42 protein-coding genes and 1 other RNA gene (1 of these 43 running past the window's edge) are annotated in these 57,671 nt (G+C 60.5%); 19 read left to right on the forward strand and 24 right to left on the reverse strand.

Going from position 1 to position 57,671, the window contains the following annotated elements; genetic code table 11:
• Window positions 1-251: 251 nt before the first annotated feature.
• The 3 genes from hemN (at window position 252) to C8K63_RS23665 (ending at window position 3,088) form a co-directional block, all read left to right on the forward strand.
• Window positions 252-1,634: an oxygen-independent coproporphyrinogen III oxidase gene (gene hemN / locus C8K63_RS23655; RefSeq protein ID WP_108219052.1), complete on the forward strand. Its 1,383-nt coding sequence runs from the start codon at window positions 252-254 to the stop codon at window positions 1,632-1,634.
• A gap of 90 nt (window positions 1,635-1,724) precedes the next feature.
• Window positions 1,725-2,459 (forward strand): fumarate/nitrate reduction transcriptional regulator Fnr, encoded by a 735-nt coding sequence (gene fnr / locus C8K63_RS23660; RefSeq protein WP_007995802.1) that lies wholly within the window; start codon window positions 1,725-1,727, stop codon window positions 2,457-2,459.
• Between the two features lie 80 nt (window positions 2,460-2,539).
• A complete protein-coding gene (locus tag C8K63_RS23665) occupies window positions 2,540-3,088 on the forward strand; it encodes an adenine phosphoribosyltransferase (RefSeq protein ID WP_108218883.1) in 549 nt (182 codons plus the stop codon).
• Between the two features lie 129 nt (window positions 3,089-3,217).
• Here the strand turns inward: C8K63_RS23665 and C8K63_RS23670 are convergent, their stop codons facing one another.
• From C8K63_RS23670 to dnaX, 5 genes are all read right to left on the reverse strand, one after another.
• Window positions 3,218-4,366 (reverse strand): acyl-CoA dehydrogenase family protein, encoded by a 1,149-nt coding sequence (locus C8K63_RS23670; protein WP_108218884.1) that lies wholly within the window; start codon window positions 4,364-4,366, stop codon window positions 3,218-3,220.
• 168 nt (window positions 4,367-4,534) lie between these two features.
• Entirely contained in the window at window positions 4,535-5,137 is a 603-nt protein-coding gene (gene recR, locus C8K63_RS23675; protein ID WP_007995809.1) for a recombination mediator RecR, read from the reverse strand.
• A gap of 79 nt (window positions 5,138-5,216) precedes the next feature.
• Complete coding sequence (locus C8K63_RS23680) at window positions 5,217-6,251, reverse strand: NADP-dependent oxidoreductase (protein WP_108218885.1); 1,035 nt, start codon at window positions 6,249-6,251, stop codon at window positions 5,217-5,219.
• Window positions 6,252-6,514: 263 nt separating this feature from the next.
• Window positions 6,515-6,853: a YbaB/EbfC family nucleoid-associated protein gene (locus tag C8K63_RS23685; RefSeq protein ID WP_007971455.1), complete on the reverse strand. Its 339-nt coding sequence runs from the start codon at window positions 6,851-6,853 to the stop codon at window positions 6,515-6,517.
• Window positions 6,854-6,920: 67 nt separating this feature from the next.
• On the reverse strand, window positions 6,921-9,002 hold the full coding sequence (gene dnaX, locus C8K63_RS23690; RefSeq protein ID WP_108218886.1) for a DNA polymerase III subunit gamma/tau: 2,082 nt from the start codon (window positions 9,000-9,002) through the stop codon (window positions 6,921-6,923).
• A 123-nt stretch (window positions 9,003-9,125) separates the two neighbouring features.
• Between dnaX and C8K63_RS23695 the strand changes: the two genes are divergently transcribed.
• On the forward strand, window positions 9,126-9,923 hold the full coding sequence (locus tag C8K63_RS23695) for an ABC transporter substrate-binding protein (RefSeq protein ID WP_108218887.1): 798 nt from the start codon (window positions 9,126-9,128) through the stop codon (window positions 9,921-9,923).
• A gap of 60 nt (window positions 9,924-9,983) precedes the next feature.
• On the opposite strand, the gene ffs is transcribed toward C8K63_RS23695, so the two are convergent.
• The 6 genes from ffs to C8K63_RS23725 form a co-directional block, all read right to left on the reverse strand.
• Window positions 9,984-10,080, reverse strand: an RNA gene (gene ffs / locus C8K63_RS23700) — signal recognition particle sRNA small type.
• A gap of 201 nt (window positions 10,081-10,281) precedes the next feature.
• Complete coding sequence (locus C8K63_RS23705) at window positions 10,282-11,445, reverse strand: putative zinc-binding metallopeptidase (protein WP_108218888.1); 1,164 nt, start codon at window positions 11,443-11,445, stop codon at window positions 10,282-10,284.
• 172 nt (window positions 11,446-11,617) lie between these two features.
• Window positions 11,618-13,975 (reverse strand): NAD-dependent DNA ligase LigA, encoded by a 2,358-nt coding sequence (gene ligA / locus C8K63_RS23710; RefSeq protein ID WP_108218889.1) that lies wholly within the window; start codon window positions 13,973-13,975, stop codon window positions 11,618-11,620.
• A gap of 168 nt (window positions 13,976-14,143) precedes the next feature.
• Entirely contained in the window at window positions 14,144-15,004 is an 861-nt protein-coding gene (gene zipA / locus C8K63_RS23715; protein ID WP_108218890.1) for a cell division protein ZipA, read from the reverse strand.
• A gap of 258 nt (window positions 15,005-15,262) precedes the next feature.
• On the reverse strand, window positions 15,263-18,751 hold the full coding sequence (gene smc / locus C8K63_RS23720; RefSeq protein WP_108218891.1) for a chromosome segregation protein SMC: 3,489 nt from the start codon (window positions 18,749-18,751) through the stop codon (window positions 15,263-15,265).
• A gap of 2 nt (window positions 18,752-18,753) precedes the next feature.
• Window positions 18,754-19,413: a GntR family transcriptional regulator gene (locus C8K63_RS23725; protein WP_108218892.1), complete on the reverse strand. Its 660-nt coding sequence runs from the start codon at window positions 19,411-19,413 to the stop codon at window positions 18,754-18,756.
• A 268-nt stretch (window positions 19,414-19,681) separates the two neighbouring features.
• Here C8K63_RS23725 and xdhA point away from each other — a divergent pair, with 268 nt between their 5' ends.
• The 4 genes from xdhA (at window position 19,682) to guaD (ending at window position 25,828) form a co-directional block, all read left to right on the forward strand.
• Window positions 19,682-21,136, forward strand: coding sequence for a xanthine dehydrogenase small subunit (gene xdhA, locus C8K63_RS23730; RefSeq protein ID WP_108218893.1), 1,455 nt, complete (start codon window positions 19,682-19,684; stop codon window positions 21,134-21,136).
• Complete coding sequence (xdhB, locus tag C8K63_RS23735; protein ID WP_108218894.1) at window positions 21,129-23,528, forward strand: xanthine dehydrogenase molybdopterin binding subunit; 2,400 nt, start codon at window positions 21,129-21,131, stop codon at window positions 23,526-23,528. Before xdhA ends, xdhB begins: the two co-directional genes overlap by 8 nt.
• Before the next feature lie 144 nt (window positions 23,529-23,672).
• On the forward strand, window positions 23,673-24,515 hold the full coding sequence (xdhC, locus tag C8K63_RS23740) for a xanthine dehydrogenase accessory protein XdhC (protein ID WP_108218895.1): 843 nt from the start codon (window positions 23,673-23,675) through the stop codon (window positions 24,513-24,515).
• Window positions 24,516-24,523: 8 nt separating this feature from the next.
• Window positions 24,524-25,828, forward strand: coding sequence for a guanine deaminase (gene guaD / locus C8K63_RS23745; RefSeq protein WP_108218896.1), 1,305 nt, complete (start codon window positions 24,524-24,526; stop codon window positions 25,826-25,828).
• A gap of 171 nt (window positions 25,829-25,999) precedes the next feature.
• On the opposite strand, the gene C8K63_RS23750 is transcribed toward guaD, so the two are convergent.
• Window positions 26,000-26,764, reverse strand: a complete 765-nt coding sequence (locus C8K63_RS23750) for a GntR family transcriptional regulator (RefSeq protein WP_108218897.1) — start codon at window positions 26,762-26,764, stop codon at window positions 26,000-26,002.
• Between the two features lie 356 nt (window positions 26,765-27,120).
• On the opposite strand from C8K63_RS23750, the gene C8K63_RS23760 reads away from it, so the two are divergent.
• Window positions 27,121-28,314, forward strand: a complete 1,194-nt coding sequence (locus C8K63_RS23760) for a benzoate/H(+) symporter BenE family transporter (protein WP_108218899.1) — start codon at window positions 27,121-27,123, stop codon at window positions 28,312-28,314.
• 160 nt (window positions 28,315-28,474) lie between these two features.
• On the opposite strand, the gene C8K63_RS23765 is transcribed toward C8K63_RS23760, so the two are convergent.
• Complete coding sequence (locus C8K63_RS23765; protein WP_108218900.1) at window positions 28,475-28,819, reverse strand: YggL family protein; 345 nt, start codon at window positions 28,817-28,819, stop codon at window positions 28,475-28,477.
• A 234-nt stretch (window positions 28,820-29,053) separates the two neighbouring features.
• On the opposite strand from C8K63_RS23765, the gene dacB reads away from it, so the two are divergent.
• Complete coding sequence (gene dacB / locus C8K63_RS23770; RefSeq protein ID WP_108218901.1) at window positions 29,054-30,514, forward strand: D-alanyl-D-alanine carboxypeptidase/D-alanyl-D-alanine-endopeptidase; 1,461 nt, start codon at window positions 29,054-29,056, stop codon at window positions 30,512-30,514.
• A 126-nt stretch (window positions 30,515-30,640) separates the two neighbouring features.
• Here the strand turns inward: dacB and C8K63_RS23775 are convergent, their stop codons facing one another.
• A complete protein-coding gene (locus tag C8K63_RS23775) occupies window positions 30,641-33,049 on the reverse strand; it encodes a diguanylate cyclase (protein ID WP_108218902.1) in 2,409 nt (802 codons plus the stop codon).
• Between the two features lie 195 nt (window positions 33,050-33,244).
• Window positions 33,245-35,515: a bifunctional 23S rRNA (guanine(2069)-N(7))-methyltransferase RlmK/23S rRNA (guanine(2445)-N(2))-methyltransferase RlmL gene (rlmKL, locus tag C8K63_RS23780; protein ID WP_108218903.1), complete on the reverse strand. Its 2,271-nt coding sequence runs from the start codon at window positions 35,513-35,515 to the stop codon at window positions 33,245-33,247.
• Between the two features lie 528 nt (window positions 35,516-36,043).
• Here rlmKL and rmf point away from each other — a divergent pair.
• Window positions 36,044-36,259, forward strand: coding sequence for a ribosome modulation factor (rmf, locus tag C8K63_RS23785; RefSeq protein ID WP_003223300.1), 216 nt, complete (start codon window positions 36,044-36,046; stop codon window positions 36,257-36,259).
• A 261-nt stretch (window positions 36,260-36,520) separates the two neighbouring features.
• Here the strand turns inward: rmf and C8K63_RS23790 are convergent, their stop codons facing one another.
• A complete protein-coding gene (locus C8K63_RS23790; RefSeq protein ID WP_108218904.1) occupies window positions 36,521-37,540 on the reverse strand; it encodes a quinone-dependent dihydroorotate dehydrogenase in 1,020 nt (339 codons plus the stop codon).
• Between the two features lie 228 nt (window positions 37,541-37,768).
• Between C8K63_RS23790 and C8K63_RS23795 the strand changes: the two genes are divergently transcribed.
• The 8 genes from C8K63_RS23795 (at window position 37,769) to cobA (ending at window position 49,431) form a co-directional block, all read left to right on the forward strand.
• A complete protein-coding gene (locus C8K63_RS23795; RefSeq protein WP_108218905.1) occupies window positions 37,769-38,980 on the forward strand; it encodes a CmpA/NrtA family ABC transporter substrate-binding protein in 1,212 nt (403 codons plus the stop codon).
• Between the two features lie 15 nt (window positions 38,981-38,995).
• Complete coding sequence (locus C8K63_RS23800) at window positions 38,996-39,571, forward strand: ANTAR domain-containing response regulator (RefSeq protein WP_108218906.1); 576 nt, start codon at window positions 38,996-38,998, stop codon at window positions 39,569-39,571.
• 320 nt (window positions 39,572-39,891) lie between these two features.
• A complete protein-coding gene (locus tag C8K63_RS23810) occupies window positions 39,892-41,103 on the forward strand; it encodes a NarK/NasA family nitrate transporter (protein ID WP_108218908.1) in 1,212 nt (403 codons plus the stop codon).
• Window positions 41,104-41,110: 7 nt separating this feature from the next.
• Window positions 41,111-42,781 carry a bifunctional protein-serine/threonine kinase/phosphatase gene (locus C8K63_RS23815; RefSeq protein ID WP_108218909.1) on the forward strand — a complete coding sequence of 557 codons (1,671 nt, stop codon included), beginning with the start codon at window positions 41,111-41,113 and terminating at the stop codon, window positions 42,779-42,781.
• A 399-nt stretch (window positions 42,782-43,180) separates the two neighbouring features.
• Window positions 43,181-45,634, forward strand: a complete 2,454-nt coding sequence (nirB, locus tag C8K63_RS23820) for a nitrite reductase large subunit NirB (protein ID WP_108219053.1) — start codon at window positions 43,181-43,183, stop codon at window positions 45,632-45,634.
• Window positions 45,631-45,948 carry a nitrite reductase small subunit NirD gene (nirD, locus tag C8K63_RS23825; RefSeq protein WP_108218910.1) on the forward strand — a complete coding sequence of 106 codons (318 nt, stop codon included), beginning with the start codon at window positions 45,631-45,633 and terminating at the stop codon, window positions 45,946-45,948. The genes nirB and nirD overlap by 4 nt, the downstream gene beginning before the upstream one ends.
• Window positions 45,948-48,665 carry a nitrate reductase gene (locus C8K63_RS23830; protein WP_108218911.1) on the forward strand — a complete coding sequence of 906 codons (2,718 nt, stop codon included), beginning with the start codon at window positions 45,948-45,950 and terminating at the stop codon, window positions 48,663-48,665. The genes nirD and C8K63_RS23830 overlap by 1 nt, the downstream gene beginning before the upstream one ends.
• 10 nt (window positions 48,666-48,675) lie before the next feature.
• Window positions 48,676-49,431 carry a uroporphyrinogen-III C-methyltransferase gene (gene cobA / locus C8K63_RS23835; RefSeq protein ID WP_108218912.1) on the forward strand — a complete coding sequence of 252 codons (756 nt, stop codon included), beginning with the start codon at window positions 48,676-48,678 and terminating at the stop codon, window positions 49,429-49,431.
• Between the two features lie 172 nt (window positions 49,432-49,603).
• Here the strand turns inward: cobA and C8K63_RS23840 are convergent, their stop codons facing one another.
• The 8 genes from C8K63_RS23840 to ppsA form a co-directional block, all read right to left on the reverse strand.
• Complete coding sequence (locus tag C8K63_RS23840) at window positions 49,604-50,650, reverse strand: OmpA family protein (protein ID WP_108218913.1); 1,047 nt, start codon at window positions 50,648-50,650, stop codon at window positions 49,604-49,606.
• Window positions 50,651-50,757: 107 nt separating this feature from the next.
• Window positions 50,758-51,348 (reverse strand): RNA polymerase sigma factor SigX, encoded by a 591-nt coding sequence (gene sigX, locus C8K63_RS23845; protein ID WP_081501652.1) that lies wholly within the window; start codon window positions 51,346-51,348, stop codon window positions 50,758-50,760.
• A gap of 90 nt (window positions 51,349-51,438) precedes the next feature.
• Entirely contained in the window at window positions 51,439-52,263 is an 825-nt protein-coding gene (locus tag C8K63_RS23850) for a mechanosensitive ion channel domain-containing protein (protein WP_007996721.1), read from the reverse strand.
• Between the two features lie 2 nt (window positions 52,264-52,265).
• Window positions 52,266-52,514, reverse strand: coding sequence for a hypothetical protein (locus tag C8K63_RS23855; RefSeq protein WP_007996720.1), 249 nt, complete (start codon window positions 52,512-52,514; stop codon window positions 52,266-52,268).
• A gap of 62 nt (window positions 52,515-52,576) precedes the next feature.
• Window positions 52,577-53,572 carry a zinc transporter ZntB gene (locus tag C8K63_RS23860; protein ID WP_108218914.1) on the reverse strand — a complete coding sequence of 332 codons (996 nt, stop codon included), beginning with the start codon at window positions 53,570-53,572 and terminating at the stop codon, window positions 52,577-52,579.
• Between the two features lie 26 nt (window positions 53,573-53,598).
• Window positions 53,599-54,087, reverse strand: a complete 489-nt coding sequence (rraA, locus tag C8K63_RS23865) for a ribonuclease E activity regulator RraA (protein ID WP_177318800.1) — start codon at window positions 54,085-54,087, stop codon at window positions 53,599-53,601.
• Between the two features lie 140 nt (window positions 54,088-54,227).
• Window positions 54,228-55,217: an alpha/beta fold hydrolase gene (locus C8K63_RS23870; RefSeq protein ID WP_108218915.1), complete on the reverse strand. Its 990-nt coding sequence runs from the start codon at window positions 55,215-55,217 to the stop codon at window positions 54,228-54,230.
• A gap of 180 nt (window positions 55,218-55,397) precedes the next feature.
• On the reverse strand, window positions 55,398-57,671 hold the 3' portion of the coding sequence (gene ppsA, locus C8K63_RS23880; RefSeq protein ID WP_108218917.1) for a phosphoenolpyruvate synthase. 102 nt of this gene lie beyond the right edge of the window; only the last 2,274 of its 2,376 coding nucleotides appear in the window; its start codon lies beyond the right edge, outside the window — the gene reads right to left on this strand; the stop codon is at window positions 55,398-55,400.

A 57,671-nucleotide genomic window follows, 5' to 3' on the forward strand; every position in this document is an offset into this window, starting at 1 on the left:
AATGACGGTCTCTGCCCCGCGCACGCTCTTCAACTCTAGCTCCCTCAGTTTGCTGCGCGACAGCGCGGCGTCGAAGACGAGGCGGCCCCTCCTACATGGATTGGCGTACACCTGTAGGAGCTGCCGAAGGCTCGGGCCGCGTTCGGACGATCTTTTGATCTTGACACCCTTTGATGCAAATCAAGATGCCTTTGCGCACTTCTCCCTAGACTCGCAAACACTGCCAGCCTATCCGGGGGAATGCCCGCATGATGCTCGACGCCATTCGTTGGGACACTGATCTGATCCGCCGTTATGACCTGGCGGGACCACGCTATACCTCGTACCCGACCGCCGCGCAGTTCAACAGCCAGGTCGGCACTTTCGACCTGTTCCATGCCCTGCGCGACAGCCGCAAGGCTCAACGCCCGTTGTCGCTGTACGTGCACGTGCCGTTCTGCGCGAACATTTGCTATTACTGCGCCTGCAACAAAGTCATCACCAAGGATCGCGGCCGGGCGCAGCCGTACTTGCAGCGCCTGGAACAGGAAATCCAGTTGATCGCCTGCCACCTCGACCCCACGCAGAAAGTCGAGCAACTGCACTTCGGCGGCGGCACGCCGACCTTTCTCAGCCACGACGAACTGCGCCAGTTGATGGCGCATTTGCGCAAGCACTTCAATTTGCTGGACGACGACTCCGGCGACTACAGCATCGAGATCGACCCGCGCGAGGCCGACTGGTCGACCATGGGCCTGCTGCGCGAACTGGGTTTCAATCGGGTCAGCATCGGCCTGCAAGACCTCGACCCGGCAGTGCAACGTGCAGTCAATCGCCTGCAAAGCCTGGAAGAAACCCGCGCGGTGATCGATGCCGCCCGCACCTTGCAGTTTCGCTCGATCAACATCGACCTGATCTACGGCCTGCCGAAACAGACGCCGGAGAATTTCGCTCGTACCGTTGAAGAGGTCATCCACCTGCAACCGGACCGGTTATCGGTGTTCAACTATGCCCACTTGCCGGAACGCTTCATGCCCCAGCGGCGCATCAACGGCAATGAGCTGCCGACGCCTGCGCAGAAGCTGGAGATGCTGCAGCGCACCATCGAGCAACTGATCACGGCCGGCTACCGCTACATCGGCATGGACCACTTCGCCCTGCCCGACGATGAGCTGGCGATTGCCCAGGAAGAATCGACCCTACAACGCAATTTCCAGGGCTATACCACCCACGGTCATTGCGACTTGGTCGGCCTCGGCGTGTCGGCAATCAGCCAGATCGGCGACCTGTACTGCCAGAACAGCAGCGACCTGAACGAGTATCAGAACGTCCTTGCCACGTCGCAACTGGCCACCAGCCGAGGCCTGCTGTGCAACGCGGACGACCGCCTGCGGCGCGCGGTCATCCAGCAATTGATCTGCAATTTCAGTCTCGAATACGCCGACATCGAGCAAGCCTTCAATATCGATTTCCAGGGCTATTTCGGCGATCTCTGGCCCCAGTTGCAAGACATGGCCAAAGACGGGCTGATCGAACTCGATCGCGACAGGATCACCATCCTGCCCGCCGGGCGATTGTTGGTGCGCTCGGTGTGCATGGTGTTCGACGCGTACCTGGAACAACACAGTCGCCAGCGTTTTTCACGGGTAATCTAATTCTGCAAGCAAGCGCCCCAGACTGGCCTCGATATCCTATGGTGAGTTACCCTTACGTCTTATGTGTGAATTCCCACAAGGATTGAAGAAATGTCCGAGCCAGTAAAACTGCGCGCTCATAATCAAGCCCATTGCAAGGATTGCAGCCTGGCCCCTCTTTGCCTGCCACTTTCGCTGAATCTGGAAGACATGGATGCGCTGGACGAAATCGTCAAACGTGGCCGGCCGCTGAAAAAAGGCGAATTCCTGTTTCGCCAGGGCGATACCTTCGATTCTGTCTACGCAGTCCGTTCTGGCGCCCTCAAGACCTTCAGCCTGAGCGACACCGGTGAAGAACAACTCACCGGTTTCCACCTGCCCAGCGAACTGGTCGGCCTGTCGGGCATGGACACCGAAAAGCACCCGGTGTCGGCACAAGCCCTGGAAACCACCTCAGTGTGTGAAATTCCTTTCGAACGCCTCGACGAACTGGCCCTGCAATTGCCGCAGTTGCGCCGTCAGCTGATGCGGGTGATGAGTCGCGAAATCCGTGACGACCAGCAGATGATGCTGCTGTTGTCGAAAAAGACTGCCGACGAACGCATCGCCACCTTCCTGGTCAATCTCTCGGCACGTTTCCGCGCCCGGGGCTTTTCCGCCAATCAGTTCCGCCTGAGCATGTCGCGTAACGAAATCGGCAACTACCTGGGCCTGGCAGTGGAAACCGTGTCCCGCGTCTTCACGCGCTTCCAGCAAAACGAACTGATTGCGGCAGAAGGCAAGGAAATCCGGATTATCGACCCGATCCAGCTGTGCGCCCTGGCCGGCGGCTCACTGGAAAGCTGAAACGAACCGTTGCGGCTGCGCGGAACGGTTCAGCCGCCGTTATACTGAGTCGTTTGCAGCCCTGCCAGGATTCCTCGACTATGGCCTTCGATTCCTTCGACATCAAATCCCTCATCCGCCCTGTCATCGACTTCCCGAAACCGGGAGTGATCTTTCGCGACATCACCCCGCTGTTCCAGTCGCCCACGGCCCTGCGCCTGGTGATGGACAGCTTCGCCCACCGTTACGTCGAGGCTGACTTTACCCACGTCGGCGCAATGGACGCCCGTGGTTTCCTGATCGGTTCGGTACTGGCCTATCAGTTGAACAAGCCGCTGGTGCTGTTTCGCAAGCAAGGCAAGTTGCCGGCTGACGTGCTGGCCGAGGGCTATGCGACCGAGTACGGCGAAGCCTTCCTGGAAGTGCACGCCGACAGCCTGTGCGAGGGGGATTCGGTGGTGATGTTCGATGACCTGATCGCGACCGGCGGCACCCTGATTGCCGCCGCCAACCTGATCCGTCGCATGGGCGCGCGGGTGCATGAAGCTGCGGCGATTATCGATCTGCCGGAACTGGGTGGCTCGCAGCGCCTGGAAGACATGGGTATTCCTACGTTCTGCCTGACGCAGTTTGCCCTTTCCGATAAGTAAGTGGCGCCTGTCAGACCGCCATCGCGAGCAGGCTCGCTCCCACATTCGACCGCGTTCTGTCAGGAAGAATGCAATCCACTGCAGGAGCGAGCCTGCTCGCGATGGCGTCAGTAGCCTCACCAGATATCTTCAAAGCCCCATCTGCTTGCTGATGATCTCGTTCATCACTTCCCGCGTCCCGCCGCCAATCGACAGGATCCGGTTGTCGCGGTACAGCCGCTCCACCAGGCTCTCGCGCATATAACCCAGCCCACCGAGTATCTGCACCGCATCGGTGACGATCCGGTCTGCCGTATCCGTCGCAAAGTTCTTGGCCATGGAAATTTCCTTGATCACGCTCTGCCCCGCCGCCATTTTCGCGGCCTGGCGGTAAGTGAACTCCCGAGACACTTCCAGCGCGGTCGCCATCTCGGCAAGGCGATGCTTGATCACCTGAAACTTGCTGATCGGCCTGCCAAAGGCTTCCCGCTGGCGCGCCCATTTCAGGCTCTCCTCCAGCGCCAGTTGTGCGGTCATGTTGGCCATCAATGCCAGGGCCAGACGCTCGCTCTGAAAATTGCCCATGATGCAGGCAAAGCCCATGTTCTGGGTGCCGATCAGATTTGCTGCGGGCACCTGGCAATCATCGAAGAACAGTTCGGCTGTGTCTGACGCCCACCAGCCCATTTTCTTCAGCTGCCGCCCTACGGTGAAACCGGGCGTGCCCTTCTCGATCAACAACAGGCTGATGCCCGCGAAACCTGGCTCACCCGTTCGCACCGCAACGGTGTAGTAATCCGCGCGCACACCGCTGGTGATAAAGGTCTTGCTGCCACTAACCCGGTAAAAATCGCCATCACGCACGGCGCGGGTTTGCAGGTTGGCGACGTCGGAGCCGCCGCCGGGTTCGGTAATGGCCAGGGCGCTGATCTTCTCTCCCGACAGCACCTGCGGCAGCACACGATCCCGCACTTCGGGCCGGGCCCACTTGAGAATGGGCGGCAAGCCGATATCCAGCGAGCCCAGGCCGGCAACCAGCCCGCCTGAGCCGCAGCGCATCAACTCTTCACTGGCGGCCACCTTGGCGAACAGATCCCCTTCATGGCTGCCCCCGTAGGCTTGCGGATAACCGATGCCGAGAATCCCCGCCGCGCCGGCCTTGAGGTAGAGCTCGCGAGGAAAGCTTTCGGCTTCTTCCCACTGCTCGATATCAGGAAGAATCTCCCGCTCGACGAAACGTCTGACGCTGTCACGGACCAATTGGTGGCTGGGGTCGAAGTATTCCTGAAAGGCAGGCATCGGCGAGCTCCACTGAAGGGGTCAGTGAAGTTAACCGAGCGCTTGCTTGGTTTTCAACAGGATTGTGTGAGTCGGGTAGGCCGAGGCGCCTGGTTCGCTGGCAAGCCAGCTCCTACAGGAATGTAGGAGCTGGCTTGCCAGCGAAGGCGTCAGCCAGAACAACTCAATTCACAGAGAAATCGGCTTACGCCCGGCAAACGAATGCGCCAGCGTCCCGCCATCCACCAGCTCCAGTTCACCACCGAGCGGCACGCCGTGGGCGATACGCGAGGCGATCAGGCCTTTGTTGCTGAGCAATTGAGCGATGTAGTGCGCGGTGGCTTCACCTTCCACGGTCGGGTTGGTGGCCAGGATGACTTCGGTGAAAGTGCCGGCCTCTTCGATCCGAGCCATCAATTGCGGAATGCCGATGGCTTCCGGCCCCAGGCCGTCGAGCGGCGAAAGATGCCCCTTGAGCACGAAATAACGCCCGCGAAAACCAGTCTGCTCCACCGCATAGACGTCCATCGGGCCTTCCACCACGCAGAGCAAGGTGTCGTCGCGACGGGTATCGGCGCATTGCGGGCAGAGATCATCTTCGGTCAGCGTTCGGCACAAGCGGCAGTGACCGACCCCTTCCATGGCCTGGCTCAGGGCCAGCGCCAGTCGCGAGCCGCCGCTGCGGTCACGCTCGAGCAACTGCAACGCCATGCGCTGGGCGGTTTTCTGACCCACGCCGGGCAAAATTCGCAGGGCGTCGATCAGTTGGCGAATCAAAGGGCTGAAGCTCATGGTGGAAAAGTCCGACAAAACAACGAGACGCGGTTTATACCCGCGCCTCGGTTGAGCGTCAAATTGCAGCGTCAATTACTCAGTCACGGGAAACCCGAACCACCAATTTACCGAAGTTGCGCCCTTCCAGCATACCGATGAACGCATCTGGAGCCTGCTCCAGGCCATCGACCACGTCTTCGCGGAACTTGACCTTGCCATCGCGCACCCAGGGCGCCATGGCACTGAGGAATTCCGGCTGGCGATCACCATAGTCATCGAACACGATGAAGCCCTGGATGCGCGCCCGCTTGGTCAACAGGGTGCGCTGCAACAGTGGCAGGCGATCCGGCCCGCTCGGCGCTTCATAGGCGTTATAGGAGGCAATCAGGCCGCAGAGTGGAATCCGCGCCTTGGGATTGAGCAACGGCACCACGGCGTCGAATACCTTGCCGCCGACGTTTTCGTAGTAGATGTCGATCCCCTTGGGACAGGCTTGCGCCAGTTCCTCAGCAAAATCCGGGCTCCTGTGGTCGATGCAGGCGTCGAAGCCCAACTCGTCGACCACATAACGGCACTTTTTCGCACCACCCGCCACGCCGACCACGCGCAAGCCCTTGATCTTAGCCACCTGGCCGACCACCGAACCCACCGCCCCGGACGCCGCTGCAACCACCAGGGTCTCGCCAGCCTTGGGCTGGCCAATGTCCATCAGGCCCATATACGCGGTCATGCCCGGCATTCCCAGCACGCCAAGGGCCATCGACGCACTTGGCAATCCCGATGGCACGGGGATGATGCTGCGCCCGTCATTGATGCTGTGGCTTTGCCAACCGGTGGCACCGACCACCAGATCACCTTCCTGAAACTTCGGATTGAGCGAGCGTTCGACCCGGCTGACAGCGCCGCCGGTCATGACTTCGCCGATTTCCACCGGTGCTGCGTAGGACGGTGCGTCACTCATGCGTCCGCGCATGTAGGGATCGAGCGACAGGAAAACGGTCTTGAGCAGCACCTGACCGTCGGCCAGATCCGGCAGCGCCACCCGCTCCATGCGAAAGTTTTCCGGCGTTGGCGCGCCTATCGGGCGTGAAGCCAGGACAATGCGTTGATTGAGGGTCATGGGGTCGGACATGGCAGCGTCTCCTGTGATCGATGGGACTCGGTGATATAGGGAGCAGACCTTTGTGGCGGTATGGCGTTCGATGTTTACTCAGTTGGACCGGGGGCGACTTCTTCGCGAGCAGGCTCGCTCCCACATTTGGAATGCAATCCCCTGTGGGAGCGAGCCTGCTCGCGAAGGCGGCGTCACGGGCGACAAATACCTAACAGCCAGAAACAAAAATGCCAGGCGCTATGCCTGGCATTTTTGTAACTCATCTGCCGCCTGAAGGCGAATCAGAATGGCAGTTTCATGCCCGGCGGCAGTTGCATGCCGGCAGTCATGCTACCCATTTTGTCCTGGCTGTTGGCTTCGATCTTGCGCACGGCATCGTTGACCGCGGATGCGATGACCGCTTCCAGCATTTCCTTGTCGTCTTCGCTCATGCCTTCAACCAGGCTTGGGTCGATGGTCACGCTCTTGACGTCGTGACGACCGGTCATCACCACGGTGACCATATCGCCACCGGCCTTACCGGTGACTTCGGCGTTGGCCAGCTCTTCCTGCATCTTGGCCATTTTTTCCTGCATCTGCTGCGCCTGCTTCATCAGGCCGGCCATGCCACCTTTCATCATGGTAATCACCTCAAAAGTACTTGGATCAAAACAGCCCTCGACCCATGCGGCCGAGCGCCTTCAGTTATTAGCCCTGAGCGACCAGGGCGTCGACAGGTTCAATAGTATCGTTACGGACCACCGCACCGAACTGCTGCATCATTTGCTGGATGAACGGATCACCGTGGATCGATTCCTCCGCCTCGCGCTGACGGTTGGCGCGGCGGCGCGAAGCCGCTTGTGCCGGGGTTTCCTGCTCGGGCTTGATCAGCTCGATGCTCAGGGTCAGTGTGCGCTGATGATACTGGTTCAGCGCATCGTTCAGGCGACGCTGCTGAGTGGCGTTGAACAAGGCACCGTGGGCCGGGTCCAGGTGCATCAGCCAATTGTCGCCATCCACCGCGATCAGCGTGCAGTTGGCGGCGATACTGCCAGTCATGCCGGAGATCGGCAATTTCGGAAACAGCTCCAGCCATTGCAGGGCCAAACCGGTGGCCGGCATTGCCGCGGGCTCAGGCTCGGGCTCAGGAGCCGGATCGGCGGCATGTTCGCTGGCCAGCTCGTCGAGGTAACTGTAGGCCGAATCCATGTCCGGCTCGATGTAATCCTCGTCCAGCGGCGGCTCGTCATCCAGGTCCATGCCCGGCGTCGCGGCATCGACGTCGGCCACCGAAGGTTCCGGGATCGGCGCGGCGGCCCACTCCGGGGCGTCCGGCACCACGCTGTCCGGCGTCGGCAACGGCATCGGCGGTAATTCGGGTTGATCGCTGACGGTTTCCAGTACAGGCTCCACCGCCGATTGCTGAACGGGCGCGGGCTCGACCGGGTCATTCCACGGCAAGTCGACAACCTCTTCGACCACGACCGCTTCAACCACAGGCGCAGGTTCTGGAACAGGCACAACGACCGGCGCAACCGGTTCCGGTGCAGGCGCTGGCGTCGCCACTGGCGCCGCCGCTATCGGTGCAACGGCCGCAGCGACTACCGGCGCAACAACCGGCGCGGCAGCCACTGAGTTTGCGGAATCAACTGTGGCCTGGCTGATCCCCACTGGCTTTAGCGGTTGCCTCGGGGCATCCGCGGTGTCTGCGGGGCGGAACGCCAGCATCCGCAGCAACACCATTTCAAAGCCGCCCCGGGGATCCGGCGCCAGCGGCAGGTCGCGGCGGCCGATCAGGCCCATCTGGTAGTAGAACTGCACGTCTTCAGCCGGCAGGGCCTGGGCCAGTGCCAGCACGCGATCACGGTCGCCGTGACCGTTATCGACGCCTTCCGGCAAGGCCTGGGCGATGGCAACGCGGTGCAGCACATTGAGAATTTCCGAAAGCACGCCGTTCCAGTCCGGGCCTTGCTCGGCCAGGTGGCGGACAGCTTCGAGCAACGCCTTGGCATCGCCTTCGATCAGCGCATGCAGGACGTCGTAGACCTGCCCGTGATCGAGGGTCCCGAGCATCGCCCGCACATCGGCGGCCATGACCTTGCCCTCACCGAAGGCAATCGCCTGGTCGGTCAGGCTCATGGCATCACGCATCGACCCGTCGGCGGCGCGGCCCAGCAGCCACAGCGCATCGTCTTCGAACGGCACGTTCTCGACACCCAGAACATGGGTCAAGTGCTCGACCACGCGTTCCGGCGTCATGTTCTTCAGGGAGAACTGCAGGCACCGCGACAAAATCGTTGCAGGAAGTTTCTGCGGGTCGGTGGTGGCCAGGATGAACTTGACGTAGGGTGGCGGCTCCTCGAGGGTTTTGAGCAGCGCGTTAAAGGAATGGCTGGAGAGCATGTGCACTTCGTCGATCAGGTAGACCTTGAAGCGCCCACGGCTCGGGGCGTACTGCACGTTGTCGAGCAACTCGCGGGTATCTTCGACCTTGGTGCGGCTCGCGGCATCGATCTCGATCAGGTCGACAAAGCGGCCTTCGTCGATTTCGCGACACACCGAGCATTCGCCACAGGGGGTCGAAGTGATTCCTGTCTCACAGTTAAGGCATTTGGCAATGATCCGCGCGATGGTGGTCTTGCCGACCCCCCGGGTACCGGTAAACAGGTACGCGTGGTGCAGCCGCTGGCTGTCCAAGGCATTGATCAGAGCCTTGAGCACATGGGTCTGGCCGACCATTTCGCGGAACGAGCGCGGGCGCCATTTACGTGCAAGAACCTGATAACTCATCGAAAACCGTCGCAGCGAAGGAAGCAGAAGCGGCTAATGCTAGCGGAGCAAGGCACAAATTGCATCCGGTGCGCTCGTGTATTGTGGCTAAGCTGCACATCGGGGGCTATTAACGGAGTGTTTATGCGGCTGGCCTTGGGGGCATTGCTGTTGATCAGCCTGGACGGCGTGGCGGCGCAAGCACCGCTGCGCTTCGTGATAACCGACAGTTGGACCATGCCCATGGTGCAACTTGAACAGGACAAACCGACCCAGGGCATCCTGTATGACGTGATGCTCAGCCTCGCGACCCAGGTCGGCGTACCGGCTGAATTCCATGTACTGCCCCGCGGGCGAGTGCAAAACGCCATGGAGCAAGGCGAAGTCGATGTCCGCTGTTATGCCGCGCAATCATGGCTGCCCCATCAGTCCGGCGACTACCTCTGGAGCATCCCGCTCTTTACCCAGCCCGACCTGTTGGTCACCCGGAACGCGCGCCCCACTGCTGTGAACCCGGCGGATTTGCCAGATCAGCCCATCGGCACCGTGCTGGGCTACAGCTACCCGGCCCTGCAACCGCTGTTCGACACCGGCCAACTGCATCGCGACGACGCACGCAATCAGGAACTGGTGCTGGAAAAACTCCTCGCCGGCCGCAACCGCTATGCCGTCAGCAATCAATGGAGCCTGGACTGGTTCAATCAACGGCTGCTGTCGGACCAACAGTTGCACAGCGCGGCGGTGCTGCAGGAGCAGAATCTCGGCTGCTATATACGCAACGATCCGCAAGTGCCAGTGCAGCTCATTCTGCGCACCCTGGTGCGGATGAAGATGTCCGGGGAGATCGATGCGATAGTTCGGCTGTATATCGGTAACGAGCCTGCGGCTGTGGATAAATCGGAAACGACAAAAAACCGCCCCGGACAAGATCCTGGCAGCTAGTGAAAGTCTGTTTTCAGATAAATAACGCGAGAGAACACTCGCAAGGCGTTAAGGTGGTAACCCTACCAGCCACACCCCGGCACACAATGTCACCGCTGCGGCTGCTCCCTTCCAGGCCTGACCGGGTTCACGGTTGATCGTTGCGGGGGGACCGATAGGGTCACCATAACGACGCTCACCTGTCGGCGAGCCGCGCCATTGTACCTATCTGAGGCGAAGTTACAACCGTTCGGGGATATTAAAAAATATGAGCTGCTTCAAGGACATGCGCTGGCCTTAAAAGATCGCAGCCTGCGGCAGCTCCTACAGGTGTACACCGATCCATGTAGGAGCTGCCGCAGGCTGCGATCTTTTGATCCTATTGCGCCAACACCTCATCCGCCCTGCCGCCCTCCTGTTGAATCACCAGATGAATGAAGTGCAGCTTGGCGATCACCGCCGGCGGCAGGACGAACGGATAGAAATCCGGCTGCCCCATGCTGCGCGACAGTTCATTGAGCATGCCGGCCAGTTCGATCCAGGCGTTGACGAACGACAGAAATGCCGCGCCATCGGGATGCTGCGGATCGTAGAGGGTATCCAGCGGAAACGGTTGATAGTCGAAGTCCATGTCCCGGGCGCTCATGCCGAATCCCAGCGCGGTGTCCACCGCATCCATCATGTGCAGGTAATGCGCCCAGGTCTCGGCCCAGTCTTCCCACGGGTGCATGGTGGCGTAGGCGCTGACGTAGTGCTGCTGCCAGTCAAGCGGCGCGCTCTGCTGATAATGTCGCTCGAGGGCTTCGGCATAGCTGGCGCGCTCATCACCGAACAGATCGCGAAAAGGCTCAAGCCACTGGCTGTTGGCGATCAATCGGTCCCAGTAGTAATGCCCGGCTTCGTGACGAAAATGCCCGAGCAACGTGCGATAGGGTTCGTGCATTTGCACCCGCACCTGCTCGCGGTGGGCGTCGTCGGCTTCCTTGATATCGAGGGTGACCAGGCCGTTGGCATGGCCCGTGGTCGGCAGCTTTCCTTCCAGGTCCACGCCAATGAAATCGAAGGCAAGGCCAGTCTCTTCATCGATTGTTTTGGGAATCACCTGCAACCCCAGACTGAGCAACTGCGCGACCAGACGCCGCTTGGCGGTTTCCACCTTGCCCCAGCGCTCGTGGTTTTCGGCTATCGACAGATCAGGAATGGTGCGATTGAGGCTGCAGGCAATGCACAAGACGTCATGGTCATTGACTGGCAGCAACCAATTACAGGCTGCCGGGGAGTCGAGGTTGGCGCAGCGTCGAAACAGGCCAGCCCCGGGATCGACATCAAGCAGCCAGGTGCCCGTTTGTACACCCGGTTGCAGCGCAGACAGGCGACTCCGCTCCGGCTGATAACCCAACGCCGTTGAACAAGCCAGGCACTGGCTGTTGCGAAAGAACAACGACTGCCCGCAACGACAGGACCAGACCTTGCTGTTGCGTGAACGCTCGCCCATGAACGGCGCGGCGATGCGCGAGCTGAGCTGCTCGAAGAAAGGGTACATGGCGATCTCTCCCTGGGGCTTGCCAAGACTAGATCATTTCCCAAGAAGGATCGTTCCCAGGTCGAACGCAACACCTGTAGGAGCGAGCCTGCTCGCGATGGAGTGTCAGTCGACATCAATGCGCCTGATCCACCATCGCGAGCAGGCTCGCTCCTACAGGTTGAATTGCTACTCAATCTACCTTGCCGTACCCGCGCAATGTTTCAACAAACGCCTCTTCATCCAGCACCTTCAGTCCCAACTCATTAGCCTTGGCCAACTTCGACCCGGCGCCAGGACCTGCGACCACGCAATGGGTCTTGGCCGACACCGAGCCCGCCACCTTGGCCCCCAGACTTTCGAGCTTGTCCTTGGCCACATCGCGGCTCATCAACTCCAGCGAGCCGGTCAGCACCCAGGTCTGCCCGGCCAGCGGGAGGCCTTCGACGACCTTCTTCTCGCTCTGCCAGTGCATGCCGAAATCGGCCAGCTGCTTCTCGGCCGCTTCGGCCAATTGGCGATTTTCTTCGACCGCAAAAAAATCGCGTACCGAATTGGCCTGCTTCTCTGGGAGCGCCTGACGCATGTCCAGCCAGTCCGCGCCGATCACTCCTTGCAGCGAACCGAATTTGTCCGCCAGTTTCTGCGCCCCACCCGGACCGACCAAGGGGATATGCAACTTGTCGAGGAAACCACCCAGCGTGGTGCTCGCCGAAAACTCGGCCCCCAACTCGCCCTGATCCTGAATCTGCATGCCATGCCTGAGCAAATCAGCGATCACCTGCTGGTTATGCGTGTCCTCGAAGAAGCTGTGGATTTCGTACGCGACTTCCAGCCCGACATCCGGCAAGTACGTCAGCACCTGTGGCAAGGCCTGTTGCACCCGCTCCAGCGAACCCAGGGAGCGCGCCAGGACCTTGGCCGTCTCCTCACCGACATCGGGAATCCCGAGGGCGTAGATGAACCGTGCCAGGCTCGGCTTCTTGCTGTCTTCGATGGCGCCGAGCAGGTTCTTGCTCGACAGTTCGGCAAAGCCTTCCAGATCGACGATCTGCTCGAAAGTCAGGGCGTACAGATCGGCCGGCGAACTCACCAGGCCTTCGTCGACCAGTTGCTCAACGCTCTTCTCGCCCAGGCCTTCGATGTCCATGGCACGACGGGAAACGAAGTGAATGATTGCCTGCTTGAGTTGCGCGCCGCAGGCCAGGCGACCGACGCAGCGATACACCGCGCCTTCGCTGACCGTCTCGCGCCCCTTGCTGCGTTTGATCAGCTGCGTGCGCTCGACATGGGAACCGCACACCGGGCAACGCTCGGGAATCTGCACCGGCCGGGCGTTTTCCGGACGACGCTCCATGACCACTTGCACCACCTGCGGAATCACGTCACCGGCGCGGCGAATGATCACCGTGTCGCCGATCATCAGGCCCAGGCGCGCGACTTCGTCCATGTTGTGCAGCGTTGCATTGGCCACCGTGACACCCGCGACCTTGACCGGTTTCAGACGCGCCACCGGCGTCACCGCACCGGTGCGGCCGACCTGGAATTCCACATCGAGCAGTTCGGTAAGCTCTTCCATCGCCGGGAATTTGTGGGCGATGGCCCAACGCGGCTCACGGGCGCGAAAACCCAGTTCGCGCTGGGAGGCAATGCTGTTGACCTTGAACACCACGCCGTCGATTTCATACGGCAGCGCGCTGCGACGTTCGCCGATGTCGCGATAGTAATCCAGGCATTCAGCGATACCGTTGGCCAGCTTCAGTTCGTGGCTGATCGGCATACCCCAGGCTTGCAACTGCTTGAGGTTGCCGATGTGGGAATCGGCGATATCGGCAGACACCTGGCCGATGCCGTAGCAGCAGAACTCCAGCGGACGATTGGCGGTAATCTTCGAATCCAGCTGGCGCAAACTGCCCGCCGCCGCGTTGCGCGGGTTGGCGAAGGTCTTGCCGCCAACTTCCAGCTGCGTGGCATTAAGCCGTTCGAAACCGGCCTTGGACATGAACACCTCGCCGCGCACTTCCAGGGTCGCCGGCCAGCCAGTACCGTGCAGCTTGAGCGGAATGTTGCGTACGGTGCGCACGTTGACGCTGATGTCTTCACCTGTGGTGCCGTCGCCGCGCGTGGCGCCGCGTACCAGTACGCCGTCCTGATACAGCAGGCTGACGGCCAGGCCATCGAGCTTGGGTTCGCAGCTGTACTCGACTGTCGCGCCGCCACCGAACAGGTCGCCCGCTGGCAAATCCAGGCCCTCGGTCACGCGGCGATCGAACTCGCGCATGTCGGTTTCTTCGAAGGCGTTGCCGAGGCTGAGCATCGGCACTTCGTGACGCACCTGGGTAAACGCCGACAGCGCCGCACTGCCCACTCGCTGGGTTGGCGAGTCACTGGTGATCAGTTCGGGATTGGCCGCTTCCAGCGCCTTGAGCTCGTTGAACAAACGGTCGTATTCGGCGTCCGGAATGCTCGGCTCGTCGAGCACGTGGTAGCGATAGTTGTGCTGATCCAGCTCAGCGCGCAGCTCTAAAATACGGTTCTTGGCGGCGGTCATGGGTGTTCTCTCATAAAGCAAAAGAGCAGCCGAGGCTGCTCCTATTTAATCTCATCAGGTTCAAGAGATCGCAGCCTCGTTTCACTCGACAGCTCCTACACAGCGCCTACAGAAAACCGCGAACCCTGTAGGAGCTGTCGAGTGAAACGAGGCTGCGATCTTTTGACTTTAACGCTTCTGGGTCAAAGCGCGGCGTTCGAATTCGACGATGCGCTGACGGTAGTGCTCGATCGTCTGGGCGGTCAGTACGCTGCGCTGGTCGTCCTTCAGTTCGCCGTTGAGCTCCTGGGACAATTTGCGCGCCGCTGCCACCATCACATCGAAGGCTTGCTTGGGATGACGCGGGCCTGGCAGACCGAGGAAGAAGCTCACCGCCGGGGTGCTGAAGTGGTCGATGTCGTCCAGGTCGAATACGCCCGGCTTGACCGCGTTAGCCATGGAGAACAGCACCTCGCCGTTGCCTGCCATGCTTTCGTGACGGTGGAAAATATCCATTTCGCCGAAACGCAGGCCGCTCTCCAGAATGTTCTGCAACAGCGCCGGCCCCTTGAAGCCGGCAGCGTCGCGGCAGATCACGCTGATCACCAGCACTTCTTCAGCTTGCGGTTGTTCTTTGCCGTTGACCGAAGGCGAAGCCTTGGTGTCATCCGGGAAGTCGTCGTCGCGACTGCTGAAGCTTGGGCCGCCGTCCAGATCCAGGCTGAGGTTCATGTCGCCCTGGGAAGGTTCGCCGTGGCCACGCTTGCCGCGCTTGGACCCCGACTCGCGAGGCTCGCGGGCCGGCATGCTCACCGACGGCAGATCCTGCTCGTCCAGTTGCGGCTCTTTATGTGTGTCCAGCACGCGTGGCGGGCCCAGCAGCTCGGCGCTGGTGCTGCCTTCCTCGTCCGGCAGGCTGGACAGACTTCGATCAAGACGGAACTTCAGTTTTCCCTTGCCGCCGCGCATACGGCGCCAGCCATCGAAAAGAATACCGGCAATGACAATAATGCCGATGACGATCAGCCACTCGCGCAGACCGATTTCCATGTAATCCCGTGCCTCTATGAAAAATGCTGAAAAATAAGGGGTTTACAACCTGCAAACCGCTTTAAAACGTGGCGCCAACTCTATGTTCTGACAGGCGTTTTGCCCACGTATACGAAAAATTGACATTAAACTAGCACGACCAAAGGTAACTTTACACCGTCTACCACATTGGCTAGCGCGAATATGTCGATTGGCCAGCAGGTCGAAGCCAGTAAAAGAGTCCTACAAACCGTAAACACCCTTTCCTGCAACCACGACTCAGGCATCCACCATTGCCATCGCCTCCTCGACATCCACTGCCACCAGACGCGAACAACCGGGTTCGTGCATCGTCACTCCCATCAGTTGCTCGGCCATTTCCATGGCGATCTTGTTGTGGGTGATATAGATGAACTGCACTGTCTGTGACATTTCTTTTACCAATCGCGCGTAGCGTCCAACGTTAGCGTCATCCAGTGGCGCGTCAACCTCATCGAGCATGCAGAACGGCGCCGGGTTCAATTTGAAGATCGCAAAAACCAGGGCCAATGCGGTCAGGGCTTTTTCGCCGCCGGAGAGCAAATGGATGGTGCTGTTCTTCTTTCCGGGCGGCTGCGCCATGATTGTTACCCCTGTATCGAGTAAATCTTCGCCCGTCAGTTCCAAATACGCGCGGCCTCCACCGAAAACTTTTGGGAAAAGCGCCTGTAAACCGCCATTGATCTGATCAAAGGTATCCTTGAAACGGTTACGGGTTTCCTTGTCGATCTTGCGAATCACGTTCTCGAGGGTATCGAGCGCTTCCACCAGATCGTCGTTCTGCGCATCCAGATAACGTTTACGTTCCGATTGTTGCTGGTACTCATCGATGGCCGCCAGGTTGATCGCGCCCAGGCGCTGGATCCTCGCAGCGATGCGCTCGAGCTCTTCCTCGGCGTCCTTCTCGCTGGCCTCGGCGGTCAACGTCGCGAGTACGCCATGGAGATCGTAGCCGTCTTCCAGCAATTGGTCCTGCAAGGTCTTGCGGCGTACGCTCAGGGCCTGCCATTCCATGCGCTGGGTTTCGAGCTGGCTGCGAATCAACTGGGATTGCTGTTCGGCCTGGCTGCGGCGCTTCTCGGCGTCGCGCAGTTCGCGGTCGGCGTCTTCGAGGGCGATCTGCGCGGTCTTGAGTTCTTCGTCGACGGTCATGCGTTTGTCGAGCAACTCCTCGAGTTTCAGACGCAGTTCTTCCAGTGGCGCTTCGCCCTCCTCCAGATTGAGGCTCAGTTGCTCGCGTTTTTCCGTCAGCCGCTCGGACTGCATCTCCAGACGCTCCAGCGCCTGGCGTGTGGAATCGTGCTGCGCCTTGAGCGAGCCCAGACGCACCGCCAACTGGTGGGCGTGATCCTTGTGCTGCCGGGCTTCCTGACGCGCCCGGTCCAGACGTTCACGCAGGCTGTCGCGCTGGGCCAACAGCAACTCACGCTGCTCGGTGTCCAGCGCCATGCTGTCGAGGGCTTCCTGCAACTGCAGGCGCGCTTCGCCGATGTTCTCGTGTTCCAGGGCCCGCTGCTCGTCCAGCTCGGTGAGCTCTTCGTCGAGGCGGGTTCGGCGCAGGGTCAACTGTTCAGCCTTGGCTTTGCCGGCGGACAATTGAGCCTTCAATTCACCTTGCTGGCGTGCTTCGTCCTGCAGCAAACGGCGCAGATGTTCGCGACCGTTTTCCTGCTGACGCTGCTGCGCCCTGAGATTCTGCAGTCGGGTTTCCAGGGTTTCGACCGCGGCTTCGCGCTCTTCGCGTTCAAGGCCCAGTTGCTGGATTTCCTGACCGCGAGCGAGCACGCCGCTTTCGGCTTCACTGGCCCGACGCACCCGCAGAAAATGCCGACCGACCCAGTAACCGTCGCGGCTGACCAGGCTCTGCCCGGCAGCCAGTTGACCGCGCAAGGCCAGGGCCTGTTCGAGACTGTCGACCGGCTTGACCTGCCCCAGCCACGGCGACAGATCGATCTGCGCCTCGACCTTGTCCAGCAAGCTGCCCGGCACCCGTACGCCATCGCTGGCCGGGCTGAGCAAGCGCAGATCGCCTTGGGCGAACCCGGACAGATCGAAATCGTTGAAATCGTCGACCAGCACCGCTTGCAGGTCGGCACCAAGCACGGTTTCCACCGCCAGCTCCCAACCGGCCTCAACCTTCAGGCCTTCGGCCAGGCGCGGACGATTCGCAAGATTCTGTTCACGCAGCCATTCGGCGGTGCCGGTGCCCGGATCGAGCGCGGCTTGCTGCAAGGCTTCGAGTGAAGCCAGCCGACCGTTGAGCCGCTGCAAGTCGCCCTGGGCCTGCTGTTGTGCCGTCAGAGCCTGCTGCAGTTCCTGACGCAACTGTTCGAGCTTTTCGACCTGCGCTTCTTCGCTGGTCTGCAAATCCTCAAGGGTTGCTTCGGATTCGGCGAGCTGCTCGCTGAGCTCCATGATCGCCGCGTCTTCCGGGTCCGCCGAGAGCAAGGCGCGTTCTTCGCCAAGACGCTTCTGCCGGTCCGCCAGGCGCTCCAGGCTGGTTTCCAGTTGCTGGATCCGCGATTGCTGCACTTCGGCCTGACGTCGTGGTTCGGCCGCGGTGTGGTTGAACGTATCCCACTGCTCTTGCCAGCCGTGCATGGTGGTTTCGGACTCTTCCAGCGCGGCAGCGGCCTCTTCCGCGGCGGCGCTGGTGACTTCCTGTTCCGGGGTGAGCATGTCCAGCTCTTCGCCGAGGGTCAGCAGCAGCGTGCGGTCGTGGCCCAGGTGAGATTCGGTTTCCAGGCGAGCGCGCTCGGCTTCTTTCAGGTCGTCCTGCAACTGGCGCAAACGCTGCTGACCGTGCTGGATGCTCTGCTCGACCCGGGCAATATCGCCGCCAACCGAGTAGAAGCGCCCCTGCACCAGATTGAAGCGTTCCGAGAGGTCGTGGTGGCCGTCACGCAGGCGTTCGATGCTTGCGTCGGCATTGCGCTGTTCGGCCACCAGGGCTTCGAAAGAAACTTCCTGGTTGCCGATGATCGCTTCACGCTGGCCGACCTGATCGTTCAGCGCCTGCCAGCGCAGGGCCGACAGCTGGGCCTTGAGCTGACGCTCCTCGCCCTTGAATTCCTGATACTTCTTGGCGGCCTCGGCCTGGCGGTGCAAGCGTTCGAGTTGACGCTCGAGCTCTTCGCGCAGGTCGGTCAGGCGCTCAAGGTTTTCGTGGGTGCGGCGGATGCGGTTTTCCGTCTCGCGCCGGCGCTCCTTGTACTTGGAGATGCCCGCCGCTTCTTCGATGAAGTTACGCAGGTCTTCGGGCTTGGACTCGATCAGCTTGGAGATCATCCCCTGCTCGATGATCGAGTAGCTGCGCGGGCCGAGGCCGGTGCCGAGAAAGATATCGGTGATGTCGCGGCGCCGGCATTTGGTGCCGTTGAGGTAATAGGTGGTCTGGCTGTCGCGGGTCACTTTGCGGCGAATGGAAATTTCCGCATAGGCGGCGTACTCGCCGAGCAACGTGCCGTCGGAATTATCGAATACCAGTTCGATGCTCGCCTGGCTCACCGGTTTGCGGCTGGTGGAGCCGTTGAAGATGACGTCGGTCATCGACTCGCCGCGCAGGTTCTTCGCCGAACTCTCGCCCATCACCCAGCGTACGGCGTCGATGATGTTCGATTTGCCGCAGCCATTGGGCCCGACCACCGCCGCCATGTTACTGGGGAAGTTCACCGTAGTCGGGTCGACGAAGGACTTGAACCCCGCCAGCTTGATGCACTTGAGCCGCACGCTCAGGCGTCCGTCAGGGCAGAAACCACCAGATCGCAGCTGCGCTGGGCGTAAGCCGTCAGCACTTCGCGGATCTGCGGAAAATCACGGGCCAGCACGGCAGCGAGCAAGCGCTCGAACAGCTCCAGGAATTCGCTCATTGACGCTTTGCGCTGGTCCAGAGCAAGGAAATACGCGCGGCTCATGGCCGGCTGCAGATTCTCGACGGTTTCCTGCAAGTACGGGTTGTTGGCGAACGGATACGCGGCGCGCATCACATTGAAGCTGTCGTCGACGAAGGTGCGGATATCCTGACGCTCGTAGCTGGCCGTCAGGCGCTGCTGGATCTGCACGAACGGCGCCATGTCGGCCTGGGTTTTCCAGCTACTGGCCACCGAGTTACCGAGCAGAATGTAGAGCTCGCTCATCAATGTGCACAGGCTCTGCACCTTGTGCGCGGTGAGTTCGGTAACGTGGGCGCCACGTCGCGGCAGGATCGCGATCAGGTGCCGACGTTCGAGGATCAGCAAGGCCTCGCGAACCGAACCACGGCTGACATTGAGGGCCAGCGTGACTTTCTGTTCCTGGATGCGCTCTCCGGGCTTCATTTCGCCGCGAATGATACGTTCGGCGAGGTGGTGAGCGATTTGCTCGGCGAGGCTGTCCGGCGCCTTGAACGTCATGGTTGTTCTTCAAACTCTTCGATCTGTACAAGCGGCGCAGTGTAGCGCAATTGCTGCATCAGGGCGGAGTGCCCGCCCGGAGGTTTTTGGCACGATTCAAGCAAAAAAAGCAGGCGATCGAACCAACGACAATAATTAAGGAACAGGTGGTTAGTCGACAAATTGCAATTTCCTGACCCTTAAGTCAGAAAATCATTGACCGAAAAGTCAGACCTGCTAAATTCAGTTCCTGTCGGTTAACAACAATAATGAGTCTGCGAGGCCTTCCGTGATCCAGTTTTTACTAAACCAGGAACTCCGTAGCGAGCACGCCCTGGACCCGAACCTGACCGTGCTCAATTATCTGCGCGACCATGTGGGCAAGCCCGGCACCAAAGAAGGCTGCGCCAGCGGTGACTGCGGCGCCTGCACCGTGGTGGTCGGCGAATTGCAGACCGATGACGACGGCCGTGAACACATTCGCTATCGCAGCCTCAACTCGTGCCTGACGTTCGTGTCGTCCCTGCACGGCAAACAGCTCATCAGCGTTGAAGACCTCAAGCACAAGGGTGAACTGCACAGCGTGCAGAAAGCCATGGTCGAGTGCCACGGCTCGCAATGCGGCTTTTGTACCCCCGGCTTCGTGATGTCGCTGTTTGCCCTGCAAAAGAACAGCGATGCGCCGGACCATGCCAAGGCCCACGAAGCACTGGCCGGCAATCTGTGCCGCTGCACCGGCTACCGGCCGATCCTGGAAGCCGCCGAGCAGTCCTGCTGCGCCAAGCAACCGGACCAGTTCGACGCCCGCGAGGCCGACACCATCGCGCGCCTGAAAGCCATTGCCCCGACCGATATCGGCGAACTCAACAGTGGCGACAAGCGCTGCCTGGTGCCGCTGACCGTGGCCGACCTGGCCGACCTCTACGACGCTTATCCACAGGCCCGCCTGCTGGCCGGCGGTACTGACCTGGCGCTGGAAGTCACGCAGTTCCACCGCACTCTGCCGGTGATGATCTACGTCGGCAACGTCGCCGAGATGAAGCGCATCGAACGTTTTGACGATCGCCTGGAAATCGGCGCCGCCACGGCCCTGTCCGATTGCTACGAGGCCTTGAACGCCGAGTACCCGGACTTCGGTGAATTGCTGCATCGCTTCGCGTCGTTGCAGATCCGCAACCAGGGCACCCTTGGCGGCAACATCGGTAACGCCTCGCCGATTGGTGACTCACCGCCCCTGCTGATCGCCCTCGGCGCGCAAATCGTGCTGTGCAAAGGCGAAACCCGCCGCACCCTGGCACTGGAAGATTACTTCATCGATTACCGCGTCACGGCGCGCCAGGAAAGCGAGTTCATCGAGAAGATCATCGTGCCGCGCGCCAGCGTCGAAAAACTGTTCCGCGCCTACAAGATCTCCAAGCGCCTGGACGACGACATTTCTGCCGTGTGTGCAGCCTTCAACTTTCGCCTGGAGAACGGCGTGGTCGCTGAAGCCCGCGTCGCCTTCGGCGGCATGGCGGCCATCCCGAAACGCGCCGCTGCTTGCGAAGCCGCGTTGCTCGGCTCGCCATTCAACAGCACCACTATCGAGCGTGCCTGCGCTGCCCTGGCCGAAGACTTCACGCCGCTCTCGGACTTCCGTGCCAGCAAGGAATACCGCCTGCTCAGCGCGCAGAACCTGCTGCGCAAATACTTCATTGAACTGCAAACACCGCACATCGAGACTCGGGTGACCGCTTATGTCTAATCATCACGCCGTAGAGAAGACCCAAGCCGAACTGGCTGAACTGTTCGCCAAGGACCTGACCACCGGTGTCGGCCGCAGCGTCAAGCACGACAGCGCCGCCAAGCATGTGGCCGGCGAAGCGCAGTACATCGACGATCGCCTGGAGTTTCCAAACCAGTTGCACGTCTATGCACGCATGTCAGACCGTGCCCATGCCCGAATCATCAGCATTGACACCGCGCCCTGCTACGCCTTCGAAGGCGTGCGCATCGCCATCACCCACGAAGACGTGCCGGGCCTGAAAGACATCGGTCCGTTGCTGCCGGGCGATCCGCTGCTGGCCATCGATACTGTGCAATTCGTCGGTCAACCGGTGCTCGCCGTGGCCGCGAAAGACCTGGAAACCGCGCGTAAAGCGGCCATGGCCGCGATCATCGAATACGAAGACCTCGAGCCCGTGCTGGATGTGGTCGAAGCCCTGCGCAAACGCCACTTCGTACTCGACAGCCACACCCACAAACGCGGCGATTCGGCCACGGCGCTGGCCACCGCCGAGCACCGCATCCAGGGCACCCTGCACATCGGCGGCCAGGAGCACTTCTACCTGGAAACCCAGATCTCTTCGGTGATGCCCACCGAAGACGGCGGCATGATCGTCTACTGCTCCACCCAGAACCCCACCGAAGTGCAGAAACTGGTGGCCGAAGTGCTGGACGTGTCGATGAACAAGATCGTCGTCGACATGCGCCGCATGGGCGGCGGTTTCGGCGGCAAGGAAACCCAGGCGGCGAGCCCGGCGTGCCTGTGCGCGGTGATCGCGCACCTCACCGGCCAACCGACCAAGATGCGCCTGCCGCGTGTCGAAGACATGCTGATGACCGGCAAGCGTCACCCGTTCTATGTCGAGTACGACGTCGGCTTCGACAGCACCGGCCGCCTGCACGGCATCAACCTGGAACTGGCCGGCAACTGCGGTTGCTCGCCTGACCTGTCGGCGTCGATCGTCGACCGGGCGATGTTCCACTCGGACAACTCGTACTACCTGGGCGACGCGACCATCAACGGTCACCGCTGCAAGACCAACACCGCGTCGAACACCGCCTACCGTGGTTTCGGCGGCCCGCAAGGCATGGTTGCCATCGAAGAAGTGATGGACGCCATCGCCCGTTACCTGGCCCTCGATCCGCTGGCGGTGCGCAAGGCCAACTACTACGGCAAGACCGAGCGCAACGTCACCCACTACTACCAGACCGTCGAGCACAACATGCTCGAAGAGATGACCGTGGAACTTGAAGAAAGCAGCCAGTACGCCGAGCGTCGCGAAGCGATCCGTCGCTACAACGCCAACAGCCCGATCCTGAAAAAAGGCCTGGCGCTGACCCCGGTGAAATTCGGTATCTCTTTCACCGCCAGCTTCCTCAACCAGGCAGGTGCCTTGGTGCACGTCTACACCGACGGCAGCATCCACCTCAACCACGGCGGCACCGAAATGGGCCAGGGCCTGAACACCAAGGTCGCGCAGGTCGTGGCCGAAGTGTTCCAGGTGGAAATGGACCGCGTGCAAATCACCGCGACCAACACCGACAAGGTGCCGAACACCTCGCCGACCGCCGCTTCCAGTGGTGCCGACCTGAACGGCAAGGCTGCGCAGAACGCGGCTGAAACCATCAAGAAACGCCTGGTGGAATTCGCCGCGCGCCAATACAAGGTCAGCGAAGAAGACGTGGTATTCCACAACGGCCACGTGCGGGTCCGCGATCACATCCTGACCTTCGAAGCACTGATCCAGCAGGCGTATTTCGCCCAGGTGTCGCTGTCGAGCACCGGCTTCTACAAGACCCCGAAAATCTACTACGACCGCAGCCAGGCCCGTGGCCGTCCGTTCTACTACTTCGCCTTCGGCGCGGCGTGCTGCGAGGTGCTGGTCGATACCCTGACCGGCGAATACAAGATGCTGCGCACCGACATCCTCCACGACGTCGGCGCCTCGCTCAACCCGGCCATCGACATTGGTCAGGTCGAGGGCGGCTTCATCCAGGGCATGGGCTGGCTGACCATGGAAGAGCTGGTGTGGAACGACAAGGGCAAGCTGATGACCAACGGCCCGGCCAGCTACAAGATCCCGACCGCGGCGGACATGCCGCTGGACCTGCGCGTCAAGCTGGTGGAAAACCGCAAGAACCCGGAAGACACGGTGTTCCATTCCAAGGCCGTGGGCGAGCCGCCGTTCATGCTCGGCATCGCTTCGTGGTGTGCGATCAAGGACGCCGTGGCGAGCCTGGGCGATTACAAGCATCAACCGAAAATCGACGCACCGGCGACTCCGGAGCGGGTGCTGTGGGGTTGTGAGCAGATGCGCCAGCTGAAGGCGGCGAAGGCTGTCGAGACCGAGACCGAGTTGGCTTCGCTCTAGACCGAGGTGCGGCCTTCGCGAGCAGGCTCGCTCCCACAATGGATCTCCAGTGGGCACAAATTTTGTGAATGACAGAGATCAACATGTGGGAGCGAGCCTGCTCGCGAAGAGGCCCGAACAGACAACAAAGATGTCGAGGTGAACATGTACAACTGGATCGACGCCCTCGCCGACCTGCAAAACCGGGGTGAGCCCTGCGTGCTGGTCACCATCATCGAAGAGCTCGGCTCGACGCCGCGCAATGCCGGCTCGAAGATGGTCATCAGCGCTAACCAGAGCTTCGACACCATCGGTGGCGGGCACCTGGAATACAAGGCCATGAAGATCGCCCGTGAGATGCTCGCCAGCGGCAAGCAGGACACGCATCTGGAGCGCTTCAGCCTCGGCGCCAGCCTGGGCCAATGCTGCGGTGGTGCGACGGTATTGCTGTTCGAACCGATGGGCCAGGTGCAGGCGCAGATCGCCGTGTTCGGTGCCGGCCACGTGGGCCGAGCGCTGGTGCCACTGCTCGCTGGCCTGCCTTGCCGGGTGCGCTGGATCGACTCGCGGGAGGAAGAATTCCCCGAGCAGATCCCCCATGGCGTGCGCAAGATCGTCAGCGAAGAACCGGTGGATGAAATCGATGACCTGCCCGCCGGCAGCTATTGCATCGTGATGACCCACAACCATCAACTCGACCTCGAACTGACCGCTGCGATCCTCAAGCGCAACGACTTCGCCTACTTCGGCCTGATCGGTTCGAAGACCAAACGGGTGAAGTTCGAACATCGTCTGCGCGACCGCGGTTTCGACAGCAGCGTTGTGCAACGCATGCGCTGCCCGATGGGCATCGGCGAAGTCAAAGGCAAGCTGCCTGTGGAAATCGCCATCTCCATCGCCGGCGAAATCATCGCCACCTATAACGCGAACTTCGGGCAGCACACCGCCAGCGCCGGATCGATTGCCAAACTGCTGCCTGCGTCACGCCGCAGCCAAGCCTCCCATTGAGAATCCCCATGCCACTGACTCGCAAAGCCTACCGCGCCGCCATCCTGCACAGCATCGCCGACCCTGCCATCGTTGGTATCGAAGCGTCCTACGAGTATTTCGAAGACGGCTTGCTGGTTGTGGATAACGGCCAGATCAGCGCCCTCGGCCACGCCAGCGAACTGCTGCCGACCCTGCCGGCTGACGTCGAAATCACCCACTATCAGGACGCACTGATCACTCCCGGCTTCATCGACACCCATATCCACCTGCCGCAAACCGGCATGGTCGGCGCCTATGGCGAGCAGTTGCTGGACTGGCTCAACACCTACACCTTCCCGTGCGAAAGCCAGTTCGCCGACAAGGCCCACGCCGACCAGGTCGCGGACATTTTCATCAAGGAATTGCTGCGCAACGGCACCACCACTGCGCTGGTATTCGGCAGCGTGCACCCGCAATCGGTGAACTCGTTCTTCGAAGCGGCCGGGCAGCTCGACCTGCGGATGATCGCCGGCAAGGTGATGATGGACCGCAACGCCCCGGACTACCTGACCGACACCGCCGAATCCAGCTACGTGGAAAGCAAGGCGCTGATCGAGCGCTGGCACGGCAAGGGTCGCCTGCACTACGCGGTCACCCCACGCTTCGCACCGACCAGCACTCCGGAACAGCTAACCCTGGCCGGCCAGTTGCTGAGCGAATACCCGGATCTGTACATGCAGACCCACATCAGTGAAAACCTCAAGGAAATCGAGTGGGTCAAGGCGCTGTTCCCGGAGCGCAAGGGCTACCTGGACGTCTACGACCACTACCAGTTGCTCGGCGAGCGCTCGGTGTTCGCCCACGGTGTGCACCTGTGCGATGACGAGTGCGCGCGACTGGCGGAAACCGGTTCGGCCATCTCGTTCTGCCCGACCTCGAACTTCTTCCTCGGCAGCGGCCTGTTCAACCTGCCGATGGCCGAGAAGCACAACCTCAATGTCGGCATCGGCACCGATGTCGGCGGCGGCACCAGTTTCTCGCTGCTGCAAACCCTCAACGAAGCCTACAAGGTCATGCAACTGCAAGGTGCGCGCCTGAGCCCGTTCAAGTCGCTGTACCTGGCCACCCTCGGTGGCGCCCGCGCGCTGCGCCTGGAAGACAAGATCGGCAACCTGCAACAGGGCACCGACGCCGACTTCCTCGTGTTGGACTACAACGCCACACCGCTGCTGGGCTATCGCCTGAAGCAGGCCAATAACATCGCCGAGACGTTGTTTGTGTTGATGACGCTGGGTGATGACCGGACTGTGCTGCAGACCTATGCGGCAGGGAATCTGGTGCATCAGCGCTAAATTCTGCCGGGCATAAAAAATCCCCCGTATTCGTCAGATTCCGGGGGATTTTTTTGATCCTCTGTAGGAGCGAGCTCGCTCGCGATGAAGCCGAGGGCGCCACGGGGTGTCAGGCTTCCCGCGTAATCGTTAACGACCATCGCGAGCAGGCTCGCTCCTACAGGGGCGGTGTTAGATTTTCGCCGGCGAGCGCCCTGGCTTCTTGGTCTGCAACAAATGCGAGAACACCGCATGCAGATCATCTGAAGCACTTTCCTCGTCGAGGTTGAGCTTGCTGTCGATGTGATCCATGTGATGCATCATCAGGTTGACCGCCAGTTCAGCGTCGCGCTTCTCGATGGCGTCGATCAACTGGGTGTGCTCGTCGTAGGAGCAGTGGGAACGGTTGCCGCTTTCGTACTGGGCGATGATCAGCGAAGTCTGGGACACCAGGCTGCGCTGGAAACTGATCAACGGGGCGTTTTTCGCCGCTTCAGCCAGTTTCAGGTGGAATTCGCCCGACAGGCGGATACCGGCACCACGGTCGCCACGGGAAAAACTGTCGCGCTCGTCGCTGACCATCTGGCGCAATTCGGCAATCTGCTCGGCGGTTGCGTGCTGAACGGCCAGCTCGGTGATCGCGCGCTCGACCAGACGGCGGGCCATGAACACCTGGCGCGCCTCCTCAACACTCGGACTGGCGACGACGGCGCCGCGATTCGGACGCAGCAACACCACACCTTCATGGGCCAGGCGCGACAAGGCGCGGCGAATGATGGTGCGGCTGACCCCGAAAATTTCCCCCAGCGCTTCTTCGCTCAACTTGGTGCCGGGCGCCAGGCGCTGTTCGAGGATGGCCTCGAAGATATGCGCGTAGACAATATCGTCCTGGGTACCGCTACGGCCGGCTTTGCCTGCTCGCGGTTGTTTCTTTAGGGGTTGCAACTGTTCGTTCATGGGCACTCGAGTCGGAAGAACTGCGGCGAATTGACGGTGACTGTATTACGGCACGGCGGGTCGCTGGCAAGTATCGCGTAAATAACATAACGATTGTACACAATGGACGGTGGCAACACGACTGTACGGCTGAATGTTGCTTCGGCTGTATCGCAACGTCTGGTTACTTTTGAGTTTAGGCTTGTTCGCAGAATCCGCCTTTGTAACGCGATCCCTGTGGGAGCGAGCTTGCTCGCGATGGCGGTGTCACATTCAGCACTCCTGTTGGCTGATCCACCGCTATCGCGAGCAAGCTCGCTCCCACAAGGTTCAGCGTTGCCGCAGACATCTTCATCTGTAAAAGGAACACCCCCGTCATGAACGACGCCACGCACATGCAAATCCGCCCGTTGGCCGACACCTCGCCCTCGGCCATCGTCGCCGGATTCATCGCCATGATGACCGGCTACACCAGTTCCCTGGTGCTGATGTTCCAGGCCGGGCAAGCGGCAGGCCTGAGCAGCGGGCAGATTTCTTCGTGGATCTGGGCAATTTCCATCGGCATGGCGGTGTGCTCCATCGGCCTGTCCTTGCGCTATCGCACGCCGATCACCATTGCCTGGTCGACCCCCGGCGCCGCGCTGCTGATCACAAGCCTGGGCGGCGTGAGCTATGGCGAAGCCATCGGTGCCTATATCACCTGTGCGGTACTGGTGACGATTTGCGGGCTGACCGGCAGCTTCGAACGGCTGATGAAAAAGATTCCAGCATCCCTGGCCGCTGCCCTGCTGGCGGGGATCCTGTTCAAGATCGGCAGCGAGATTTTCGTCGCAGCGCAACACCGCACCGCCCTGGTACTGGGGATGTTTGTCACTTATCTGGTGGTCAAGCGCCTGTCGCCACGCTATGCAGTGTTGGCGGCATTGCTGATCGGCACGGCATTGTCGGGCTTCATGGGGCTCCTGGACTTCAGCGGTTTCCACCTGGAAGTGGCCACGCCGGTCTGGACCACGCCGCACTTCTCCCTGGCCGCGACCATCAGCATTGGCATCCCGCTGTTTGTCGTCGCCATGACCTCACAAAACATGCCCGGTATCGCCGTATTGCGCGCCGATGGCTACACGGTGCCCGCCTCGCCGCTGATCACCACCACCGGCATCGCCAGTTTACTGTTGGCACCGTTCGGCTCCCACGGGATCAACCTGGCGGCGATCAGCGCGGCGATCTGCACCGGACCGCACGCCCATGAGGATCGCCACAAACGCTACACCGCAGCCGTCTGGTGCGGAGTTTTCTACGGGATCGCCGGGGTGTTCGGCGCGACGCTCGCAGCATTGTTTGCCGCGCTGCCCAAGGAACTGGTGCTGTCGATTGCGGCGCTGGCGCTGTTCGGCTCGATCATCAACGGCTTGAGCATCGCCATGAGCGAAGTGAAGGAACGTGAAGCAGCGCTGATCACCTTCATGGTCACGGCATCGGGGCTGACGCTGTTTTCCATCGGGTCGGCGTTCTGGGGGATTGTCGCGGGGGTTGTGACGCTGCTGATCCTGAACTGGCGCAAGGCACTGTAGGAGCGAGCTTGCTCCGGGCGGCGTTCCGACGATGAACCTGAGAGCACTGCGGGGTGTCAGGTTTCCAGCGTTATCGTTGACGACCTTCGCGAGCAAGCTCGCTCCTACAAAAAAAAGCAAAAAAAACGGCGACCCTTGGGTCGCCGTTTTTTTCAGAACATCAAGCTACCGGATTGATCGGCTTTTCCGGGTACCAGACGTCCAGCAGCGGGCTGACTTCAACGCTGGTCAGCTCGGTGCGGCCTTTGAGCCAGGCTTCAACGGCAGCGCGCTGTTCAGCGCTGACCGAGCCACGCTTCTGCAGGCAAACCAGACCGTAGTCGTCGCCGCCAACATAGCCCAGACCGTTGGCTTCCATGGCTTCTTTGAGGAACGCGTCGAGGAAAGCATCAATGGCTGCATCAGCCAAATCTTCTTTGAAATCCAGGTTCAGTTCGAAACCCAGCTCTTGAAATTCATCGACGCACAGTTTTTTGCGCAGACGCTGGGAACGGTTAGTCGCCATTGAAACAATCCTCTTAAGTAATAACGGCCGGCACTTTAGCAGTTTAAGCCGCCGATTGCCTGACTCTCTGGGCCACGATGCCTACCGTCGGTAAAAAAATAGCCGATCAGAATGCCCGCGCACGGCACAAGCGGCGACACCTTGGGGCATAATGCCGACACTTTCATGACCATTGAGGGAATTTATCTCCATGCCCTCACCTTATTTCCCCTCGGCTGTAGGGTTTTATTTCAGATGATCAAATCTTTGCGTCCATTGCTGTTGGCCGGTTTTCTTCTCCCCCTGGCCCTTCCCGTTTACGCCGCTCCAATCAATACCGCGTTGTCGCCCAACGTTGAAAAAGCCCTGAAAGCCAGCAAGTTGCAGGACAACGCCCTGTCGCTGGTGATGATCCCGCTCACCGGCCCCGGCACCGCGACGGTGTTCAATGCCGACGTCTCGGTCAACCCGGCGTCGACCATGAAACTGGTCACCACCTACGCGGCCCTGGAAATGCTCGGCCCGAACCACCAGTGGAAAACCGAGTTCTACACCGACGGCACCTTGAGTGGCGGCATTCTCAACGGCAACCTCTACCTCAAGGGCGGCGGCGATCCGAAGCTGAACATGGAAAAACTCTGGTTGCTGATGCGTGACCTGCGTGCCAACGGCGTGACCCAGGTCACCGGCGACCTGGTGCTGGATAAAACCTTCTTCGTGCAACCGCAACTGCCGGAGTTCAATGACGACGGCAACGACGAGAACAAGCCGTTCCTGGTCAAACCCGACTCGCTGCTGGTCAACCTCAAGGCGCTGCGCTTCGTCGCGCGTAATGACTCGGGCAAGGTGCTGGTCTCGGTGGAACCGCCGATTGCGACCATCCGCATCGACAACCAGGTCAAGGCCCTCAATTCCAAACAATGCACCGGTGGCGTGCGTTACAACCCGGTGACGCAGGCGGATGGCAGCATGACCGTGACGGTCGGCGGCCAACTGGGTGAAGGCTGCAGCTCGCAGACTTACCTGTCACTGCTCGACCACGCGACCTACACCGCCGGCGCCGTCCGCGCGATCTGGAAGGAACTGGGTGGCAGCATTCAGGGCAAGGATGTGCTGGCGCCAACACCGAAAGATGCCAAGGTCCTGGCCCGGGCGTTCTCGCCAGACCTGGCGGAAATCATCCGCGACATCAACAAGTACAGTAACAACACCATGGCCCAGCAGTTGTTCCTGAGCCTGGGCCAACGCTTCCGCACCGATGCCGATGGTGACGACGCCAAGGCCGCCCAGCGTGTCGTGCGTCAGTGGCTGGCGAAAAAAGGCATCACCGCGCCGCACCTGGTGATGGAGAACGGTTCCGGCCTGTCCCGTGCCGAGCGTGTCAGCGCCCGGGAAATGGCCTCGATGCTCGAAGCTGCATGGCACAGCCCGTATGCCGCCGAGTACATCAGTTCGATGCCGATTGCCGGCACCGACGGCACCATGCGCAAGCGCCTGAAGACCACTGCGATGCGCGGCGAAGCCCACGTCAAGACCGGCACCCTGAACACCGTGCGGGCGATTGCCGGCTTCAGTCGCGACGTCAACGGCAACACCTGGGCGGTGGTGGCGATCCTCAACGACAAGGCCCCGTTCGGCGCCTCTTCGGTGCTCGATCAGGTGCTGCTGGACCTGTACCACCAACCGAAAGTGCCACAGACGGCTTCGGTGCTGTAAGCACAGCACTGCCCCCTGTGGGAGCGAGCCTGCTCGCGAAAGCGTCAGCCCAGTCAATACTGATGGTGACTGACACTCCGCTTTCGAGTTCAGGCTCGCTCCCACAGGTACCGCATGCACTCCGGATTAATTCATCTCCCCCTCAACCCGATCCCTTCCCGCCTGCTTCGCCGCATAGACCCCCGAATCCGCGCGCAACAGCAAGGCATCGGCGCCCTCGCCGGCCCGCCAGCTGGCAATCCCGAAACTGGCGGTAACCGTACCGACATCTTCAATGGGTGAACTGCGCAAGCCTTGCCACAATTGCCGGGCCAACATATAGGCATGTTCGCCGCGGATATCCGGGCACAGCACCATGAACTCCTCACCGCCCAGGCGGCAGAACACATCGGTACGGCGCAGCCGGTGACCGATCCGTTCGCACACTGCCTGCAACACCCGATCACCGATGGCATGGCCGTGCAGGTCATTGATGCGCTTGAAATGGTCGATATCGAGCATGATCACCGACAGATTCCCACCGCCGCGCTCCACCCGGGCCATTTCGGTGGTCAGGCGTTCCTGGAAATAACGCCGGTTGTAGATACCGGTCAGCGAATCGGTGACCGACAACGCGCGCAATTCTTCCTCCACCCGCTTCATATCGGAAATGTCCGAGATGTAGCCGTGCCACAGCACACCGCCACCGGGCAGTTCCTCCGGAGTGGCTTCGCCGCGCACCCAACGCAAACCACGTTGCGGCAGTTGCACCCGGTATTCCTCGCGCCAGGGGCTGAGGGTGTCGGCCGAGGCGCGGATCGAGGCACGGACACGGGTGGTGTCCAGAGGGTGAATCCGGGTGAAGATCGCTTCGGCATTGAGCACCAGCACGTCGGGTTCGAGTTCGTAGATCTCGCGAATGCCGTCGCTGGCGTAGATCACACTGAAGCGTCCGTCGAACTCCATCTTGAACTGATAGATGCCACCGGGCACGTGGGCACTGAGTTTCTTCAACAGCAGGTCCCGCGCCGCGAGCGCTTCGTGGACCCGTTTGCGTTCGGTGATGTCGATGCACACCGCCAGGTGCCCGACCCACAGGCCTTGCTCGTCGAGCACTGGCGTGGTGAGCATGTTGACCATCAAATGGCTGCCATCGCCGCGCATCAGCGTCCACTCCCGCGCCTCGTGGTTGCCCTCCACGTCGCCTTCGACCAGCATCGCGTGGCAGGTTGGAACCGGCTTGCCATAGCGTGCGCTCAACTGCGCCGAGCGAGCGACCAACTCCCGGGACAGATGCAGGTTCTCCAGGGTCATGTGCCCCACCACCTCGGCACTGGTATAGCCAAGCATCTGCTCGGCACCGGCGTTGAAGGTACTGATGACGCCGCGCAAGTCGGTGGCGATGATCGCGACCTGGGTAGCGGCATTCAGCACGCCACGCAATTGACCATGGGTACGACGCAGCTCCTGTTCTCGATCCCGCAGCTCCCGGGTGCGTTGCTCGACCAGTTTCAGCGCCCGCTGCCGCTGACTGACCAGCACATACAGCAAGGCACTGAGCAACACGCTGAGCAAACCACCCAACACCACCAGACTGGTCACGGAAGAATGGTTGGCCTGCACGAACGTGTCGCTGGGCTGGATATCGACTTGATAGTCATGGTCGGCCAGGCGCAACAGGCGCGTGGCCGACAACTCGCTGATAGCCGGCGGGTTGGCCGATTCGAACAGCACCTCGTGCTGCTCGGCGGTCGACAAATCGAGGATACGCACCGAGAGATAGTCACGGCTCTCTTCCGGCAGTCCGTCCGCCAGCAACTGGCGCATGCTGATCACTGCCATGACATAACCGTAGGGTTTCGTGGCTTTGTGGTCCTGACTGTTATGTTGCGTGACCGGCGTGACCGGCGTGACCAGCAGCACGCCTCGCGCATAAGCCGGCTCGATACTCACAAGCTGCATCGGTTGCGACACTGCCATGCCAGCACGCTGATCGGCCCGATCGAGCGTGGCACGCCGTAACGGCTGGGCCAGCAAGTCGTAACCGAGGGGGGAGCCGAGTCTGCTTTGCGTCTGGCTATACAGGACCGCTACGTATTCATCTCGCACGCCGGCCAGTTGCAATTGGCCATCAGCGTTGAGTTCTCTCAGGGTGAAGCTGCTCAAGCCTTCGTCACGCACTCGCCCCTCGAACGCCGCCCGCTCGTCACGAGTGACCCGTTTGGCAAAGGAATAAGCCTGGGTTCGCAGTAGTAAAGGCTGGGTGTAACCGTCGAAATCCGCTCGAGAAACCGAATCGGAGTTGGCGAAAAACCGGCGCAGGCCATCGAGACGCTGCTCCTGATCTTCAAAACGCTCTTCGATACGGCTGTAACGCTCACTGGCCAGCAGTTGAAAGCGTTGCCGCAATTGATGGTGAAACAGATTCAGCGTCGACCACGCCAGTAACCCGGTGAGCACCCCGCCGACAAGCAATACCAACAGCGCGACCAGCCAGGCCGAAACATCTTCGCTGATAAAACCCAGGATCTTGGGGCGCACGGCGTGCAACGACATAAAACGCAAACTCAAAACGCCAGGTGCGGAGAAGCCCTTTGGCCATGGACTGAGTTATAGCTATTAGCCACTAATTTGACCAGCACTGTAGGAGCGAGCTCGCGATGGACTCAAGAACACCGCGTGCATTCAGAAAGCACGCGTTATCGTTGTCGACCATCGCGAGCAGAGCTCGCTCCTACACAGATCCAGGTGTCAACGTGCCATGATTTTCCAGGCGCGATGGATTTTGGCGTTGCGGGAAAAATCCGGATCGATGGTCTGGGCAGTGATCTCCTCGACGGCATAACGCTCGCCGAGATTGGCTTCCAGTTCGAACTTGCGGAAGTTGTTGGAGAAGTACAACACACCGCCGGGCGCCAGTCGCGCCATGGCCAGGTCAATCAATTGCACCTGGTCGCGCTGCACGTCGAAGACACCTTCCATGCGCTTGGAGTTGGAGAACGTCGGCGGGTCGATGAAGATCAGGTCGTACTCGTCACGACTGGCTTCAAGCCACGCCATCACATCGCCCTGCTCCAGGCGGTTCTTGTCGGAAAAACCGTTCAACGACAGGTTGCGCCGCGCCCAGTCCAGATAGGTTTTCGACAGGTCGACACTGGTGGTGCTGCGCGCGCCGCCCTTGGCCGCATGCACACTGGCCGTTGCGGTGTAGCAGAACAGATTGAGGAAGCGTTTGCCGGCCGCCTCCTTCTGGATACGCATGCGCATCGGCCGATGGTCGAGGAACAGCCCGGTGTCGAGGTAGTCGGTGAGGTTCACCAGCAGCTTCACGCCGCCTTCATTGACTTCGACGAACTTGCCCTGCGCCGCCTGGCGCTCGTATTGTTTGGTGCCGCTCTGACGCTCGCGGCGCTTGACCACCACGCGGCTCTTGTCGATGTTCAACGCCTGCGGGATGGCTGCCAGGGCATCGAACATACGGCCCGAGGCCTTTTCCGGATCGATGGATTTCGGCGCGGCGTATTCCTGGACGTGGACCCAATCGTGATACAGGTCGATGGCCATGGAGTATTCAGGCATGTCGGCGTCATACACGCGGTAACAGTCGATGCCTTCACGCTTGACCCACTTGCCCAGGGCCTTGAGGTTCTTTTGCAGGCGGTTGGCGAACATCTGCCCGCCTTCGCTCAGGCGCGGCTGCTCGACCACCGGCGCCGGAGCCGGCATCGGTTTGATCGGGTTGCCGTTCTTGTTGAACTTGCGTTCCTGCGGCTCGTTCGGCGCCTGATCGTAGGCGGCTTGCTCACGCTCGATCTGGCGCTGCTCCGGGGTACGGCGCTCGCCGGTGACGAACTGGTCCGGCAGCACCTTGATCAGCAGCAGCTTGCACGGCAAGGCACCGTTCCAGAACGAATACTGCTTGTGACTGCGGATACCCATGCGCTTGCCCAGGTCCGGCGCGCCGGTGAACACCGCCGCTTCCCAGTTCAGGCAGGCCTGACGCAGGCGCTCGCCAAGGTTCTGGTAGAGGTAGAGCAGGCTCGCCTCGTCACCCAGACGCTCGCCGTATGGAGGGTTGCAGATCACCAGGCCTTTCTGGTTCTGGTCCGGGCGCGGCTCGAAAGTCGCGACCTCACCCTGGTAGATTTTGATCCACTCGCTCAGGCCGGCACGTTCGACGTTGTTGCGGCCCGGTTGAATCAGCCGTGGGTCGGCTTCGTAACCGCGAATCCACAATGGTGTTTTGGCCAGGCCGGCAGCGGCGCGCTCGGACGCTTCTTCGTGGAGTTTTTTCCACAGCGCCGGGACGTGACCGAGCCAGGCGGTGAAGCCCCACTGCTCGCGACGCAGGTTCGGCGCGATGTCGGCGGCGATCATCGCCGCTTCCACCAGGAAGGTACCGACACCGCACATCGGGTCGGCCAGCGCGCCGCCTTCGGCCGCGATACGTGGCCAGCCGGAACGGATCAGGATGGCGGCCGCGAGGTTTTCCTTCAGCGGTGCCGCACCTTGCTGCAGGCGATAGCCGCGCTGGTGCAGGCTGTGGCCGGACAGATCAAGGGAAAGAATGGCTTCGCCACGGTCCAGGCGCAGGTGAATGCGCAGGTCCGGGTTGAGCTTGTCGATGGACGGACGGTCGCCTTGCGGGGTGCGCAGCTTGTCGACGATGGCGTCCTTGACCTTCAGCGCGCCAAAGTGGGTGTTGTCGATACCCGAGCCATGACCGCTGAATTCGACGGCCAGGGTGCCGTCATTGAGCATGTGGTCTTGCCACTCGATGTCCAACACGCCGTGGTACAGGTCTTCGGCGTCCTTCATCGGGAAACGTTTGAGCACCAACAGCACGCGGTTGGCCAGACGCGACCACAGGCACAGGCGATAAGCGGTTTCCATGGTGGCCATGCCGCGCACGGCCGAGGTGTGCTCCCGCGCTTCCTCAAGGCCAAGCCCGACGGCTTCCTCGATGAGCAGGCCTTCAAGGCCTTTTGGGCAAGTGAGGAAGAGTTCGAAACGATCGGACATGGGAATTCCAGAACCTTTAGCTGAGTGACCGGGCAACGCATTGCCGGTCCGGTTTTCAATCAGGCGCTTTTCTCGAAGAGCGCCCGCGTGGCACGAAGGTGTGCCGCTCCACCCCTGCTGCCCGGGTTAAATGAGCTTAGATGCAAGGACAGATAAAAAAGTTGATGCAACAAAATGTCATAAGTCGACCCTTCGTCGAATAGTGCTTCCCGGCAACGGGAGCCATTCTCACTAAAGGATTAAGCCCATCATCCAGCGCAGGGCCGATCATACCGGGGTTTGGCCAATAAATACGGTAAAACACGCTGTTACTTATGGCCTTAACACATGAACAGTTACGTCCTTATGACAAAACGATCATTCCCTCGATGTGACGCATTGGTTAGAACTCAATACAGGTTGGCGCCGCAATGACGCCAACACTTTGGCTCGTCACGCCGGCAACGAGCCCCCAACGGCAGGGTTTCCTGCCAGACCTCAATTGAGGTCGACGCGATAAATACAGTCAACAAGTGAGGGCAACACCCTATGAGAAGACTTAAGCGTGATCCGTTGGAAAGAGCATTTTTGCGCGGATATCAATATGGCGTTGGTGGTAAATCCCGTGAGCTTTGCCCATTTACTCTACCGTCGGTACGTCAAGCCTGGATCAACGGCTGGCGAGAAGGACGCGGCGACAACTGGGACGGTATGACCGGCACTGCGGGAATCCACAGACTCAACGAACTTCACGCCGTCGGCTAATTACAGGGCATAACACTCCGACACGACAATCTGACTTTGTACTGAATTAACCATGCGCGTCCCATCCGGACGGCGGGCTCCGGCCCAGGGGCTCCTTTTATGGAGCCCTTTTTTATGCTCGCTCGTTGGTCCAAACAATCCCCTGTAGGAGCAGCCGGTCGACGCTCGATTGCTCGCGATGGACCTCAACGATGACGCAGCGCATCTGGTAGCCAGCGTTGTCTGTAGGTTTTTCGCGAGCAAGCTCGCTCCTACAAAGGATCAGCGTAGCGCTGCGATTGCGTCTACCGACTCGCGAATCAGCGCCGGGCCTTTGTAGATGAAACCCGAGTAGATCTGCACCAGGCTCGCGCCTGCGGTGATTTTTTCTGCGGCGTGCTTGCCTTCGGTAATGCCGCCGGCAGCGATGATCGGCAGTCGACCACCCAGCTCCGATGCCAGCACTGTCACGGTGTGGGTGCTCTTGTCGCGAACCGGTGCGCCGGACAAACCACCGGCTTCGTCACCATGCTCCAAGCCTTCGACGCCTACGCGGCTCAGGGTGGTATTAGTCGCAATGACGGCATCCATTCCGGTTTCGATCAGCGCTTGCGCAACCTGTGCGGTTTCTTCGTCGCTCATGTCTGGCGCAATCTTGATCGCCAGCGGGACATGTTTGCCATGACGCAATGCCAGTTCCGCGCGGCGCTCGGCCAGATCGGCCAGCAACTGCTTGAGCGAGTCGCCAAATTGCAGGCTGCGCAGCCCCGGCGTGTTCGGCGAACTGACGTTGATCGTCACATAGCTGGCGTGGGCGTAAACCTTGTCCAGGCAGATCAGGTAGTCGTCCACGGCACGCTCGACCGGCGTATCGAAGTTCTTGCCGATGTTGATGCCCAGCACGCCCTTGTACTTGGCGGCCGCCACACGAGCCAGCAGGTGATCGACGCCCAGGTTGTTGAAACCCATGCGATTGATGATCGCCTCGGCTTGCGGCAAACGGAACAGGCGTGGCTTCGGGTTGCCCGGCTGCGGACGCGGCGTGATGGTGCCGATTTCGACAAAACCGAAACCCAGTTGGGCGAAACCATCGATGGCCGCACCATTCTTGTCCAGACCGGCGGCCAGTCCCACCGGATTCGGGAAGTCCAGGCCCATGACATTCACCGGCATCTTCGCCGGGGCCTTGCACAGCAAGCCGTTGAGCCCAAGACGCCCGCCCGCGCCGATCAGGTCCAGGGACAGATCGTGGGAGGTTTCCGGGGAGAGTTTGAACAACAGCTGACGGGCCAGGGTGTACATGGGCGGATTTGACTCGATTGGCGGCGAATTGAGGCGGCGATTATAGCCGGGCATCGGGGCTGCAAGCGAGGCGCGTGAGCAAATCAGCGGTTAATGGCATATGCCTTGCACCAATCCAGGTACCAGCACCCATGCCGACGACGGAATGTGTGCAAAGACAATGGCGTCGTCCACGGCCTGCTCATGCAAGGACTCGGGACGACGTTTTTTTTGCAAGGTGAACACGCGATGAACGAACCGTCAGCCGGCCCTCTGGCCTGGGTCAATGGCAGCGATGCCCCGGAAAAAACCGAAATCAATCTCGGCTTCATGGCCCTGAGCGACTGCGCCTCGGTGGTGGTCGCCGCCACCCAGGGCTTCGCCCAACCCCACGGCTTGACCCTGAATCTCAAGCGCCAGTCGTCCTGGGCCAACCTGCGGGACAAACTGGTCAGCGGTGAACTCGATGCCGCCCACAGCCTCTACGGTCTGATTTACGCCGTACACCTGGGCATCGGTGGCGTGGCGGCGACCGACATGGCCGTGCTGATGGGCCTGAATCAGAACGGCCAAAGCATCAATCTGTCCGGCGGCTTGCAGGCGCTTGGAGTGACCAGTCCTGAAGCACTGGATCGGCACGTGCACCAAACTCGCTCAAAACTCACCTTCGCCCAGACTTTTCCAACAGGCACCCACGCCATGTGGTTGTATTACTGGCTCGCCAGCCAGGGCATTCACCCATTGCAGGATGTCGACAGCGTGGTGGTGCCGCCACCGCAAATGGTCGCGCACCTGCGAGCCGGGCGTATCGACGGGTTCTGCGTCGGCGAACCCTGGTCCGCCAGCGCCGTGCAACAGGACCTCGGCTTCACCCTGGCCACGACCCAGACCCTCTGGCCCGATCATCCGGAAAAAGTCCTGGGCTGCACCCGCGCGTTCGTCGAGCAATACCCCAATACTGCCCGGGCATTGGTGAGGGCGGTTCTGGAGGCCAGCCGCTTCATCGAAGAAAGCACCGAGAATCGCCGCAGTACCGCACAATTGCTCAGTGCCGATCAGTACCTTGACGCGCCACTGGACTGTATCGAACCGCGCCTGCTGGGCGAATACGCCGACGGCCTTGGCCATCGCTGGCAAGACCCGCACGCACTGCGCTTGCACGGGGATGGCGAGGCCAACTGGCCGTACCTGTCCGACGGCATGTGGTTCATGACCCAGTTCCGCCGCTGGGGCTTGTTGCGCGATGACCCGGACTATCTCGCGGTGGCCCGGCAGGTCCAGCAACTGGGCCTCTACCGTGAGGCCGCCAGTGCCGTCGGCGTCGCCTCGCCAGCCGAGGAAATGCGCAGCAGCCAGTTGATCGACGGCAAAATCTGGGACGGCTCGGACCCGGCCGGTTATGCCCGCAGTTTCAAACTGCACGCCATGAGCGACAGCTCCCCTCGATCCGCCAGCCGCTGACAGGAGACCACGAACATGCTGCGTATCCTGCTGATCAACGACACCGCGAAAAAAGTCGGACGCCTGAAGGCCGCCCTGACCGAGGCCGGATTCGAAGTGATCGATGAATCCGGCCTGACCATCGACCTGCCCGAACGCGTCGAAACGGTGCGTCCGGATGTGATTCTGATCGATACCGAGTCACCGGGTCGCGATGTCATGGAACAAGTGGTGCTGGTGACTCGCGACCAGCCACGACCGATTGTGATGTTCACCGACGAACACGACCCCGGTGTGATGCGACAGGCGATCAAGTCCGGAGTCAGTGCCTACATCGTCGAAGGCATTCACGCACAACGCCTGCAGCCGATTCTCGATGTGGCCATGGCGCGCTTCGAAAGCGATCAGGCCTTGCGTGCCCAATTGCAGGCCCGCGACCAGCAACTGGCCGAGCGCAAGCGCATCGAACTGGCCAAGGGGCTGCTGATGAAAATGAAGGACTGCAACGAAGAAGAAGCCTACACCCTGATGCGCCGCCAGGCGATGAGCCGCCAGCAGAAGCTGATTCAGGTGGCGGAGCAGATTATTGCCATGAGCGAACTGCTGGGTTGAACAACATAAAGATCGCAGCCTTCGGCAGCTCCTACGGGATGCACACATTCCCCTGTAGGAGCTGCCGAAGGCTGCGATCTTTTTTGCTTTACCCAAATTTCCGATATGGCACAGATCTGGCTAGGTAATCGGTACAGGTAACCAACGGCGGTTGCCCCACCTACGACAAAGACGTCGCGCACCTCATTTGCCCCAGGCGAATCGGGTGGCGGCGTTTTTTCGTTTTGGCCCCACAGCACGGGGCCGGTGGTGCGGCCGTAACGGCGCCCCACCTGCAAGCTCATGACTCCTTTCGAGACTCTTCACAGCTGAGGTGCGCGATGAATTCAAGCTTCTGGAAATCTGGCCATACACCCACATTGTTCGCAGCCTTCCTCTACTTCGACCTGAGCTTCATGGTCTGGTACCTGCTCGGTCCGTTGGCGATACAGATCGCCGCCGACCTGCACCTGACGACGCAGCAACGCGGGCTGGTGGTCGCCACGCCTATCCTGGCCGGAGCGGTCTTGCGTTTCGTGATGGGGATGCTGGCTGATCGCCTGTCGCCCAAAACCGCCGGGCTGATCGGTCAGGTCATCGTGATCTGCGCGCTGTTCGGCGCCTGGAAACTCGGTATCCACAGCTACGAGCAAGCGTTGCTGCTGGGTCTGTTCCTCGGCATGGCCGGCGCTTCTTTCGCCGTCGCCCTGCCCCTGGCATCGCAGTGGTATCCGCCGCAGCATCAAGGCAAGGCCATGGGCATCGCCGGTGCGGGGAACTCGGGCACGGTGTTCGCCGCATTGATCGCTCCGGTGCTGGCGGCGGCGTTTGGCTGGAGCAACGTGTTCGGGTTCGCCCTGATCCCGCTGATTCTGGCCTTGATCGTCTTCGCCTGCCTGGCCAAAAACGCCCCCGAGCGGCCAAAAGCCAAAGCCATGGCCGACTACTTCAAGGCCCTGGGCGATCGCGACAGCTGGTGGTTCATGTTTTTCTATAGCGTGACGTTCGGCGGTTTCATCGGCCTGGCCAGTGCCCTGCCCGGTTATTTCAACGACCAGTACGGCCTGAGCCCGGTCACTGCCGGCTACTACACCGCTGCCTGTGTGTTCGGCGGCAGCCTGATGCGCCCTCTGGGCGGCGCGCTGGCCGACCGGTTCGGCGGCATTCGGACCTTGTTGGCGATGTACACCGTCGCGGCGATCTGCATTACCGCTGTCGGCTTCAACCTGCCGAATTCCTACGCCGCACTGGCACTTTTCGTCTGCACCATGCTCGGTTTGGGTGCAGGCAATGGCGCAGTGTTCCAGTTGGTGCCGCAGCGTTTTCGTCGGGAAATCGGCGTGATGACCGGTCTGATCGGCATGGCCGGCGGCATCGGTGGGTTTGCCCTCGCGGCCGGCATGGGCGCGATCAAGCAAAGCACCGGCAGCTATCAACTGGCGCTGTGGTTGTTCGCCAGCCTCGGCGTACTCGCCTGGTTCGGTCTACATGGGGTGAAACGTCGCTGGAGAACCACTTGGGGTTCGGCAGCCGTCACCGCTGCACGGGTGTGAGGACTGCATGAGCCTGCAACTGAGCTTCGCCGAACACAGTGCCATCGGCCCCCGCGAGGAGAACCAGGACGCTCTGCGCCTGGTCACTCCGGCCCCGGCGCTGGCGGCGAGCAAAGGTTACCTGTTCGCCATCGCTGACGGCGTCAGCCAATGTGCCGATGGCGGCCTCGCGGCCCGTTCGACCTTGCAGGCCCTGGCGCTGGACTACTACGCCACCCCGGAAACCTGGGGCGTCGCCCAGGCATTGGATCGCCTGCTGCTGGCGCAAAATCGCTGGTTGCAGGCTAACGGTGGTGGCCAACCGCTGCTGACCACAGTCAGTGCCTTGGTGATGCGCGGCCGGCGTTTTACCTTGGCTCACGTTGGCGATTGCCGGGTTTATCGCTGGCACGCCGACACGCTGCAACGGGTGAGCGAGGATCACGTCTGGGACCAGCCAGGCATGCAGCATGTGCTTAAGCGGGCCCTCGGGCTGGATCAACACTTGGTGCTGGACTTTCTCGATGGCGAACTTCGGCTGAACGAGAGTTTCGTGCTGCTCAGCGACGGCATCTGGGCCGTGCTGGGCGACACGGCCATTGCGGCGATTCTGCGGGATCAGCCTGATTTGGACAGTGCCGCGCAAACGCTGGTCAGCGCCGCGCACCTGGCCGGCAGCCAGGACAATGCCAGCGCCCTGCTGGTGCGGGTCGATGCCCTTGGCGAAACCAGCATTGGCGATGCACTGATTCATTTGCAGCAATGGCCACTCCCGCCTGCGCTGAAGCCGGGCCAGGCCTTCGAAGGCTGGCACGTGGAAGGGATCCTCGGCCAGAGCCAGCAATCGCTGCTGTATCGGGTGAGTGACGCGCAGCAACAACCCTGGTTGCTGAAAACCTTGCCCGGTGCGCTCCGTGACGATCACCAGGCCGGGCAGGCATTGTTATCGGAGGAATGGTTTCTCAAGCGTGTGGCCGGGCGGCATTTTCCTGAAGTCCATGCCTCCAGTCAGCGTCAGCATTTGTACTACGTGATGCGTGAATATACCGGGTCTACCCTGGCTGAGCTGCATGAGCGTGTCGCAACGCTGCCACTGGCTCAATGGCTGGACCTGGCCGAACGCCTGCTGCGGGCCGTCGGCATACTGCATCGACGGCAGATTCTGCATCGCGATATCAAACCGGAGAACCTGTTGCTGGGGGACGACGGCGAGTTGCGCCTGCTGGATTTCGGCCTCGCCTACTGCCCCGGGCTGTCCGAAGATCAAGCTTGCGCCCTGCCCGGAACGCCCAGCTATATCGCGCCGGAGGCTTTTCGAGGCGACCCTCCTACGCCACAACAGGATTTGTATGCAGTCGGCGTGACCTTGTATTACCTGCTGACCGGGCATTATCCCTACGGCGAAATCGAAGCGTTCCAGCGACCACGGTTTGGTGTGCCTGTCAGCGCCAGTCGCTACCGGCCCGACCTGCCGGAATGGATCGCGCAAAGCCTGGAGCGCGCGGTGGCTGCGGCTCCGGATCAGCGTTTCGAAACGGCGGAAGAATGGTTGTTGCTACTGGAACAGGGAGAACGTCGTAGTTTGAGCGTGCGCCCCAGACCGTTGCTGGAGCGCGAGCCGCTGAAAGTCTGGCGGACATTGGCGCTGGTATCGTTACTGGTGAATCTGGTGCTGCTGTTTTTGCTGTTTCATGGCTGAGTTTTTCATTACCCAAAAGATCAAAAGATCGCAGCCTGCGGCAGCTCCTACAGGTGCCCACGATCCCCTGTAGGAGCTGCCGCAGGCTGCGATCTTTTGATCTTTCTGCTTCAAAACCGGGCATCGCGCCTTGAACCGGTGCACGAAAACACCCTCCTCCCATGACGAGAGCCCATAAATCAGGCCCTTGCGAGAGTTGGCACAACCACTGCATTACCTCTCTCAACAGACATAAAGCGCGGGCTTCAACGACGAAGGCTGCACTTCCCGAGAGAACGGGACCAGGACAAAGGCGTCCTCGCTAGGCAACTAGCGGGACGCCTTTTTTTGTTTGCGCAAAATTATGTCGAGCATGGCCTGAACCCTGATGAGGCAGGCCTGAGCTCCCCGGAGAACCTGATGAAAAAACTAAAACTGGTGATGATCGGCAACGGCATGGCCGGGGTTCGTACCCTGGAAGAACTGCTCAAGCTGAGTAATGAACTGTACGACATCACGGTCTTCGGCGCCGAACCCCATACCAACTACAACCGCATCCTGCTGTCGCCCGTACTGGCCGGTGAACAGACGTTCGAAGAGATCGTGCTCAACGATCTGGACTGGTATCTGGAAAACAACATCAAGCTGCTGCTCAACCGCAAAGTGGTGGAGATCGATCGGGTCAAACGCCGGGTCATCGCCGAAGACGGCACCGAAGCCGAATACGATCGCCTGCTGATTGCCACCGGCTCGACCCCGTTCATCCTGCCAATCCCCGGCAATACCTTGCAGGGCGTGATCGGCTACCGCGACATTGCCGACACCCAGGCGATGATCGACACCGCCAAGACCCACAAGCACGCCGTGGTCATCGGCGGCGGCCTGCTGGGCCTTGAAGCCGCCAACGGCCTGATGCTGCGCGGCATGCACGTCACCGTGGTGCACATCGGCGAATGGCTGCTGGAACGGCAACTGGACAAAACCAGCGGCCAACTCCTGCAAACCGCCCTGGAAGCTCGTGGCCTGCACTTTCGCCTGTGCGAACAGACCCAGGCCCTGCACGACGCCGGCAACGGCCGGGTCGGCTCGGTGCAGTTCAAGAACGGCGACATCATCCCCGCCGACCTGGTGGTGATGGCCGCCGGCATTCGCCCCAACACCGAACTCGCGGAAAAATCCGGCATCCCTTGCAGCCGCGGGATTCTGGTCAACGACACGATGCAAACCTACGACCCCCGGGTCTACGCCATCGGCGAATGCGCCAGCCACCGCGGCATCGCCTATGGTTTGGTGGCGCCGCTGTTCGAACAGGCCAAAGTCTGCGCCAACCACCTCGCCCAACTGGGTTTTGCCACCTACAAGGGGTCGGTGACCTCGACCAAATTGAAGGTCACCGGTATCGACCTGTTCTCCGCCGGCGACTTCATGGGCGGTGAAGGCACCGAGACCATCACCCTCTCGGACCCGATTGGCGGGGTCTACAAAAAACTGGTGATCAAGGATGACGTGCTGGTCGGCGCCTGCCTGTATGGCGATACGGCAGACGGCGGCTGGTATTTCCGGCAGATCCGTGAAAATCACGTCATCGACGAGATCCGCGATCACTTGATGTTCGGTGAAAATGCGCTTGGCGACGTAGGACATCAGGGCCAGGACAAAGCCATGAGCATGGCCGACACGGCTGAAGTCTGCGGCTGCAACGGTGTGTGCAAAGGCACCATCGTCAAGGCTATTCAGGAACACGGGCTGTTCAGCGTCGACGAAGTGAAGAAACACACCAAGGCCGCCAGCTCCTGCGGCTCCTGCGCCGGCCTCGTCGAACAGATCCTGATCAACACCGTGGGTGGCGCCGCCGACGTCAAACCGAAAAGCGAAAAGGCAATCTGCGGCTGCAGCGACCTCAACCACGGGCAAATCCGTCAGGCCATCCGCGAGCAGCACTTGCTGACCATCGCCGGCACCATGAGCTACCTGAACTGGCGCACCCCCAATGGCTGCGCCACCTGCCGGCCGGCGCTCAACTACTATCTGATTTCCACCTGGCCGGGGGAAGCCAGGGACGACCCGCAATCGCGCCTGATCAACGAAAGGGCTCACGCCAACATTCAGAAAGACGGCACTTACTCTGTAGTCCCGCGGATGTGGGGCGGTGTGACCAATCCTTCGGAACTGCGGCGCATTGCCGATGTTGCCGACAAGTACAACGTGCCGATGGTCAAAGTCACCGGTGGTCAGCGCATCGACTTGCTAGGCATCCGCAAGCAAGACCTGCCGGGAGTATGGAAAGACCTGGACATGCCGTCCGGCCACGCCTACGGAAAATCCATCCGCACGGTGAAAACCTGCGTCGGCAGCGAGTTCTGCCGCTTTGGCACCCAAAACTCAACACAGCTGGGTATCGAACTGGAACATGACCTGTTCAACATGTGGTCACCGCACAAGGTGAAACTGGCTGTCTCCGGTTGCCCGCGCAACTGCTCGGAAGCCGGCATCAAGGATGTGGGAATCATCGGCGTGGACTCCGGCTGGGAGATGTACATCGGTGGCAACGGCGGGATCAAGACCGAAGTCGCGGAATTCTTCGTCAAACTGAAAACCGCCGAAGAAGTCCGCGAATACAACGGTGCATTCCTGCAGCTCTATCGCGAAGAAGCCTTTTACCTCGAACGCACCGTGCACTACCTGCAACGGGTCGGCATGGACCACATCAAGAAAGCCGTGCTCGAGGACCCGGAGCGGCGCAAGGCGCTCAACGATCGCCTGCAATTCTCCCTGTCGTTCGAGCAGGACCCGTGGAAAGAGCGCCTGGAACAGCCACAACTGAAGAAAGAATTCGACGTCATCCCCGTGAAAAACCTGGAGGTGCTGGCATGAACTGGCTGGATATCTGCGCACTGGAAGAGATCAATGCCCTGGGCTCGCGGATCGTCGCCGGCCCCAAGGGCGACATCGCGATTTTTCGTACCAGCGACGACGAAGTGTTCGCCCTCGACGACCGTTGCCCACACAAGGGTGGGCCGCTGTCCCAAGGTCTGATCTACGGCAAGCGGGTGGCCTGCCCGTTGCACAACTGGCAAATCGACCTGGAAAGCGGCGAAGCCCTGGCCCCGGACATCGGCTGTGCCCATCACCATCCGGCTCGGGTGGAAAATGGCCGGGTGATGCTAGCCCTGCGGGATGCAGGCTGATGGACCGCCAGATCACTGCGTCCACCTGCTGTTACTGTGGGGTCGGCTGCGGGGTGCTGATCGAGCACGACGGTTCACGCATCCTCGGCGTCAGCGGCGATCCGGCGCACCCGGCCAATTTCGGCAAACTGTGCAGCAAGGGCTCGACCCTGCACCTGACCGGCGACGAGACCGCGCGGGCGCTGTTCCCCGAACTGCGCCTCGGTAAAGGCCTGGCCCGCCACCGCACCGACTGGGATACCGCCCTCGATCACGCCGCCAGCGTATTTGCCGCGACCATTGCCGAACATGGCCCGGACAGCGTGGCGTTTTACATTTCAGGGCAACTGTTGACCGAGGACTACTACGCCTTCAACAAGCTGGCACGTGCCCTGGTGGGTACCAACAACATCGACAGCAATTCGCGGCTGTGCATGTCCTCGGCGGTAGTCGGCTACAAGCGCAGCCTGGGTGCCGACGCGCCACCTTGCAGCTACGAAGACCTGGAGCTGAGCGATTGCGTAATGATCGCCGGCAGCAACATGGCCTACGCCCATCCGGTACTGTTTCGTCGGCTGGAAGAAGCAAAATCCCGCCGGCCGCAGATGAAGGTCATCGTCATTGACCCACGTCGTACAGACACCTGCGATCTGGCTGACCTGCACCTGCCGATCTTGCCGGGCACCGATGTCGCCTTATTCCATGGGATTTTGCATTTGCTGCTGTGGGAAGACTGGATCGATCGTGACTTCATCAAAGACCACACCGAAGGTCTGGCTGAGCTGAAAAGCCTGGTACGTGACTACACCCCGCAAATGGTTTCGCAGCTCTGCGGAATCAGCATCGAGCAATTGCAGCAATGTGCCGAGTGGATCGGCACATCTCCAAGCTTTCTGTCGCTGTGGTGCATGGGGTTGAACCAGTCCACTGCCGGCAGCGCGAAAAACAGTGCACTGATCAATCTGCACCTTGCCACCGGGCAGATCGGTCGCCCCGGTGCCGGACCTTTCTCCCTCACCGGTCAGCCAAATGCCATGGGCGGGCGGGAAACCGGCAGTTTGTCCAACCTGCTGCCCGGCCATCGTGATGCCGCCAATGCGCAACACCGTGAGCAAGTGGCGTCCTATTGGGGCGTCGAGCAACTGCCGGAAAATCCCGGGCTCTCGGCGATCGAGCTGTTCGAGCAAGTGCGCAGCGGCAAGATCAAGGCGTTGTGGATCGCTTGCACCAACCCCGCGCAATCCATGCCGGACCAGACGGCCGTGCGCGCCGCCTTGCAAGCCTGCCCGTTCGTGGTGTTACAGGAAGCCTTTCGCACCACTGAAACCGCGAAGTTTGCCGACCTCCTGCTGCCCGCGGCCAGTTGGGGAGAAAAGGAAGGCAGCGTGACCAATTCCGAACGGCGCATTTCCCACGTACGCCAGGCAATCGTCGCACCGGGTGAGGCACGGCCGGACTGGGCAATTACGGTAGATTTCGCACAACGCCTGGAGAAATACCTGCGCCCCGGCCAAAACGGCCTGTTTGCATTTGATAACCCCGCTCAGGTCTTTGATGAATACAAACACCTGACTCACGGTCGCGATCTGGATCTGTCCGGTATCAGCCATGCACTGATCGATCGTCTCGGTCCGCAGCAGTGGCCCTTCCCTGCGGGTGCCGTCGAAGGCACGGCACGGCTCTACGTCGACGGGATATTTGCCACTGCCAATGGACGCGCACAGTTCGTGGCCGATCCGTACCGCGCCGCCAAAGAGCAACGCGATGCACGCTTCCCCCTGACCCTGATCACCGGCCGCTTGCGCGATCAATGGCATGGCATGAGCCGCACCGGCACCGCCGCGCAGCTGTTCGGCCATGTCGGCGAAGCGCAGGTAAGCCTGCACCCTGACGAACTGCGCCGCCATCGCTTGCAGCCTGGGGATCTGGTCAGCCTGAAAAGCCGGCGCGGCGCAGTCATCGTCGCAGTCGCCAGCGATGACAGCGTGCGTCCTGGCCAGGCCTTTTTGCCCATGCACTGGGGCGACCGTTTTCTCAAGGGCGGGGTGAACAGCCTGACCTTGTCCGCGTTCGATCCTTTGTCGAAACAGCCCGAACTCAAGCACAGCGGCGTACGCCTGGAGCCGGTGGACTTGCCCTGGAAACTGTTCGCACTGATCGAGGGTGATGTTCAACGGCATTTTGAGGCGCTACGACCGCTCTGTGAGGCGTTTTCCTACGTCAGCTTCAGCCTTGTTGGTCGTGAACGCCCTGCTCTGCTTGTACGGACTGCCAATACTTCAGCGCCTTCGGCAGAGTTGCTCAGCGAAATCGATCAAAGCCTGGCACTCAATGACGGCCCGGTGCTGGCTTACGACGACCCTCGACGGGCCATTGGCAAGCGGGTGCGAATCGAAAATGGTCGGATCACCGCCATTCGATTGGCCGGTGAAACCCTCGCCCAGCACTGGTTGCAGGGGCTGTGGCTCGAAGGTCGCGCAGACGAGCAACTGCGGCGCTGGTTGTTGGCGCCGCTGAGCGCACCACCGGGCAATCTCGACGCGCCCGTCAACGCGAACAAGATCCTGTGCAATTGCAAGAACGTCGGCCAGAACGCGATCTGCGCCGGCATCGACCGTGGCCTGGACTTGCAGGAACTCAAGCAAGAACTGGGTTGCGGCACGCAATGCGGGTCCTGTGTTCCGGAAATCAAACGCCTGCTGGCTGCCAAGGCGCGGCCAGTCACCGTTATCTCGTGAGGAAAACACTATGAGTGCAAAAGTCTGGCTGGTGGGTGCAGGCCCGGGGGATCCGGAGTTGCTCACATTGAAAGCGGTACGTGCCTTGCGCGAGGCTGATGTGGTGCTGATCGATGACCTGGTCAATGTCGCGGTACTCGAGCACTGCCCTCGGGCGCGGATCATCCCGGTGGGCAAGCGCGGCGGCTGCCGCTCCACTCCGCAAGCATTTATCCATCGCCTGATGCATCGTTATGCCCGGCAGGGTAAATGCGTGGCGCGGCTAAAGGGCGGCGATCCGTGCATTTTCGGCCGGGGTGGTGAAGAAGCGCAGTGGTTGCGTGAGCGCGGGGTCGAAGTCGAGTTGGTCAACGGCATCACGGCGGGCCTTGCCGGCGCGACCCAATGCGATATTCCGCTGACGCTAAGGGGCGTTGCACGTGGCGTGACACTGGTCACGGCGCACACTCAGGATGACAGCAGCCTGAACTGGCAGGCCCTGGCTCAAGGGGGCACCACGCTGGTGATCTACATGGGGGTGGCGAAGCTTAGTGAAATTCGCGAGCAACTGCTGGCCGGCGGAATGGCTCCCGCTACGCCTGTGGCAATGATCGAAAATGCTTCCCTGCCGCACCAACGGGAATGTCGGAGCGACCTGACAACCATGGAAGAAGATGCCTGCGACTTCCAGCTCAAAAGCCCGGCAATCCTCGTGATCGGTGCTGTAGCGACCTGTGATGAGATCAAAAGATCGCAGACTGCATTGGCTGGGTGTTCATCCTTGTAGGGATTAAAAGATCGCGGCCTGCGGCAGCTACTACAGGGATGAACGTCGAACCACTGTAGGAGCTGCCGCAGGCTGCGATCTTTCGGAGCAGCGCCAAACCCTCGCTGAAACCCAAATCGCAGACAAAGAAAAGCCCGGCCTAAGCCGGGCTTTTCTCAGAGCTGCGAGCTAATTACTTAGCTTGAGCTTCAACCTTCGCTTCTACGCGACGGTTTACAGCGCGGCCAGCTTCAGTGGCGTTGTCAGCAACCGGGCGGGATTCGCCGTAGCCAACGGACTGAATGCGGGACGACTCAACACCGTACTGGTTGGTCAGAACTTGCTTAACGGCGCTTGCACGACGCTCGGACAGTTTCTGGTTGTAAGCGTCAGGACCGACGTTGTCGGTGTGACCTTCAACAGTAGTGGTGGTGGACGGGTACTGCTTCATGAAGTCAGCCAGGTTCTTGATGTCGCCGTAGCTGTTTGGCTTGACTGCCGACTTGTTGAAGTCGAACTTCACGTCCAGCTCTACACGAACGACTTCAGCAACAGCTGGGCAGCCATCAGCGTCAACAGTAACGTTGGCTGGGGTGTCCGGGCACTTGTCAACGTTGTCGCAAACGCCATCGTTGTCGCTGTCGGAGCAGACTTCTGGAGCTGGAACCGGAGCAGCAGCAGGCTTGTTGCCGCCGCCGAAGTTAACACCCAGACCTACGGACGGGATGTAGTCCCAACGGCCGTTGTCCAGCTTGTAGTCAGCTTCTACGCCAGCACGAGCGTAAACGTTTTCAACGAAGTAGTACTTAACGCCAGCGCCAGCGGTCAGGAAAGTCGACTGGTCACGACCGGTGTGGCCGTCAGCGGCTACGTTGGTCAGGCTGCCGTGCTTGACACCACCTTGAACGTAAGGACGCAGAGCGTCGCCAGCGTTGTTGAAGTGGTACTGGGCGTTCAGACCGAACTGGTCGCCTTCGATTTTCTGGTTGCCGGTGTTGTTGTTCGAACGGGTGTAGTCATCGTTGTTGTAGGTGAAGTTCAACGATACGTCGTCGGTCAAGAAGTAACCGATGGAGGCGCCAGGAGTGTAGCCGTCTTCAACGTTGTTAACGCTGTCGTTGTACTTCTTCCCGTAGTTGAGCTCGCCTTCAACTGCGCCTTGGCCTTGTGCCAGTGCGCCGAACGAAGTAGCGGCAATAAGAGTACCAATGGCCAAGCCCAAGGTGTTTTTCAGTTTCATCCGTTAAATCCCCATCTGGTGATTGTGAAGCAGTCCCGCAAACCGGGGGACAACTCGGCGGCAAGTCTAACAGAACTTGCCTACGCGTAAGAGATATTTGCGCTGAACTAAGTTTCAGCAATGCCTGCAAATTTCTCACGCAATTTATCTAGAGCGCGCTTGTACCGCATTTTTGTTGCACTCAAACCCATGTGCATGATGTCTGCGATCTCCTGAAACTCCAGCTCTGCGACAAAACGTAGCACCAGAATTTCGCGGTCAATCGGGTTCACATACACCAACCAGCGATCAAGTCCGCCCTTTTCCTCAGGTTTCGGCGCCTTTTCTTCGGACGCTTCCTCGAGGGGATCAAGACTCAATGCGTCCATCAAGCGACGCTTTCGCCGTTCCTTTCGATATTGTGTGATGCACTCGTTGTACGTGATGCTATATAGCCATGTCTTGAACTTCGATTTACCTTCGAAGTTCTTCAGGCCATACAGCACCTTCAACATGACCTCCTGACAGACATCGTCTGCGTCGCGATCGTTCCCGAGATATCGTGCGCATACGTTAAATAATGTTCGTTGGTAACGCCGCATCAGTTCTTCATAGGCGCGTGTTACGTGAAACAGTTCGGTATGCGAGCGCGCGACCAACTCCTCATCAGAGAGCTCGCGGGGGTCGTAGCGCATGGATAACGATTGGGTTTTATTCAAAACAAGTCGGGCCGACAGTCAGGTCAATGTCCGCCGCAGCCAGCATCAGCAGGCATTTTGCGGCGGCATACATTAGCAGAGTTTGCCGGGTTAGCGGCTACTCACATGCTGCTCAAGGAGAATCCGATTGGAAAGAGAGACTAGCTCACCCTCATCGGTCAGCAATGTGGTTTTAACCGTGCCGATCTCCTCGATCTGGCCTTCGACCTCGCCAACACGCACTTGTTGCCCAACCTGGTACAGCTCACGCACGTAGATTCCCGCAAGAATCTGGCCGGCTATTTCCCGGCTTCCCAACCCCATGGCCAGCGCTACCGCCAGACCAACGGTTATCAACACGATCACGATCACATGGTTCAGCAGGTCAGTCTTGACCTCCAGCTGGCTGATCGCAACCGAAATACTGATGATGATCACCAGGCCCTGGGCAATTCGACCAAGCCCTGAAGCATAGTCCAGGCCCACGCCTTCTGCCGCTCCACGCACCAGCCCGTTGGCCAGTTGCGCCAGCAAAACACCTACCAGTAACACCAGCGCCGCGCCGAAAACCTTCGGCAGATACAACGCAAGCATATCCAGCGTAGCTGAAACCCGCTCAAGTCCGAGGGATTCTGCGGCGGAAACCAGAAAAATAAGCAGAATGAACCAATAGACGATCTTGCCGATCAGGGTCGAGATAGGAACTTGCAATCCAGCGCGGGACAGCAGCTTGGTCAGGCCTGTGCCGCCCATCAAGCGGTCAAGGCCCAGCTTGGCAAGCAACTTGGAGAGCAGGGTGTCCAGCAGTTTGGCCACGACAAAACCCAACAGCAGCACAACCAGTGCGCCGAACAGGTTCGGAATGAAGTTCGCAACCTTGGTCCACAACGCAGTCATTGCAGTGACGAGGCTCTGAGTCCAGAGATCAAGTTCCATATTCAATCAGCCTTATCAGCAGTGCGGGCAGCAGGTTTACGAAGACGGGATACCGGCGCGACATGGGCCGATCCGTTATTCAGGGCGATCATCAGTGCGGGCAACCAGCGCCCCAGCAGGCTGAACAGATCACCGGCGCCGACCTGGCGGTTGGCGGTTTTCAGTACACGGCCAAGGCATGCATCGTCGTCCCGGGTGGACGGTGAGGCCTTGAGCATGTCGCGTAAAGACTGTTCAAACGGATCGTGCATACGCACCTCTCGTGATGTCTGTGGGAGACGCGGTCAGTTTTGGTCGGGTCACATGGTTTCCTTCAGACCCAGCGCAAACGTCGGAATAACCACCACTGCCCCAGCGCCACCGAGACCATCATCAGGCAGGCGATCAGAAAGCCATAAGGGCTGGCAGAGAACGGGATTCCACCGACGTTGATCCCCAAAAGCCCGGTCAGAAAACTCATGGGCAAAAAGATCCCGGTGATGATGCCAAAGCGATACATCGTGCGGTTCATGCGCACGCTCAACCGGCGATCTTCCGCTTCCAGGACCAGCCCCACCCGCTCCCGGGTCAATTCCAGCTCTTCGAGGTAGCGGGTCAGGCTATTGTTCAATTCGTTCCAGTAATCACCATCGTCCTCGACGAACCAGGGCAATTTGATCCGCGTCAACTGCCCGAAAATATCCCGCTGCGGAGCAAGAAAGCGCTTCAACGCAGCCGCCCTTCGACGAATCTGCAAAACCGATCCGTGCTCAGGAGTATACCGTTCGTCGGCATCCAGTTTTTCTTCTTCCTCATCGACCACTTCCGAGAGACAGCTGACCAGATCCTGCACCTTGTTGGTGAGGTATTGCGCCATGCAAAGGATGAGTTCGGAGGCAGTTTTCGGCCCCTTGCCTTCGGACAGTTGCACCAGCAACTCGTCAGTGGCACGCAACGGACGCAAACGCAGGGAAATGACACGCTGGGCAGAGCCGAAGATCCGCACCGACACCATGTCTTCGGGCTCGGCACCGGGGTTCAGATTGACCCCGCGCAAAAATAGCAGCAGTTCGCTGTCTGAAAGCTGTACAAGTCGCGGACGAGTGTTTTCTTCGAGCAACAAGTCACAGCTGAATTCGCTCAGACCGCTGGATTTGCGCAACCAGGTCCGGGTTTGCGGATGACTGCGATCCCAGTGCAGCCACAGGCTTTCATGGGCCTGCAGCTGCAAGTCATCGAGTTCAGTCCGGGCAATCGAACGCGCGCCGCCTCTACCGTCCAGCACCAGGGCATGCACCAGCCCCCATTGCGCGTTTTCTTCCTCGAACATCCGCACTCCTTTGGTCGACCAGCGCTTTATTCAGGCATTTTCAGCGGGCTTGGCGAGATGATCACGCCGTTGTTGTCCGCATAGATGTAATGACCCGGGTGGAAGGTCACGCCGGCGAAGGTCACGGCAACGTTGAGATCGCCGAGCCCGCGCCTGTCGGATTTCCTCGGGTGGCTGGCGAGGGCCTGAACGCCCAGATCGGTCTGTGCGATGATATCGACGTCACGGATGCAACCGTAGATCACCAGCCCTTCCCAACCGTTTTTCGCGGCTTTCTCGGCCAGCATGTCACCCAGCAACGCATGACGCAGGGAACCGCCACCGTCTACCACCAGCACTTTGCCATCCCCCTTGAGCTCGACTTGCTCCTTGACCCGCGAGTTGTCTTCGAAGCACTTGATGGTCACGATTTCGCCGCCGAACGAATCACGTCCGCCGAAATTGCTGAACATCGGTTCCAGCACCTGCACCAGTTCCGGATAGGCGTCGCACAGGTCAGGCGTGAGGTAATGGATCATCGAGAAACTCCTGAAAAGAGGAAGACAGCACGAACATCGGTGATGACTCAGTCACGCAAAGTGACCGGAACAGCTCAATGCGTCATATCTTAGCCGCAAGCCGATCAGAGCGAAATGCCCTTGTTAGAGCGTCAGGCTCAGATTGCCGCGGCCAAATCCTGTTGTGCTCCCGGCAAAGGTGTCTGCTGATCAGCCAGCCAACGAGTCACCAATGGCCAGACTTCAGCCTGGGCTGCCTTGCTGACGAGCATTTCCACGTGACCGAAATTGTCGCCGAAGCCCTGCTCACGCCCCAGATTGATGAATTGCTTGTGCTGCGAACCGACCTGATCGAACAACTTGCGACACGCCCAGGCCGGGTCCTGATGATCACCCGCGGCACTGACCGCCAGTACGGGCAACTTGACCTCGGCCAGGCCTGCCCACCAGTCCTTGTCGGCATCGCCGAAGCGCCCGAACAAGCCAAACCAGCGCATGCTTTCCAGGGCCAGGCCGATGGGCTCGTCCTCCGGGCCGCGCTTGAGGCGTGAACCGGACAATTGAGCAAAACGCTTGAGAATGAAGCGACCGCTCCACTCCACCGGTGGAATCTTCAATGGCCAGTAAGTGCGACTCACCTGGGTGCCGAAAAACGCCGCGGAAGCCACCACCGGCTCACCGATGTACTCGCCGCCCAGCGCTGCGGCCAGTGTAGTACCGCCCAGTGAGTGACCGATCCAGTGCGGCACCTGCCCGCTCTGTTCACGGACAAATGCACCGATGGCCGGCAGGTCATAGCGTGCGTAGTCGGCAACACGATTCTTGCGGTAATCGTGGTTACGCTGGGACAAGCCGTGACCGCGCATTTCCGGAATCCAGACGTCGAACCCCAGGCGAGCCAGGTAAGCGCCAAGCCCGATGCCTTTGGGGGAAAACCAGAACCGGCGATTGGAAAAGCTGCCGTGCAGCAGGATTACCGGCACGCCACGGGAGGACGACTCATCGGCCATGCCAAGACGCGTCACAGCCAGTTCGACGGTGAAGTCGGGGCTGTTACCGGGTTTCAAACGATAGACATCTTCGCTCAGATCACCGCGCCGTTCGGCGCTGATCAGAGCGACAGGAAATAGGTTGCTGCTGCTTTGCATAATCTCTTGCACAAAAAAGGGCGGCATCCAGATGGAGCCCGCCCTGCTTGAATCTTAAAGGCACCGCCCCGTGTGGGAGCGAGCCTGCTCGCGATGGACTCCAGAACAACGCGTTTATCCAGAAAACACGCGTTATCGTTTACGACCATCGCGAGCAGGCTCGCTCCCACAGAGAGCGGATCAAGCCGAAGCTTGACCTTCCGCCAGGAAGAACCAGGTTTCCAGTACGGAGTCCGGGTTCAACGAAACACTTTCAATGCCCTGCTCCATCAGCCACTTGGCCAGGTCCGGGTGGTCCGAAGGGCCCTGACCGCAGATGCCGATGTATTTGCCGGCCTTGTTGCACGCGGCAATGGCATTGGCCAACAGCTTCTTGACTGCCGGATTACGCTCGTCGAACAGGTGGGCGATGATGCCGGAGTCACGGTCCAGGCCCAGGGTCAGCTGGGTCAGGTCGTTGGAGCCGATGGAGAAACCGTCGAAGAACTCGAGGAATTCTTCCGCCAGGATCGCGTTGGACGGCAGTTCGCACATCATGATCACGCGCAGGCCGTTCTGACCACGAGCCAGACCGTTTTCTGCCAGCAGATCGACCACCTGGCTCGCTTCGCCCAGGGTACGGACGAACGGCACCATGATTTCGACGTTGGTCAGGCCCATCTCGTTGCGCACACGCTTCAGAGCGCGGCACTCGAGTTCGAAGCAGTCACGGAACGATTCGCTGATGTAGCGCGACGCACCGCGGAAGCCCAGCATCGGGTTCTCTTCTTCCGGCTCGTACAGCTTGCCGCCGATCAGGTTGGCGTATTCGTTGGACTTGAAGTCCGACAGACGCACGATGACCTTTTTCGGCCAGAACGCAGCGGCCAGGGTGCTGATGCCTTCAACCAGCTTCTCGACGTAGAAGCCGACCGGATCGTCGTAACCGGCGATGCGCTTGTCGACGCTTTCCTTGATGTCCTGCGGCAGGCCGTCGTAGTTCAGCAGTGCCTTGGGGTGCACGCCGATCATGCGGTTGATGATGAACTCCAGACGGGCCAGGCCCACACCGGCGTTCGGCAGTTGCGCGAAGTCGAAGGCGCGGTCCGGGTTGCCGACGTTCATCATGATCTTGAACGGCAGCTCAGGCATGGCGTCCACGGAGTTCTTCTTGATGTCGAAGCCCAGTTCGCCTTCGAAGATGAAACCGGTGTCGCCTTCAGCACAGGAAACGGTCACGCCCTGGCCGTCTTTCAACAGCTGGGTGGCGTTGCCGCAACCTACTACTGCCGGGATACCCAGCTCACGGGCAATGATCGCCGCGTGGCAAGTACGGCCACCACGGTTGGTGACGATCGCGCTGGCGCGCTTCATGACCGGTTCCCAGTCCGGGTCGGTCATGTCGGAAACCAGTACATCGCCTGGCTGGACCTTGTCCATCTCGGACACGTCCTTGATGATGCGGACCTTGCCGGCGCCGATGCGCTGGCCGATGGCGCGGCCTTCCACCAGCACAGTGCCGGTTTCTTTCAACAGGTAACGTTCCATGACGTTGGCCTGGGTGCGGCTCTTCACGGTCTCCGGACGGGCCTGCACGATGTACAGCTTGCCGTCGTCACCGTCCTTGGCCCACTCGATGTCCATCGGGCACTTGTAGTGCTTCTCGATGATCATCGCCTGCTTGGCCAGCTCGCTGACTTCGGCGTCGGTCAGGCAGAAACGTGCGCGATCGGCCTTGTCCACGTCGACGGTCTTGACCGAACGACCGGCCTTGGCTTCGTCGCCGTAGATCATCTTGATGGCCTTGCTGCCCAGGTTGCGGCGCAGGATGGCCGGACGACCGGCAGCCAGCGTACCCTTGTGGACGTAGAACTCATCCGGGTTCACCGCGCCCTGTACGACGGTTTCACCCAGGCCGTAGGCGCCGGTGATGAATACCACGTCACGGAAGCCCGATTCGGTATCGAGGGTGAACATCACGCCGGCGGTACCGGTTTCGGAACGGACCATGCGCTGCACGCCAGCGGACAGGGCAACCAGCTTGTGGTCGAAGCCCTGGTGCACGCGATAGGAAATGGCGCGGTCGTTGAACAGCGAGGCGAACACCTCTTTGGCGGCGCGAATGACGTTTTCGACACCACGGATGTTCAGGAAGGTTTCCTGCTGGCCGGCGAAGGAAGCGTCCGGCAGGTCTTCGGCGGTGGCGGAAGAACGCACGGCCACGGCCATGTCAGGGTTGCCGGCGGACAGCGTGGCGAACGCGGTGCGGATTTCGGCATTCAGCTTTTCAGGAAACTCGGCTTCCATGATCCACTGGCGGATCTGGGCACCGGTCTTGGCCAGGGCATTCACGTCATCGACGTCCAGGGCATCGAGGGCGTCATGAATCTGCTGGTTCAGGCCGCTCAACTCCAGGAAATCACGATAAGCCTGAGCGGTCGTGGCGAAGCCACCGGGCACCGATACACCAGCGCC

This window comes from Pseudomonas sp. GV085 (genome assembly GCF_003050925.1).
Taxonomy (GTDB): Bacteria; Pseudomonadota; Gammaproteobacteria; order Pseudomonadales; family Pseudomonadaceae; genus Aquipseudomonas.

Bases quoted from the DNA above. Each gene is read 5' to 3' on its own strand.
- hemN (WP_108219052.1), top strand. From the start codon at position 252: ATGCTCGACGCCATTCGTTGGGACACTGATCTGATCCGCCGTTATGAC.
- fnr (WP_007995802.1), top strand. From the start codon at position 1,725: ATGTCCGAGCCAGTAAAACTGCGCGCTCATAATCAAGCCCATTGCAAG.
- C8K63_RS23665 (WP_108218883.1), top strand. From the start codon at position 2,540: ATGGCCTTCGATTCCTTCGACATCAAATCCCTCATCCGCCCTGTCATC.
- C8K63_RS23670 (WP_108218884.1), bottom strand. From the start codon at position 4,366: ATGCCTGCCTTTCAGGAATACTTCGACCCCAGCCACCAATTGGTCCGT.
- recR (WP_007995809.1), bottom strand. From the start codon at position 5,137: ATGAGCTTCAGCCCTTTGATTCGCCAACTGATCGACGCCCTGCGAATT.
- C8K63_RS23680 (WP_108218885.1), bottom strand. From the start codon at position 6,251: ATGTCCGACCCCATGACCCTCAATCAACGCATTGTCCTGGCTTCACGC.
- C8K63_RS23685 (WP_007971455.1), bottom strand. From the start codon at position 6,853: ATGATGAAAGGTGGCATGGCCGGCCTGATGAAGCAGGCGCAGCAGATG.
- dnaX (WP_108218886.1), bottom strand. From the start codon at position 9,002: ATGAGTTATCAGGTTCTTGCACGTAAATGGCGCCCGCGCTCGTTCCGC.
- C8K63_RS23695 (WP_108218887.1), top strand. From the start codon at position 9,126: ATGCGGCTGGCCTTGGGGGCATTGCTGTTGATCAGCCTGGACGGCGTG.
- C8K63_RS23705 (WP_108218888.1), bottom strand. From the start codon at position 11,445: ATGTACCCTTTCTTCGAGCAGCTCAGCTCGCGCATCGCCGCGCCGTTC.
- ligA (WP_108218889.1), bottom strand. From the start codon at position 13,975: ATGACCGCCGCCAAGAACCGTATTTTAGAGCTGCGCGCTGAGCTGGAT.
- zipA (WP_108218890.1), bottom strand. From the start codon at position 15,004: ATGGAAATCGGTCTGCGCGAGTGGCTGATCGTCATCGGCATTATTGTC.
- C8K63_RS23725 (WP_108218892.1), bottom strand. From the start codon at position 19,413: ATGACGTTCAAGGCGCCGGACAGCCTCGCCGAGCAAATCGCTCACCAC.
- xdhB (WP_108218894.1), top strand. From the start codon at position 21,129: ATGTCTAATCATCACGCCGTAGAGAAGACCCAAGCCGAACTGGCTGAA.
- xdhC (WP_108218895.1), top strand. From the start codon at position 23,673: ATGTACAACTGGATCGACGCCCTCGCCGACCTGCAAAACCGGGGTGAG.
- guaD (WP_108218896.1), top strand. From the start codon at position 24,524: ATGCCACTGACTCGCAAAGCCTACCGCGCCGCCATCCTGCACAGCATC.
- C8K63_RS23750 (WP_108218897.1), bottom strand. From the start codon at position 26,764: ATGAACGAACAGTTGCAACCCCTAAAGAAACAACCGCGAGCAGGCAAA.
- C8K63_RS23760 (WP_108218899.1), top strand. From the start codon at position 27,121: ATGAACGACGCCACGCACATGCAAATCCGCCCGTTGGCCGACACCTCG.
- C8K63_RS23765 (WP_108218900.1), bottom strand. From the start codon at position 28,819: ATGGCGACTAACCGTTCCCAGCGTCTGCGCAAAAAACTGTGCGTCGAT.
- dacB (WP_108218901.1), top strand. From the start codon at position 29,054: ATGATCAAATCTTTGCGTCCATTGCTGTTGGCCGGTTTTCTTCTCCCC.
- C8K63_RS23775 (WP_108218902.1), bottom strand. From the start codon at position 33,049: ATGTCGTTGCACGCCGTGCGCCCCAAGATCCTGGGTTTTATCAGCGAA.
- rlmKL (WP_108218903.1), bottom strand. From the start codon at position 35,515: ATGTCCGATCGTTTCGAACTCTTCCTCACTTGCCCAAAAGGCCTTGAA.
- rmf (WP_003223300.1), top strand. From the start codon at position 36,044: ATGAGAAGACTTAAGCGTGATCCGTTGGAAAGAGCATTTTTGCGCGGA.
- C8K63_RS23790 (WP_108218904.1), bottom strand. From the start codon at position 37,540: ATGTACACCCTGGCCCGTCAGCTGTTGTTCAAACTCTCCCCGGAAACC.
- C8K63_RS23795 (WP_108218905.1), top strand. From the start codon at position 37,769: ATGAACGAACCGTCAGCCGGCCCTCTGGCCTGGGTCAATGGCAGCGAT.
- C8K63_RS23800 (WP_108218906.1), top strand. From the start codon at position 38,996: ATGCTGCGTATCCTGCTGATCAACGACACCGCGAAAAAAGTCGGACGC.
- C8K63_RS23810 (WP_108218908.1), top strand. From the start codon at position 39,892: ATGAATTCAAGCTTCTGGAAATCTGGCCATACACCCACATTGTTCGCA.
- C8K63_RS23815 (WP_108218909.1), top strand. From the start codon at position 41,111: ATGAGCCTGCAACTGAGCTTCGCCGAACACAGTGCCATCGGCCCCCGC.
- nirB (WP_108219053.1), top strand. From the start codon at position 43,181: ATGAAAAAACTAAAACTGGTGATGATCGGCAACGGCATGGCCGGGGTT.
- nirD (WP_108218910.1), top strand. From the start codon at position 45,631: ATGAACTGGCTGGATATCTGCGCACTGGAAGAGATCAATGCCCTGGGC.
- C8K63_RS23830 (WP_108218911.1), top strand. From the start codon at position 45,948: ATGGACCGCCAGATCACTGCGTCCACCTGCTGTTACTGTGGGGTCGGC.
- cobA (WP_108218912.1), top strand. From the start codon at position 48,676: ATGAGTGCAAAAGTCTGGCTGGTGGGTGCAGGCCCGGGGGATCCGGAG.
- C8K63_RS23840 (WP_108218913.1), bottom strand. From the start codon at position 50,650: ATGAAACTGAAAAACACCTTGGGCTTGGCCATTGGTACTCTTATTGCC.
- C8K63_RS23850 (WP_007996721.1), bottom strand. From the start codon at position 52,263: ATGGAACTTGATCTCTGGACTCAGAGCCTCGTCACTGCAATGACTGCG.
- C8K63_RS23855 (WP_007996720.1), bottom strand. From the start codon at position 52,514: ATGCACGATCCGTTTGAACAGTCTTTACGCGACATGCTCAAGGCCTCA.
- C8K63_RS23860 (WP_108218914.1), bottom strand. From the start codon at position 53,572: ATGTTCGAGGAAGAAAACGCGCAATGGGGGCTGGTGCATGCCCTGGTG.
- C8K63_RS23870 (WP_108218915.1), bottom strand. From the start codon at position 55,217: ATGCAAAGCAGCAGCAACCTATTTCCTGTCGCTCTGATCAGCGCCGAA.